Source organism: Gottfriedia acidiceleris, assembly GCF_002128425.1.
Classification (GTDB): Bacteria; Bacillota; Bacilli; order Bacillales; family Bacillaceae_G; genus Gottfriedia; species Gottfriedia acidiceleris.
Genome location: NZ_NESS01000007.1, coordinates 116,898 through 174,568, shown reverse-complemented (window position 1 = coordinate 174,568; position 57,671 = coordinate 116,898). Strand labels below are relative to the sequence as shown.

Sequence of the window (57,671 nt, the reverse complement as noted above, 5' to 3'; positions counted from 1 at the left end):
AATAAAAAAACATAAGATTTACTTATTAGCTCTTTTATTGCCATTTGTATTGTTTGTAATAGGATTTGAATTAGGACCATTGATGGCAATGATTAAGAATGGTTTTTATGCTGATGATGGAAAGCATCTTACTATAGATCAATATATAACGATATTTAAAAGTAAGTTTTACTTACAAGCTATTAAAAATAGTATCGTCATTTCTATTATTTCGGCAGTAATTTCGATTCTAATAGCTGTTGTCATGGCTTATTCTTTTACAAAGTTTTCACGTAAAATACAAAATCGTCTATTAATGATTGCTAATATGACTTCAAATTTTGAAGGAATTCCTCTTTCTTTCTCATATATTATTTTACTTGGAAACAACGGATTGTTTACTTTGCTTTTTGCAAAACTTGGCTGGGATCTATTTTCTAATTTTAATTTATATTCATGGACCGGGCTAATACTTGTCTATATTTATTTCCAAATTCCTCTAGCAATTTTGTTGATTTATCCTTCCTTCCGAGGAATAAAACAACAATGGAAAGAAGCGTCTGCATTATTAGGAGGATCAACAATATCATTTTGGCTTAGAATCGGAATTCCAGTACTTTTACCAAGTATAGTAGGTACTTTTAGTATTTTATTTGCTAACGCTATGGGGGCTTATGCAACGGCCTACGCATTAGTTGGTAGCAATTATAATTTATTGTCATTGCAAATTGCCTCACTTGTCGCAAGTGATGTTGCATTAAAACCTCAATTAGGTAGCGCACTAGGAGTCCTTCTAGCAACAACTATGATTGGAGCGATGTGGATTAACGAAAGAATGATGCGTCGCATTAGGAGGGATTTACGATGAAATTATCATCGATGTTTTTTAAAGTGATCGTCGGATTACTTGTAATCTATTTATTAATTCCGTTAGTCGGTACATTCTTATTTTCAATTGCACATAAATGGGACCATACAATCTTACCTGAGAGCTATACATTAAATTGGTATATTGAATTATTTCAGGATGGACGATTTATTGGTGCTTTTCAACGAACATTAATCTTAATTGTCATAACCGTTTTTCTAAGTGTTTCAATCATGCTCCCAACAATCTTTATCATAACGGTATATTTCAGTAAATTCGAAGGAATTCTTCAAGCAATTTCGATGCTTCCGTATGGAATTCCTCCTATAGTAGGAGCAGTTGGTTTAATTAAGTTATATTCTGATGGTCCATTGCAAATTGCAGGTACGCCTTGGATATTAATTGGAGCTTACTTTATAACGATTCTACCGTTTATGTACCAAGGTATTCGTAATAGTCTTAGAACATTAAATGCCATTCAACTTGTAGATGCAGCAGAATTGCTTGGTGCAACTAAATTTCAAGCTTTTCGAACTGTTGTAATTCCGAATATTTTATCTGGAATATTAGTTTCAAGTTTATTATCAGTAGCACTTTTATTCAGTGAATTTGCATTTGCTAATTTACTAGTAGGAGGAAGATTTGAAACTCTACAAATATATCTTGTTGATAAATTAAATAGTAGCGGACATATAACAAGTGCCATCGTTATTACTTATTATTTGGTGATTATGCTCTTAACGGGAACTGTGTTAAAACTCTCGTTTAGAACTAAAAAAACGCCTGTTGTGTTAAAGAAAAAGTGGTCTATTTTAAAAAGACAAAGTCATTTAAAAAATACTGCAATTGAAGGTGAAATTAAATGAGCTACGTAAATATTGATCAAGTGACTAAAAAATATCAAAATCAAGTCGTTTTAAATAATATTTCCTTAACGTTTAATAAAGGTGAATTCGTGACGCTTCTAGGCCAAAGCGGATGTGGAAAAAGTACTTTATTACGTTCTATTGCCGGACTTGAAGACGTCGAGGTAGGAAATATATTAATTGATGGGAAAAACATAACTAATTTACCTCCACGCCAACGTGAAGTAGGAATGGTATTTCAGTCTTACGCACTTTTTCCAAATATGACAGTATTTGAAAATATAGCGTATGGGATAAAAATGAAGAAAGCTAAAAACATTCATGTAAAAGTAAAAAAGATGATTGAATTAGTTGATCTAATAGGTAAAGAAGAATCATACCCTCACCAATTATCAGGAGGACAGCAACAAAGAGTTGCTCTAGCACGAGCACTTGTCATGGAACCAAAAGTACTATTGTTGGATGAACCTTTAAGCGCATTAGATGCAAAAATTCGAAAAAACTTACAAAAAGAACTAAAAAAAATACAGCAAGAACTAGATATTACAACTATTTTTGTTACTCATGATCAAGAAGAAGCAATGACAATGTCCGATCGAATTTTTGTGATGAATAATGGGAATGTAGTACAAGCAGGTACGCCTTCGGAAATATATACAACTCCTGTGAATAAGTTCGTAGCAAAATTCATCGGAAATTATAATGTTTATGAGTTGGACGTTTTCAATAAGCTTGTTCGTAGTAATGAATTTATTGGAAATGATGTAGCTATAAGACCTGAAGTATTAAAGATAGTGGCAGTAGGGGATGATTGCATGGATTTACAACGAAACTGGGGAATTAAGGGAATTATTACAGATGTTACTATGACTGGTAATGTATTAAGATACGAAGTTAAAACCGAAGAATCTTCTTTTCTTGTAGATAATCTTAACCACCGAGGAGAAATGTTCCAGCAAGGAGCGCATGTTAACATTATCGTGCCAAAGGAAGAATGCGTTATTTTATAAATTATTAAAGTTTCTGGAGGATTAAAATGTCTGTTTTACCTGAGGAAAGAAAAAACGAGATTTTAAAAGAACTTAATAAAAAAGGAAAAGTTAAAGTTGTCGAATTAGTGGAACAATTTAATGTGTCAGAAGAGACGATTCGTCGAGACTTAATGATATTAGAGGAAAAAGGTTTGTTAAAAAAGGTGTATGGTGGAGCAATAAAAACAGTTTATCAAAATGAAGAACCACCTTTTACACAACGAACGACGGTGAATCAGGAAGCAAAAGTAAAAATTGGAAAAAAAGCGATAGATCTAATTTCAAATGGAGATGTAATCGCAATTGATGTTGGCACAACAATGCTTGAATTTGCTCAGTGTATTGAAAATAAAAAAGACATTACAATATTAACTAATTCATTACCAGTTTCTTCTCTGTTAACAGAGTCTTTAAATCAAAACAAGTTTACTGGACAAATATTATTACTTGGTGGGATTGTTGATCCAATGCAACAATCAATTAGCGGTAGTATTACTGAACAATTATTAAGTCAATTTAATATTGATAAGGCATTTATTTCAGCCGGCGGCGTTTCAACTCACAATGGAGTAAGCAATTATCATTTACATGAAACTCTAGTATCTCGAAAAATGGTGGAAGTATCCAAGCAAGTGATTTTATTAACAGATTACTCGAAAATTGGTGTAGATACATTTTGTAAAGTTTGTTCTCTTGAAAAAGTTGATGTAATCGTGTGTGATCATTCATTTCCCGAAGAATGGAATGAGCATGCAAAATTAGAAGAAATTAAATGGATTCAAGCAAATTAAATACAAAGGTCTATACAATCATTATTCTTTATGTTAAATGGACAACAACGCAATTAATGAACCGTTATTGTCCTTCTTAAGCATGCAATTTTAGGTAATATCCGATTTTTGAACACTATTAAACTAAATGAAAAGCATAATGGATTAAAGGGGATAGAATCAATGAGCTTCATTGCAATAGATTTAGATGGCACATTATTAAATAATGAGAATGAAATTAGTGAAGAAAATATTAATGCAATTAAATTTGCCGGAGAAAATGGAATTGAAATCGTTATTTCAACGGGGCGAGCGTATTTTGATGTTCAAAAAATTTGTGAAGGATCTAAGCTATCTCCATATGTGATCGGAACAAATGGGGCAACAATCCATTCAAAAAGCGGAGAATGTATTTCATCAATTACAATCTCAGAAATGAATGTTGAACAGATATTAAAGTGGCTTGATGACAGAAATTATTATTTTGAAGTTTTTACAGATAAAAGCATTTATTCTCTTAAAGATAGAAGAGCGAGTTTTCAAAATGAGATTAATAGCCTTAAAAGAAATGATTTAAATCAAGAAATGAAAGAACTAGTTAATGTTGCTGAAAGACAATTCGATCAGTTTGGGTATGTTTTAGTTGATCAATATCATGAAATATTACAACGAAATGAAGAAGTTAATAATATTTTAGTTTGTACGTTTGATAAGGAAAAATTGGCGGAGGCTAGAAATCGGTTTAATAAAAGTAATGAGCTAACGGTTGTGTCTTCTGCAGAGCATAATATCGAAATTACGAGTCGTTTTGCATCCAAAGGATTGGCATTAGAAAAATTAGTTTTTTTACTGAATGGTTCATTAGATCAGGCAATGGCTATTGGAGACAGTAATAATGATATTTCGATGTTCGAAAAAGTCAGATATAGTGTTGCAATGGGAAATGCAAAAGAAGATATCAAAGCAATTTGTATACAAACAACTTTAAATAATAATGAAAATGGTGTTGCCCACGCTATATATCATTACATTGATACTTTTGTAGTTCAAAGATAAATGGTTTGAAAGCTCTCGAGTAAATAGAATAATGTCATTCTTTTAAAGAGTAGGTTGTCACTTTAAGATGCTTTCATTTTGAAAGTGTCTTTTTTATTGTATATTAAAAATATATTTAAATAACTTAATAAAACATTAGACCAGCGAATGGGAGTTACAACAATGAAAATAATAATAGGTTCTTTAAATCCGACAAAAGTAGGAGCGGTACAAAAAGTCTTTAATCAGTTTAAAGTTGAGGGATTAAATGTTCCATCCAATGTTTCAAACCAACCAATGACTGACTGCGAAACGATGGAAGGTGCGATTAATCGAGCACATAATGCCAAACGGGAGGGAAAATCTGATATAGGCATTGGCTTGGAAGGCGGTGTAATTATTGAGGGTGATCGACTCTTCCTCTGTAACTGGGGAGCACTTGTATATGAAAATGAGGTCATACTAGCAAGCGGTGCAAAAATTTTATTACCTAGCGAATTTATTAATGAGTTAAGAAATGGAACTGAGCTTTCAGTATTAATGGAACGATATACGAATGAAAAAGATATACGTAGTAAAGAAGGGGCAGTAGGAGTATTTACAAATGGCCGAATTACTAGGACAGAAATCTTTGAACATATTTGTGAATTACTATTTGGACAATATGAATTCAAGAAACGAAAAGAAGAAAACAATTGAGAGGCATCCTTTTTGCATATCGATAAAAATAAGATAAAATAAAAGAAAACGAATTAAGCGAGGGAAAAAGAATGGAAAAAATTACATCAGTTGAACAATTTGAACAAGTGAAACAAGGAGAAAAAGTGGTTTTCCAATTTTCAGCAGATTGGTGTCCGGATTGCAGATTTTTAGATATGTTCTTCCAAGAAATAATTGATGAAAATAAAGACTTTACGTTTTATTATGTAGACCGTGATCAATTTATTGAGCTATGCCAAAATCTCGATATTTTTGGTATTCCAAGTTTTATAGCGTTTAATAAAGGTGAAGAAATTGGTCGTTATGTAAATAAGGATCGTAAAACAAAAGAACAAGTAGAAGAGTTTCTTGAAGGATTAAGAGGCTAATAAGGTAGGTAAAACAATTGGCTAAAAAAACAACACTAGACTTAAAAAAAATGATAGAAAACCGCCTTGGAAATGAAGATTGGCGTTTTATCTATGATCGTGAAAAAGAAGACCTTCGAATTGAAGGGATTGAAAGTAGTAAAGGGATGAGTGTTTCTTTAAATAGTGCAGTAGCAAAGTATGAAGCAGATGGTGAAGAGGCATTTAATGAATTAATTTATTATATAAAAGAAGCACTTTCTGCTATGCACTCCGAAACTGTATTTCTTGAAGAACAAATTCGACCAGTTATTCGAGCTACATCGTTTCCAACTGAAAAGGAAGAAGGAAATTTATTTGTAACGAATGAACATACCGCAGAAACTAGAATCTATTATGCTATTGATTCAGAAAAAACGTATCAACTAATTGATGAAAATTTATTAGTAAAGTCAGGTTATACAAAAGAGCAGCTTCATTCTATTGCTTTATTTAATTTAAGAAAAATGCCTGTTCAAATAAAGGAAGATATTGTTGCAGATAATACTTTTTATTTTGTCCGTACAAATGATGGATATGATGCAAGTAGAGTATTGAACAATACTTTTATAAAAGAAATTCAGTCAAAAGTAAAAGGTGAATTATTAGTAGGAATTCCTCATGGAGATGTACTAATCCTTGCTGACATTCGAAATAACATAGGTTATGATATAATGGCGCAAATGAATATGAGTTTCTTTGCAAGTGGAAAAATACCAATTACATCATTGTCATTTGCTTACGAAAATGAAAAGCTAATGCCAGTATTTATTTTAGGGAAACAAAAGAAGCAATAGAGAGGAAGAAGTCAGTGAATATTTTTTATAACAAAGAAGGAATTGGCGATACGCTATTAATTACATTAAAACAAATTCCATCAGAAGATCGTCAAGTTGAACGAAAAGGGAATATTGCACGCGTATATAGTGCAGTTACGAATGAAACGGTTGCTATTAATGTGTTTGAGGCATCTAATTATGTAGATGTTCAAGAAAACGGTGTCGTTACAATTACTGAACACATTGTTAATACGGTTAATGAATTACTAGCAAAAGAAGGATTTAACGATTCATTAGTATTAGACCTTTCACCTAAATTCGTTATTGGATATGTGATTGAAAAAGAAAAACATCCAAATGCTGATAAATTAAATATTTGCAAAGTAGATGTTGGAACAGATACATTACAAATTGTTTGTGGAGCTCCGAATGTTGAACAAGGACAAAAGGTTGTTGTTGCAAAAGTTGGTGCTGTAATGCCATCAGGATTAGTCATTAAAGATGCTAATTTACGCGGAGTTGATTCTTTCGGAATGATTTGTTCTGCACGTGAACTTGACCTACCTGACGCTCCACAAGAAAAAGGAATCTTAGTTCTAGAAGCTGATGCTGAAGTTGGAAAAGCTTTTTTTAACTAAATAATATATGAATAAATGCTAGGCCATTAATTGGTACTAGCATTTTTTATGTTTATCATAAAAGTTTTAAGATCTTAATAATAATTTGCTTAAATTTTATAATTGATAACGAAATATGATTGAACTAGCGCAATTTGTAATAATAATGTGTTTTTTGTCATTATGTCACATGGTAAAATAAAAGGTATGAAAAGAAATAGAGAGAGTGAGAAAAATGAAGAAATGGTTAAAAAGCCTTTTTAAGGCGAATAGCCTTAATGAGATTGAAGAAGAGTTTGAAGAAAGGTTTGAAGAAAAGCCTGTTGAGGAGAAATTATATCAATCACACTCTATCGAAAAAAAGAGAAACGCTTTACATGAGCGTCCAAAATTTAGATTTCCAATTGAATTAGATGAAGAATTATCGACACCAAAGCCGATAAAGGAAACAAAAGTTGAACCAGTTTTTAAACAACAAAAAAATGATGATATTTGGCAAAAGTCACCAAACAGTTTAAATAAAGAAGAATATAAACCTACATATAATCAGAGTAATAATTTTGTAAAAAATACTTTTCAAAGTAATCACTATGATAAAAGTAATTTATCTAGTCGACTTGAAAAAAATCAAATTTCAAAAAGTGAGCAAGAACCATCAAAAGTAGAAAAAGAAGAAAAGGTCGATATTGTATTTCGTCCAAAAAGAAAAACACCATTTCGACCAAGTGAATATATTTCACCAATTTATGGTTATCAAAAGTCTCCGATAAAAGAAGACAATTTTACCGATTCTGACCTTTCTTCAACTAACGAAGAAATTAGAGTTGAAGCTTCTCAAGTTAATAATGTACTTGAAAATGTTGAAATCGACACTTTCGAAAAAGAGAGTTTCGTCAATCAAAATCAAGAAATAATTGAAGTATTAAATCTAGTAGAAGAAGAAATTCAACCTGAAGCTAATCAAGTTGAGAATGAAGAACTAGGTGATGTAGTTCATCAAAATGAAATAGAACATGCGTTGATAGTTGAAGATGTTCAACTAGAAACTCATGAAATTGAAGCTGAAGAGAAGAATGAGGATATAGAACCTGAAATTCATCATGTAGAAGTCGAAAATGAAGAGAAAAATGAAGTTGAACAGTTTGAGGCTTATCAAATTGAACCAGAAGTTGAAGTGAGAGATGAAGAAGTACAGCTTGAAACCATTAAAATTAAAGCTGAAAATGAAGTTGAGATTGAAGAAGTACAACATGAAGCAGATGCCCTTGTTAAACTAGATGTGGAAGATGTCATTGAACAAAATGAGTCGAATGAGCACAAAGTTGAGACTTTGGTCCAATTTGATGAAAACGAAGACAAAGGTACTGAACTCATTCAAAATAATGAAGAGTATAAAGTAGAATCCGAATTAACAGACGAGTCAGATGTTGTTATAAAAGAGATTAAAGAAGAAGTGGTTCAGCATGAAAGTTCAACTGTTGACTCTAAAGTAGAGGGATCCGTTGAAATTAATCAACATTCCGTTGCAAATTCTAACGAACAGATAAAGACTGAAATAGAAGCTAATAAAGAGGAAACTGAACCTAAACCAATTGAGAAACGTCAGAAAAAACGCCATTTTCCTTTTAATGTTATGATGCTTCGAAGTGATGTTGAGGCTTCTAGAAAAGCAAATATAATGAGGCAGCTTCGTGAATTACAAAATGAGTCTGCTGCAACAGTAGAAAAGGTAAATGAAGAAGTTGAGGCAAATCAAAATGAGCAGATGATTGAGAAAGCTAGTTTACCTGAACAAAGTGGAATTTTATCTTCAGAGAAAGTTCAACCAAGTGCAATAAATGATGAAGTAATCATCAATGAAAATACTCCTGAAGAAATTCAAAATCAGTCAGTTCTTGAAAATGTAGAAAGCAAACCAGAAACGAACTTAACTGAAGAAATTAATCAGACTGATGAACGTCAAGGTTTAGAGGAATTGCCACCAGTACTTTATGAATTACCAGAATTAGAGTTATTAGTTGAGCCTCCAATTGAACAATTTAATGATGGGGATTGGGTTGAAGATCAAAAACAGCTACTTCAAGAAACATTACAGAATTTTAATGTCGGAGCTAAAGTAATTGCTGCAACTCAGGGTCCAACAGTAACTCGTTTCGAAGTTCAGCCTGATCCTGGGGTGAAAGTAAATAAAATAACGAACTTACAAGACGATATTAAATTGAGCTTAGCAGCTAGAGATATTCGAATTGAAGCGCCGATTCCTGGTCGAAGTGCTATTGGTATAGAAGTACCAAATAAAGAAAGTAAGCCTGTTTACTTAAGAGAATTAGTTAGTCAGGATAAATTTTTGCAAAGCGAGTCACCTTTAACTGTTGCTCTTGGACTTGATATAGGTGGAGATCCTGTTTATGCAGATATTTCAAAAATGCCACACGGTTTGATTGCTGGGGCAACGGGATCTGGAAAGAGTGTTTGTATTAATTCAATTTTAGTTAGCATTTTATATAAAGCGAAACCTCATGAAGTGAAATTAATTTTAATAGATCCTAAGATGGTTGAGCTTGCACCGTACAATCATATTCCACATCTTATTTCGCCAGTCATTACTGACGCTAGAGCCGCGACTGCAGCTTTAAAGTGGGCATGTGATGAAATGGATCGACGTTATGATTTATTTGCTCATGCCGGGGCAAGAGATATAAAACGATTCAATGATTTAGCGAAGAAAAAAGGTGCTTATAATGATGAATTACCTTACTTAGTCATTATTATTGATGAATTAGCGGATTTAATGATGGTATCTCCTGGGGATGTAGAGACTTATATTTGTCGAATTGCTCAAAAAGCGAGAGCATGCGGAATCCATTTATTAGTAGCAACTCAAAGACCTTCAGTTGATGTCATTACAGGTATTATTAAATCAAATATACCGACACGTATTGCGTTTACAGTATCTTCACAAGTAGATTCTAGAACAATAATTGATATTGGTGGAGCTGAGAAGTTACTTGGACGAGGAGATATGTTATTCTTAGATAATGGAAAATCTCAAGCAATTCGATTACAAGGAGTTTATGTATCAGATGATGAAATCGAACATGTTGTAGAGATTGTTAAAGACCAACAAAAACCGAATTACTTATTTAATCAAGAGGAACTTGTAGCAAAAGCGGACGCACAGGATGTTGATGATGAACTTTTTGAAGAAGCAGTGGAGTTTGTCATTGTTCAAAAAGGTGCTTCTGTATCAATGTTACAAAGACGTTTTCGAATTGGATACAACCGTGCAGCTAGATTAATTGACCTAATGTTTGATCACGGGATTGTATCGAATCAAAATGGAAGTAAACCTCGTGATGTACTGATTACATTAGAGGAGTTTCGTTCTGAGTGATAAATTAGAAAATCGATAAAAATTAAGTAACGAATGTTAAAGTTTTTTTAACCCATACTAGAAAAAAAAGAACGATACTTTTCAGCAGGTGAAGATTCATGGAAAAAGAATTAGATTTAAAATTACAAGGTAAAATTAGCCGATTAACGAACCAAACATTTAAATTTGACGATAGAATCGGTGAAGGCTGGTTTTCAGCTGTATACTTTTTAAAAACTAGAGAGATCATTCGAAAAAAGAAGCCAGATACTGAAGTAACAATGCAATTTTTCCAAAGAGATAATGCAGTATTATGTGGCACGGATGAAGCAATTGCTATTTTACAAACTTTTGCTGATCATCCAGAAAATCTTATTGTTCATTCTTTAAAGGATGGGGATATGATTGAACCATTTGAAACTGTTTTAACAATTAAAGGAAAATATGCTGATTTTGGCTATTTAGAGGGAATTATTGATGGTATTTTGGCTAGACGTACTTCTGTTGCTACCAACGTATACAATGTAAAACATTCTGCAAAATCCGCAGGCATTAAAAAGCCTGTTATTTTCATGGGAGATCGTGATGATCATTTTACGACACAAGCAGGAGACGGTTATGCTGCATTTATTGGTGGTGCAACTGCACAAGCAACTCATGCAATGAATGAGTGGTGGGGCAATGAAGGTATGGGCACAATGCCTCATGCTCTGATACAAATGTATAATGGTGATGTTGTTGAAGCTGCGCGTGCATACACAGAGGTTTATCCACAAGATGATTTAATTGTCTTAGTAGACTATAATAATGATGTCATAAATGATGCATTAAAGGTTGCGCGAGAATTTGGTAGTAAATTAAAGGCTGTACGTGTAGATACATCGAAAACAATGATTGATCAGTATTTTATTGGTAATCCAGAATTGTTAGGAAGTTTTGACCCTAGAGGTGTAAATCCTCCATTAATTTTTGCTTTACGAAATGCACTAGATCAAGAAGGGTATAACCATGTGCAAATTGTAGTAAGTGGAGGATTTACTGTAGAAAGAATCTTAGCTTTCGAGAAACAAGGTGTACCAGTAGATTTATATGGTGTAGGCGGAAGTTTATTAAAAGTTAATGTAGGATTTACAGGTGATAATGTCGAGTTAAATGGTGTGCAACAAGCGAAAGCTGGAAGAAAGCTTCGTGAAAACCCTCGATTAGAAAGGGTAGAAATGAGTCCCAGATAATAATGGGACAAAAAAATCAATATAAGATTCATAGTATTTTAATATAAGTTGATGGCTTAAAAAATTTATGTTTCCATCTATTTCCTCATAGTGCGACTTAAAATAAATAGTCCTATGGGAGTTAAAGTGATATAATACTAATTGCGTAAAAATTTAAGTTAGTTATCATTAAAAAAATAACTAGACTCGGCAAAGTAACAATGCATCAAATTTATAAAATATTGATGCCATTTCTTTTATTCACACATATACTGTCTAAGAGATAGGCCGTTGTATTAGTGATCGATTTTGGAGGTTCTTTTAATATGACAGTTTACCATTTTGTAGGAATTAAAGGTACTGGAATGAGTGCTTTGGCACAAATATTACATGATTCTGGTTTGACTGTACAGGGATCAGATTATGAAAAGCACTTTTTCACTGAAAATGAATTGCGAAAAAAAAATATTACGATTTTACCATTTGATAAAGCAAATATTAAAGAAGGCCAATTTGTAATAGCAGGTAATGCATTTCCTGATACTCATGAAGAAATTGCAACTGCTATTGAAAAGGGAATTCCGATGGCACGCTATCATAAATTCCTAGGGGAATATATGAATAAATTTACTAGCGTTGCAATTACTGGAGCACATGGTAAAACCTCTACGACAGGTTTATTAGCCCATGTAGTTTCTGGTGCGCGTCCAACTTCTTTTCTAATTGGAGATGGTACTGGTAAAGGTGAAAAAGACAGCGAGTATTTCGTATTTGAAGCTTGTGAATACCGTCGTCATTTTCTTTCTTACTTTCCAGACTATTGCATCATGACTAATATTGATTTTGATCATCCGGATTATTATAAAAGTGTAGATGATGTATTCGATGCTTTCCAACAAATGGCTGATCAAGTAAAGAAAGGTATTATTGCATGTGGAGATGACGAACATCTTCAACGAATTTATGCCAAAGTACCTGTAATGTATTATGGATTTAACGAGGACAATGATTTCCAAGCTCGTAATATCGAAAAGCATACAAATGGTACAACATTTGATGTATTCGTCCGTAATACGTATTACGCTACTTTTGATATTACAGGATATGGTGATCATAGTATTTTAAACGCTTTAGCAGTAATTGCGCTTTGCCATTATGAAGAAATCGATGTTGATATTATTAAAGCAAGATTATTAACATATGGTGGCGTAAAACGTCGTTTCAGTGAAAAACGCTTCGGAGATCAAATGTTAATCGATGATTATGCTCATCATCCAACTGAAATCCAAGCGACGATTCAAGCAGCACGTCAAAAATATCCTGATCGTGAAATCGTAGCAGTGTTCCAACCGCATACATTTACACGCACAAGTAAATTTTTAGATGAATTTGCTGGTACATTAGAAAAAGCAGATAAAGTTTACTTATGTGATATTTTTGGTTCTGCAAGAGAAGATAAAGGTACTTTAACAATTGAAGACCTTTCTTGTAAAATCGCAGGTGCTGAACTATTAACTGATGACAATATCAGCAATTTACAAAATCATAAAAATAGCGTATTAATTTTTATGGGTGCTGGAGATATCCAAAAATATCAAGCAGCATACGAAAAACTATAAAAACTGTAAAACCCGTTTATGAATATTCATAGACGGGTTTTTTGTTTTTTAGAATAAACTTGATTTACTAAAAACGCTGATATAAGAAGGTATATTGTAAAAACAAAAAGAATATGTCATACGAATGAAGAAGCTAAGGAGTGAGTTGATTGAATAATCACTATGATGTAATTATTGTTGGAGCGGGCTCTATGGGAATGGCAGCAGGATACTATTTATCAAAAGGAAATCAGAAAATATTATTAATAGATTCTTTTGATCCACCACATAGCTTTGGTAGCCATCACGGCGATACTAGAATCATTCGTCATGCATATGGAGAAAGTAGAGAATACGTACCTTTAGCATTACGGGCACAAACATTATGGGAAGAGTTAGAACAATTGTCTGGAAAACAATTATTCTCGAGAACAGGCGTTTTATGTGCTGGTGCATCTGGATCGACTTTTACAAATGAGGTAATAAATAGTGCAAAGGAATTTTCATTGCCGCTTGAAATAATGGATTATAATGAGATCAATGCAAGATGGCCCGGCTTATGTTTACCGGAAGGATTTATTGGTTGTTTAGAAACATCTTCCGGAATTCTTTTCAGTGAAGAGTGTATTCGAGCATATAGAGAACTATATGTTAAGGAAGGTAGTACTCTTAAAACAAAATCGCCTGTTGTGGATATTGAAGTAGACTCTAATAAGACACAAGTGCGTACAAAAGATTCTATTTATTCAGCAGATAAAATTGTAGTTTGTGCAGGCGCTTGGTCAGGGAAAATACTTGAAAAGGCTGGGTTACATATTCCTCTAAAACCTACTCGTAAAACAGTTGGTTGGTTTGAATGTGATAAGGAGCTATACGATTCTAGTTCGCTACCAGCATTTACAATTGATCTAATTGATCGACATTATTACGGTTTTCCAACTCTTCATAATAGCGGATTGAAAATTGGACGACATGATGGAGGACAAATTATAGATCCAGATCAATTTAACAGAGAATTTGGAGAGTTCATTGAAGATGAAACAGATCTGAGAAATTTCTTAAGTGAGTATATGCCGCTTGCAAATGGTAGATTAGTAAAAGGTAAAACATGTTTATATACAATGACACCGGATGAGCACTTCATTATTGATCAGCATCCAGAATACGAAAATTTAATTATTGCCACAGGTTTCTCTGGCCATGGCTTTAAGTTTGCAAGTGTTGTAGGTGAGATTATTGCTGATCTAGTAACAAAACAGAAAACTGCTTTTGATTTGAGTATGTTTTCATTAAATCGTTTTTTAAGCAAGAGATTGTAAATTTGAGGATTACATAAGTCAAATCTGCAATAAAAATCAGGAAAACTGCAAATAAACCAATATATACGTTATGTTCTGAGAGATAGCCAAAAAACTATCTCTTATTCTTTTGAATTTTTTTCCTCTTACCTTCATTATGCTCATGATTCCCTAATCCCCTGGACTTAACATTTCAGCAAGATTGTGCTAGTAATCCGAAACTTTATCTAGAGATAATTTGGTGAGTAATAATTATAATTTATTAAAAATGATGAAAATTTTTGGAAGCGCTTTAGGTACGTTTAAGTAAGTAGTTATTTTATTACTTACTATTTTTTATAATTTAATTTATCTGAAAAGTCAAAAAAGGGGGAATTCTTTTGAAGGATAAAAAATTTATGATGGACGATGCACCGCTTAATAAATTCCATATTCGGATTACGGCACTTACTTTTGGATCGAATTTTTCGGATGGTTATGCTTTAGGAATTATAGGCATGGCACTTTCACTCCTAGGTCCACAGATGAAATTAAATTCTGTATGGGAAGGATTAATCGGTAGTTCCGCATTAATCGGACTTTTTTTCGGTAGTTTGTTTCTTGGCGGATTATCAGATCGTATTGGTAGGCAGAAAATCTATTTAGCAAACTTTGTTATTATTACAATCGCATCTGCCCTGCAGTTTTTTGTTCACGATCCATATACACTTTTTGCCTTAAGGATTTTAATCGGTGTTGCACTCGGAGGAGATTATGCCGTAGGTTCTACTTTACTAGCTGAGTTTGCACCTAGAAAGTATAGAGGAATGTTATTATCTTCATTAAACGTTTTATGGACAGTTGGATATGTAGCTTCTAATTTAGTTGGTTATTACTTGGAAAAAACAGGGCCAGATGCATGGCGTTGGATGTTAGTGAGTGCTGCACTTCCTGGTTTAATTGTCTTACTTTTACGTTTTGGTACGCCGGAGTCTCCACGTTGGTTATTAAAGATGGGGCGTGTTGAAGAAGCACGTGCTATTGTAAGAAAGTATATTGGTGAAAATGCTGTAATGGATGAAACAGTTGACGCTCATTCTAAACATGCATACAAAATGACAGACTTATTCAATAAGCAGCTTTGGAAACGTACAACATTCGGATCACTTTTTTATATGTGTCAGGTAGTTCCGTATTTCGCAATCTATACATTCCTACCAACTATTTTAAGTAAAATGGGATTTGAAGAAACGTTTGGTGTAGACATGGTTCTAAACTTGTTCCTTCTAGTAGGGGCGTTAGCTGGTGTTTGGTGTACTGAAAAGTTAACTCGTAGAGGGTTTACAATTAATACATTTATTATTTTAACAATTTCATTATTCGCATTAACAGTTTTACCACAAGGTCTACATACAATCGCAATTATTGTGTTTGCAATCTTTACATTTGTAATGTCGGCAGCTTCCAATTTAACATTAGTGTATCCTGCTGAACTATTTCCTACCGAGGTTCGTGGTACTGGGGTTGGCTTGACGACAGCAGTTAGTCGAATAGGCTCAGCTATTGGGACATTCCTTTTACCGATAAGCGTTAGCTCAATGGGGATGGCACCTTCTATGATTGGAATGTCGATTATTCTATTTATTGGTACAATTGTTTCGATTGCTTGGGCTCCAGAGACAAAATCACTTTCATTAAACGAAGCTAGTAATCCATTACTTGAAGATGATCTAGTTGAGACAAATAAACAATCAGTTACGAGTTAAGCTGATACATTCATAGTAAAGAGGTGTTTTTGATGACCAAAAACGATTTAATTCATCCAAAAAATATAAATGAGGTTATTCTTGGAGATCATGAGTTATCAGTTAATGAAGTGATTGCTGTTGCATGTTATGGTGCAAAAGTATCGTTTTCAGAAAACTACTTTCTAAGAATAAATACTTCTCGAAATCTAGTTGAAAAATTTCTTGAAGAAGAAAGAGCAGTGTATGGCGTAACTACAGGGTTTGGAAGCAATGTAACAGAAATTATTTCAAAGGAAGATGCTCAGGCTCTTCAGAGAAATATTGTCCGATCTCATGCTGTTTCTGTAGGAGAGCCTCTTGAAAAAGAAGTAGTAAGAGCAATCCAATTAATGATCCTAAATAATATAGGGCAAGGCTATTCAGGAGTTAGATTTGAAGTGTTAGAGCTAATTGCTGCTCTTCTTAACAACGATATTTTACCATTTGTTCCTGGTGAGGGATCGGTAGCATATTTATCTCCCGAAGCGCATATGGCCCTGGTTTTAATGGGTGAGGGAAAAGCTTGGTACAAAGACGAGCTTCTAAATGGGCATGAAGCATTGGAGCGTGCAGGCTTAAAATCAGTAACATTTGAATGTAAAGAAGGATTAGCACTATTAAATGGTACTACTTCAGTAACAGCATTCGCTATACTCTCGATATATAATGCTATTCAAGCTGTAAAAACGGCAGATATCAGTGGTGCCATGTCATTAGAAGCGCTTAAAGGCACGATAAAAGCTTTAGATCCTCGTCTACACTCAGTAAAAAAACATGAAGAACAAATGAATACAGCTAGAATTGTTTCCAAGATTTTAGATGGAAGTGAGATAGCAGAGAAGTATAAAAACTATCGCTTACAAGATGCACTTAGCTTAAGATGTATACCACAAGTACATGGTGCAGTAAAAAAAGTATTTAAAAATGCATTGGAAAATGTTAAGAATGAAATGAAGTCTTCAAGTGATAATCCGATTATTTGGCCAGGGGAAGAAGATGGCACCGCATTAATGGGTGGAAATTTTGATGCTTCATTTGTTGGAATTTATGCGGATACTATTTGTATTGGTATGGCGAATTTAGCTAAGATTGCAGAGCGTCGTATCGATCGATTAGTGAATTTCCATGTAAGTGAACTTCCTAATTTCTTAGTTGTAAATCCTGGATTAAACAATGGATATATGATTCCACAATATACTGCAGCTGGATTGCTTAATGAAATAAGAGTACTATCCCATCCCGCAACGATTGATAATACATCTACATGTGCAAATCAAGAGGATGTTGTTAGCTTTGCTTATTTCGCAGCTAGGAAAGCTTATCAGATTTCAAAAAAACTTGAACATATTTTAGCAATCGAACTAATGGTTTCCACTCAAGCACTAGAATTCCATGATTCACTAAAACCGTCACCGGTAACGGCAAGTGTATATCAGTTAATTAGAAATCAAGTTCCAGCAGTTGAAGAGGATCGCTATTTTTATCATGATATAGAAACAATTCGTAATCAAATTCATGATGGAGATATTGTTGAACTTGTTGAAGAGAAAATAGGGGTCATGGAATTATGAAATTTTTAATGGAGCAGTTATACTCTAAGAGTATGACAGCTTCTTTTTTTATGCTCAATCATTTTGATACTTACTACCAAATGTTCAACTAAGAAAAATCATAGGCTAAAAAGGAGAAATTAAGATGAATCGAAATGCTACTCAATCAGCTTTTTCAAATTTGTTACTCTCTGGTACACTCGTCCATATAGGAACTTTTGATGAAGTTCAGGAAAGATGTGGCATTAATACTAATCCAAATGTTGTAATGGTCATATCAATTGATCGCTATCCTGATTTAGCAGCAGAAAACCCAATACAGTGGAAACAAGAAATTGGCCATAAACTAATAAATCAAATTGATCAGACGATCGGAGTTTCTTATTTATGGAACTGGGTAGAAGAAGGTGTGCTTGCACTTCTAATTGAGCTAGATGATATAGATAGTGAAATCGAGTTCAATAAAAAGATTTATAGAATGGCAGAAGAAATTCAAAATTCATTAGACAAGGTTCAGATTACAGTTTCAATTGGAATAGGTAAAAAATATAATGATCCTTATTTGTTATACCACTCTTTTGAAGAGGCTAGAAAGTCAATGTCAGGTCGTTTCTTTCAAGGGAACAAACTGATATTCCATAGTGGTATTAAACCAGTGGAAGAAAATACACTAAGAGCACGATCAACCGAGGATCGTATTGAATTATTAGCACTTGTACGAATTGGTGATGAAGAAGGGGTAGTCAATCAATTAAAAAGTTTCCTTGAAAAGGTAGCAAATGCATGTCGATTAAATGAAGACGTATTTAAGACTGAGGTAGTCGATTTAATTATGTTAATCTCTAGAGTTGTTGTAGAGTCAGGTGTGAATGCAACACTCATCATGTCAAAAAACGCTCAAATAATCCAGGAATTATATCATATTATTCGCTATGATAAATTTGTAAAAAAGGTTTGTGAATATGCTTACTGGCTAACGATTCAAATAGCCAATTCATTTAATAATCAGATGACCCCTATTATTCGTAAAGCAACTAAGTATATTAGAGAAAATCATCAAACTAGTATAACACTGGAAGAAATTGCTCAATATTGCTGCATAAGTAAGTATCATTTCAGTCACTTATTCAAAAAAGAAATTGGCACTAGTGTAATTGACTTTTTAAATAGAATAAGGATTGAAAAATCAATGTTTTATTTAGAAATGACTGATTTAACTATGCAAGAAATTGCTACACGAATTGGTTTTCAAGATTCGAATTACTTTAGTCGTATATTTAAAAAATACATAAAAAGTAGCCCTTCAGAATATAGGGCTACTAAATATCCACACTTAAATTTAGTGTTAGAAAATTAAAATTAGGATGCAGAGTTTAGGGGTAAGGAAAAGCTTTACCCTTATTCCTGTCTTTCTAATCTTGTTGCATAAGGGTAAAGTGGATCTAATAATTGGAATTCGTAAGTAATTCCATCAACTTTTCCTACCACCTTTTCACTATCATAAAGGTCTAGCATGAAACCTGCCATTTCTTTTGCAGTATGATATTTTGGCAGCACGCCTTCAAATTTAACATTTTCTTTTAAATCATACGATACTTTTGCAAATTCCGTTTCGGTTGCAGCTGGTGCTAATACTTTTGCTTGCATTTTCGAACCTTTCTCCTTTAATTCATGAGCAAGCCCTTCTGTAAAGGCACTTACATAGAATTTAGTCGCACAATATGTGATGGCATTACCAATGATTGTATATCCTCCACCTGATGAAACATTGATAACTTGTGTACCTTCGACTGTTGAATAATCACGTACATATAGAGAAGTTAAAATCGTTAAAGCTTCAATATTCAAATTAAGCATACTCTCGATCTTTTCTAAATTTTGTTCTCCAACTGAAGCGAAATTACCAAAACCTGCATTATTAATCCAAGTTTCAATATCATATTCTTTCAGGCCTTCATATAAAGTAAAAGCATTTTTAACAACAGATAAATCTGCAGTTTTTATTACTACATCAAGATCTGCATTCAATTTAGCAATTTCTGACTTTAATTTTTCAAGTTCTTCCGTTCTACGAGCAACGATGATTAGATTTTTTCCACGTGCGGCAAACGCAAGAGCTGATTCATAACCAATTCCTGAACTAGCACCTGTAATGACAGTATATTTTTTCAACTAAATTCCTCCCAATAATATGGTTTGTACTATATTTAAATTAATTGTGTATCAGTTACGGATTCATTATACTGGTTAGAGTAAACTCTAAGTCAAACTGTTTTTTACTTGAATATTTTTGACTTAAACTGGAGGTACTTATGTATACAATTGGTGAAGTCGCAAAGATGTTAGGGATAAGCACACATACATTACGTTATTATGAAAAAGAACAGATCATTCTTCCTGATCGAAGTGCAAATGGTGAAAGGCTGTATTCTGAATCACACATTCAGTGGTTAAGATTTGTCCTAAAGCTAAAAGAAACACAAATGCCAATTAATAAGATTAAAGAGTATGCACATTTATATACAGAAGGTGAGCATACATCTTTTGCTAGGTTGGATCTATTAGTTGAGCATAAACAGTCTATTGAACATCAACTAAAAACATTAGAAGAAACAAATAAAATGTTGGAGCATAAAATTAATTCTTATAAAGAGGTAATTCAAAAGAACATAATCAAAAAATAAAACCTTATTGGAGAAATCCCCAATAAGGTTTTTATTTTTTATTTTATTCAACTCTTTCTTTTTTTCTTAAACCCGCAAACCCTAAAAGTCCAAGAAGCCCAAGCCAGCCATAATTGAAATGATTATTATCGGTATTGTCTGTAGTATTTAAAGTGTTAGTAACAGGTGTAGGAGTAGTACTTACATTTCGTCGATAATAATTTCCGTCATTATTGACTGGATTATTTACTCCATTATTGTTATTTAACATGTCATTTGTTGTATTTTTGATATTATTTTTTGTATTATAATACCCTTCTTTAACCGTGTTTTTCGTATTATTTACAACGTGGTTTGGATCATTAAAATCATTGTCAAAATCTCTTTTTATATGTTTACCATTATGATCATAGCTTGGTTCTAACTGGGTAGCGTCAGGTCCAGTTGAAGCAGCATGAACATTAGCTGAAATTATAAATGATAATGATACAGTGCATAATGTAAGACAAATTTTATTCATCTTTAACCCTCCTTCCTTATGCATTAATAATTTGTGCATCTTTTGAAGGATTATATGTGGCAAAAAAGTCCATTAAATATAAGCTCTAGTATTATTTGAATTTGATGAATTGTACCAGAAATAACAAAGTGCAGTAATCATTAACAAATCAACAAAGTCCCCTCCATAATACATTAAGACTGCACCTTGTTGAGCATCATTTAAGGCAAAATTGTCTATCGGATTTGCAAAAAGCAACTTCGATAAAATAGCATGACCTGCTAATGCAAGAAGCAAAATTGATGATCGGAAGAAATAACTGTATTTATAAGAAATCGGTTCAATGGCAACAATTGAGATCGTAAACAAATATCCTGCAAAAAATAAATGGATATGTACAAAAATTAACAAGAAGATGCTCTCATGAATTAAATTAAACACTGTGGAGGTATACAGTATCCAAAGTCCTCCAATATTTAAAAGCAATGTACTAATAGGATGAGTTAATATTCGAATAGGAGCACTTCTTAAAAGACGTGTAACACGCCTTGCATGGTGTGTTTTTATTGAAGTTAATAATAATGTAATCGGTCTAGATAATGCTATTAAAAAGGGAGCGAGCATTCCTAGTAACAAATGCATAATCATGTGGAAAACAAAAAGATGGTGACTTAGTTTTGCAATTGGTCCAATAACAGAAACTAATAAACAAAGCAAACCAGATACCCATAATATAGTACGTGATTTAGGCCATGCCATTTTTTTATATTTCATTGCAGCAACTAAATAACCACCAATAAAAAGTGAAATTAATAATATAATGATTAGATCAAATGAAGTGAAGTATGTTGTAAAATTATTTCTCAAAATGACCACCTTTATTTCGAGTTTTAAGAATTAGAAAACAACCTATTAAAGTCATAATTGTAGCAGTAATGTTCCAAGTTAAATCATAGGGCATTATATCGACGTTATATCTAATTTGATGAAGCTTCATCCATTTATGCTGAACTGTTCCATCATAAAGTTGAAACAAACCTGCTCCGAGTAATACACCGCCTATCCATCTTTTAATATAAAGTGATTTTTTTCTTCTTAAATTCGCAAACATAAATAAAGATCCAATCGTTGCGAACCAACTAAATGCATGAAAAAGACCATCAGAGATAAGCCCAATACTTGTTGTAGACTTATCGTAAAAATGATGCCAATGAAGTAGTTGATGAAAAACTGCTTCGTCAAAAAACGCCACCAATCCAAGTCCAAATAAAATTCCAGACCACAAATTTAATTGAAAATAATTAGTTGAATTCTGTAGAGTAGTCATAAATAATCCCCCGTTTGCAAATGGTATATTTTTCATTTTGCCCCCAATTTTACCTATCAAATCGTAATTAGTAAAAATTACAATTCGACCAAAAACGATACTTGGGAAATATAAAGATTGTGATTGTTTTTAGTTACACAAAACGCGGAGGTTATATGGATAAAAAACAAATGCGGAGTTTATGGGCTCTATCTACAGTACCTCTAGTAATGACTTTAGGTAATTCAATGTTGATTCCCGTACTACCAAAATTAGAACAACAATTAAATATATCTGGTCTTAAAGTTTCAATGATTATAACTGTTTATTCAGTTATTGCAATCATTCTTATCCCTATAGCTGGTTATTTATCGGATTTATTTGGGAGAAAAAAAGTGATTATTCCAAGTTTAATTATTGCGGGAATTGGAGGGGCTTTAGCCGGCATTGTTTGTTGGAAGTTAGAAAATCCATATGCGTGGTTAATTGTTGGAAGAATCATTCAGGGTATCGGTTCTGCAGGAGCTATGCCAGTTGTTATTCCATGTGTGGGAGACATGTTTAAGGATGAAAATGAAGTAAGCAAAGGATTAGGCTTAGTTGAGACTTCGAATACGTTTGGAAAAGTACTAAGTCCAATACTTGGATCTGCTTTAGCAGCAGTTATTTGGTATTTACCATTTTTATCAATACCGTTTCTTTGCTTGATATCCATTATTTTAATTTTAATATTTGTAAATCCTCCAAAACAACCTATGAGATCAAAAAGAGCAGATAAAAGAAAGAAAAAATTTAAAATGTTTATCAGATCAATTCGGAAAATATTTCGAAATAATGGCAAATGGCTTTATACGATATTTATATTAGGTGCCATTATAATGTTCATTTTATTTGGAATGCTTTTTTATTTGTCGAAAATATTAGAAAAACGTTATCAAATTGTTGGAATATGGAAAGGTTGCGTGTTAGCAATCCCGCTTGCTGCTTTATCCTACACATCTTATAAAACAGGTAAAAAAATTGGAAATCAAAAAGGTGCTATGAAAAAATGTATTGTCATTGGATTTGTCTTGATAAGTCTTTCGTTTGTAATGCCGATCATCAATAAAGATATTTATATAATCATCACAAGTTTATTGATCAGTGGGATTGGAATCGGAATGTCGTTACCAAGCTTAGATGCATTAATAACAGAAGGGATTGAAAAAGAACAAAGAGGAACGATTACTTCTCTTTATAGTTCTTTACGCTTTGTAGGGGTAGCTGCAGGACCACCTGCTTTTGCCTATTTAATGAATAAACCAGATAATTATATGATGTATTTTTCCATCTTATTAGCTGTAATTGGTCTTTTTTTATCCATAAAGTATATTAAGCCTAAACAAGAACCTATGCCAAAAGTAAAGAAAAAGTTCACTTAATTGAGAGTGAACTTTTCTATTTTAGAAATTCATGTTTAGACATTCTAGAAAAGCAAATTGAATTAAACCTTTTCTTTTAACAAAAGCTATTCGTAAAAATAATAAAGGTAGTGAATATATGCATACAGTATGGAAAGGTACAATTAGTATGGGATTAGTTACAATCCCTGTAAAGTTATTTTCAGCAGTTGAGGATAAGGATATAAAGTTTCGTCAATATCATAAGGATTGTAAAACACCAATTTCTTATAAAAAAGTTGCTAGTTGTGACGATGAAGTTACTCCAGAAGAAATTATTAAAGTTTTTGAAACACCAAATGGTAGGGTTGTGGAAATAACAGAAGAGGAAATGAATAAATTAAAAGAAGAATTTGAACTGAAAACTGTATCAATCATTGATTTTGTGAAACTTTCAGAAATTGATCCAGTGTATTTTGATCGAACATATTATATTGGTCCGGATTCTGGTGGAACAAAAGCATATGCTTTACTTTCAGAAATATTGAAGAAAAGTAAGAAAATCGGTCTTGCTAAAATTACAATTCGTAGCAAACAACGATTAGCTGCGATTCGACCATATAAAAACGCGATTATTCTCGAAACATTACATTTTCCAGATGAGATAAGAGCAATCGAAAATCTTCCTGGCGGTGTGCCTGAAAAAGCTGGATTGGCGGAGCGAGAATTACAAGCAGGTATGATGCTAGTTGAACAACTAACGACAACGTTTAATCCAGAAAACTATACTGATACATATCGCACAGCCTTAGAACTATTAATTTCAGAAAAAGTTAATAAAAATGATTATATCGCGACAGGGCAGGAGAAGCCGGCAGAGCAAAAAAATGTTGTTGATTTAATGTCTGCATTACAAGCAAGTATTGATCGAACAAAAGGACAAGCAACACCTCCGAAAAAGCCTAAGACAAAAGCACCTAAAAAAGCAACGAGTTAAATAGGAGGCAGTAATGGAGCTAAATCCAATTTTTCCTTTTGAGCCCATTTCTTCAGATATTGTACCAATTGGTCCAGAGTGGATTTCGCAAATTAAATGGGACGGTGTAAGAATCCTAACCTATTTTGATGGGAAAGTAGTTAAATTATTTAACCGCAAATTAAATGATCGCACAAAGATTTTTCCAGAACTAACAAATATAAAATCCTATACGAATGCTAGGTCAATCATTTTAGATGGGGAGGTCATCGCTCTCGATCAAAATGGTAATCCTTCATTTCATGAGGTAATGCGTAGAGATGGAATTAGGCGCATGGATCGGATTGATTCAGCAATAGAAGCTGTACCTATTTTCTATATGATTTTTGATATTCTTTTTTACAATGGAGAATGGGTTACTCAATTACCACTTGAAAAGAGACAAAATTTATTATTCGAAGCAATTCAACCTAATGAGCAAATTCAATTAGTTCCAAATAATACTGATGGAGTTGCTTTATTTGAGGTGGCGAAACAACATAATTTAGAAGGAATCGTATGTAAAAATTTAAATAGTAAATATTTGATCAATGGAAAGCACAATGCGTGGCAAAAAGTAAAAAATTATAAGGACATTATTGCTGTAATCGGTGGGGTAACGTATCGTTCTGGAATTGTTAATTCTATTTTGGTAGGACTGTATGACGAAAAGAATCAGCTCGAGTTTATAGGACATGTGGGAACAGGGAAATTAACGAAATCAGAATGGAAAGACCTTACTACAGTCATTAATACGATAAAAATAGAAAAGAATCCATTCAGTAGCCAACCAAAAAGAATAAAGGAAATTCAATGGATTCAACCGTTGTTAACTGTTAAAGTTCAATTCATTGAATGGACTGAAGGTCATTCATTAAGACAACCAAGTATCCAAGCGTTTGTCGAAAAAGATCCTAAAGAATGTACTCTTACAGATTAGGGGATGTAAGATATGAATAATTACTTTTTTCAAAAACGTAATAAAACTTATGCAGGCTATTTCTTTATTTTAGGTTTCAATTTAAAAGAGGAAACTTTTTTAGTAGGACTAAAAATAGAAAATGATATTTTACAAATGGGGTCTTTCTCTAGTGGTCTTAGCGTGGAAGAGAAGGGGATTTTGATTAAAGCAATCGCAGCAAATAAAAAAAGCAAAAAAGGTAATATAGAATTTGTTGAGCCTGGGATCTGTATTGAACTTGAGTTTCAAAGTATAGAAAACAATCAATTAACAAATGCCAAATTTATATCTTTTCAATTACAGCATGCATGGAATGAATGCACTTGGGATGGTTTACTTTTGGCTAATCTTAATTTGGAGGAAGAATTAACACTTACTAGTCTTGATAAAGTTATTTGGAACGAACCTTATATTAACAAGGAAAGATTTCTATCATATTTGGCACAAGTATCTTCATATATCCTTCCGTTTTTGAAAAATCGTTTATTAACAACGATCCGTTTTCCAAATGGGATAGATGGTGAGTCGTTTTTTCAAAAAAATCGTCCAGATTATGCTCCAAGCTTTATTAAAACTGAAGAACAAGAGGGAAATAATTTTGTTATTTGTAATGATGTATCAACATTGCTATGGTTAGGAAATCAATTGGCTATTGAATACCATATTCCTTTTCAAACATATGAAGCCCAAAATCCGGTTGAAATCGTATTTGATTTGGATCCACCTAATACAGATGCATTTCCTTTAGCTATAAAAGCCGCATTGGAAATGAAGTTAATCTTTGAATCATTTCAAATAAAAAGCTACCCAAAAGTGTCTGGAAGTAAAGGGATTCAAATTCATATTCCAATAAAAGAAAACTCGCTCACCTATGATGATACAAGAGTATTTACATCTTTTATTGCACATTATTTAATTGAGAAGTTTCCAGATGATTTTACGATCGAAAGATTAAAGAAAAATCGAGGTAATCGCCTTTATATCGATTATGTACAGCATGCAAAAGGTAAAACGATTATTTGCCCATATTCTACAAGGGGAAAGGGAAAACCTACAGTTGCAACTCCACTTTTTTGGGATGAAGTAAATGATGAATTAAAAATGGAAACATTTACGATCCCGTTCGTACTAAATCGGTTAGAAAATAGTAGTTGTCCAATGCAGGACTATTTTGATCAAGAAAATAGTTCTTTAATCGATTTAATTTCTAAAATTAAACAACAATCAAAATAAAACTCCCTTATTGATATTGAATAGGGAGTTTTTTTGTTTCTATATTTCAATGATTATTGGTAAAATCATCGGTTTTCTCCTCGTTTTCGTAAATAAAAATTGTCCAAGAGACTTTTTAATATTTTGCTTCATAACTCCCCATTGGAGCTTGTTTTCATCAAGTAATTCATTTACTGAAGATGTAACGATTTGGTTTACTTCCTTCAGTAAACTTTCAGAGTCACGAGCATAGACAAATCCTCTTGAAATTGTATCAGGTCCAGAGATAATTTTTCTTTCCATTTTATTAATAGTAATAACGATTACAAGCATGCCATCTTCAGCAAGCTGTTTCCGATCTCTAAGTACAATGTTGCCGACATCACCAATGCCCATGCCATCTACATAAATATTTCCAGCCGGGATTCTTCGGCTTTGTATTGCTTCTGATTGAAGAATATCGACTACATCTCCATTTTTAATAATAAAGATATTTTTTCGTTCTACACCAACAGATTCAGCAAGAGAACGATGATGATGTAACATTCTGTTCTCACCATGAATTGGAATAAAATATTTTGGCTTCATTAATGTAAGCATGAGCTTAAGCTCTTCTTGATAAGCATGACCAGAAACATGCATTCCTGTTGAGCTTCCTGAACCATAAATAACATTTGCTCCGAGATTGTAAAAATTATCGATAATTTTAGAAACGCCTCGCTCATTTCCAGGGATTGGTGAAGCAGCTAAAATCACAGTATCTCCAGGATAAACATCAACGCCTCTAAAGCTAGAGCTAGCTAGACGAGCAAGAGCTGCAAGCGGTTCTCCTTGACTACCTGTGCATAAAATTGTAATTGATTCTGGTGCGAAACTATTAATTTCATCTGCATCAATCAACATACCTTCTGGGATTGATAAGTATCCTTGCTCCATCGCAACTTGTACAACATTTACCATGCTTCTACCTAGTAGTGCTAACTTCCGATTTGTGATAATCGATGCATCAACAATTTGTTGGACACGGTGAACATTAGAGGCAAATGTTGAAATAATAACTCTCTGTTTTGCCTTCATAAAAGCATCTACTATATGCTCTCCAACAATCCGTTCTGATGGTGTTGAACCTGGCCGTTCAGCGTTCGTGCTCTCTGATAAAAGTAATAAAACACCTTTACTACCGATTTCAGCCATTTTATGAATATCTGGGTATTGGTTGTTAACAGGAGTTAAATCGAATTTAAAATCCCCTGTATGCACAACAGTGCCTTCAGGTGTTTCAAATACGATTCCTAAACAATCAGGAATACTATGATTTGTTTTAAAAAATGAAATCGAAAAATGTTCAAATTTAATATTCGAATCAGAGTCTATTAAAATTAGTTCAGTTTCTCCTAATAGACCATGCTCTTTTAATTTAAGCTCAATTAATCCAAGCGTTAATCTAGTTGCATAGACCGGAATATTCAATTGCTTCAAAAGATACGGGATTCCACCAATATGGTCTTCATGACCGTGCGTAACAAATAAGCCTTTAATCTTTTCTTGATTTTCCTGGAGATAAGTAATATCTGGAATGATCAAGTCAACCCCTAATAAACTCTCGTCCGGAAATTTCGAACCACAGTCAATTAGAATGATCTCTTTTAAATATTGAATAGCATACATATTTTTTCCAATTTCATTAATTCCACCTAAGGCAAAGACCGATAACATACTTTTTGTTGGACTCAAAATCATATACCTCCTAGTACATTGAAAAGTATAAACATTTTCCTTTTAGAAATTTCCATATATTTCTTAGTATGTACGTAAGCAGTAAAATCATTCAATCGACAGATTTTATAAAAAAAATGAGCCGGTGTAAACCGAGCTCATTTTTAAATTATTCTTCAAAGTAATTTTTAAATGGTTTTTTAGGTGTATGCGTTTCGTTGCGATAATACGGATTATCTACAGTAGAATCTTTAGGATCCAAATTTGTTTTTATAACTAAAGTCGGTCCTGTTGTACCATGCTCAGCAATAATCCGATCATTTAATTCATTAAAATCTGGAAGTTTTTTATTCCCTGGTTGTAATGGTTCAGACATATTAACACACCTCCTGACAATAGGATGGTTTCTTCTTGAAAAATTATGTATTTATGTTTGAATAAGTCTTTAATAACAAAGTGGTGTGTACCTGTTTTTGCTAATGTACATACTGTGTAACATAATAATCAAAGTGATATTTAAACTTAAAAGATGGAAGTATGCATGACTGTAATAGATAAATTAGCAAGCTCTTTAGATCGTAAAGATGAGGAGCCAAATATCGAGCTAGCAATTCAAACTGTGGATCACAAAGATGGAAATGCGGTAAAAGAACTTATCGAAAATCTTTCTAATAAAAACATCCAGAATGATTCCATAAAAGTTTTATATGAAATCGGTGATCGCAGTCCATCTTTAATATCCGATTTAATTCAAGAATAAACTTACTTTTTATAAATAGGCACACAATCGTAACTTCTTTCATAATACTACGATAAAGGTTCTAATACAGCAGGTTGGTGGATGAAATGGGAGGCGAATCAAAAGCTATAGTGGGCTCTGTGATTGTATCAATCGGAACAATTACAGCTGCAATTGGTTCTACGCCGTCCAACTTTATAAAAAATAGTGTCCGTGATGATTTAGCTCTAATAGGCAATGTTTTGCAGGCTACAGGAAATGGTATTGATGATGAAGCAGAGGGGACTGTAATTAGGGCAGTAGGAAAAGAAATATCAGCAAGTGGGAATATTACAGTTACTTCAGGACTGGTTTTTGACATTCGAAAAGAAGCATCTTATAAATTATTCATTACAGGTAATTTGTTACAAGCTTTAGGAGTAGGCGTTAATATTGGAGAAGTGATTGAGCTTGATCCATTTCCTGGTCAATCCGAAAACATTGTAGGGGGCATAACACAAATTATAGGAAATACCTTACAGGCAATTGGATGGTCAGAAGCGTTATTTGAAATTAGAGAAGAAGAAAATAAGCAAAAAAATATTCGTTATTATGAGGACTATCTTAAAAAAAATAATGAAACGACTGAGTCCGAAATATTGGTAGCAACAGGAAGCTGGATTCAAGCAATTGGTTCTGTTATTTCAGTAATTGGAGTAATAAAAGAAGTAGAAGGGGCCAATTAAGGAAAGAGAGCCATGACATAGACAGAAGCGGGGAATAATAATTCACGCTTTTTTGTGTTAGAGATTTTCGTAATTATGTTAAAATGCATTAAAAGTAGAAAACAAAGGATAATTATGGAAGAGTTTTTATATATATTACATAAATTAAATAAAAAAACTTTTTGACCCCGTATCTTTTTATACTTATTGAACGTTTATAAGGTAGAGAGTGTTGATAAAGGAGTGAACATGAATGTATAGTAAGCGTAGTCTGCATAGTATAGAAAAGGAAAATCAGGATGAAAAGTCTGATGAATTCTATTGGAAGGAGTATTATCCTAAACTTCAACGCTATTGTCGTTTTCTAGCCCAAAATGAATGGGACGGTGACGATATCGCTCAGGAAGCCTTTTTTAAAGCAGTAAAATTTTATAATAAAGAAAAAATGAATTCAGCTTTATTAAATAAGATAGCTTACAATCATTGGATTGATACTTTACGAAAAAGAAAAGAAGAAACAGCAATTCCTGATTTTGAACTTTCTCAAATTGCAGCTAATCATTCAGTTGATCATAAAATCAATAGTGTGGAACTCTTACTAAAGCATTTTACTCCAAAACAAGCAGTCATCTTTTTTCTAAAAGAAGCATTTCAATATAAATCGAAGGAAATTGCAGACATATTAGGTACAACAGAAATAGCCATAAAATCTAGTTTGTATCGTGCTAAAAAACGTCTAGAAAAAACTAACAAAGAAGAAGACTCCCTTTCTGTTGAATATTTTTGGAGCGAAGAAGAGCGGGAGAAGCTAGACGAACTTTTTCATATAGCTTTAGAAGTCCAAGACCCTACAGTCTTGATCCAAGCAATTCCTTCCTTAGAAAATATTGTTGAGAGCCCTAAAATGTTAGTCCGTAATTTTGAGTCAACTCGAACTCAATCTCCTTTGAGCACTCTCTGCATGGCTGCATAGCCAATTAACGCTTTCAAGGAGGATTTTTAAATGACTACAGTTCCTTATGTAATTGAACAATCTAATCGTGGTGAACGCTCATATGATATTTATTCCCGTTTGTTAAAAGATCGAATTATTATTATCGGTGATGAAATTAATGATCACGTAGCAAATAGTGTAGTAGCACAATTATTATTTTTAGCTGCAGATGCACCTGACAAGGAAATTTCACTTTATATAAATAGCCCTGGTGGATCGACTTCAGCGGGATTTGCGATTTATGATACGATGCAATATATAAAGCCTGATGTTAGAACAATTTGTACAGGAATGGCAGCGTCCTTTGGTGCGATGCTTTTGTTGGCTGGAACAAAAGGGAAACGTTTTGCTCTTCCAAACAGTGAAATCATGATCCATCAACCATTAGGTGGAGCAAGAGGCCAGGCAACGGAAATCGAAATCTCTGCTCGTCGAATTTTAAAATTACGCGAGCATATTAACCAAATAATTGCTGACAGAACAGGACAACCGGTTGAAAAGGTTGCTAAAGATACAGATCGTGACTATTTCATGAGCGCAGAGGAAGCGAAGGAATACGGGATTATTGATGAGATTCTTTATCCGAATAATTAATTTAATAAATAGATAGTTTTTTAAAGAAAAAGGTTAGCAGAGCTAGCCTTTTTTCACATCCTTGTTGAAATACTAATTTTTAATTGGAAAATTGATATGATCAAAAAAAGGAGGCATTAACTTTATCAAGCAACGAATAAGCTATTTTTCTTTGAATATCATTAATTAGTACATTAAACATAATGATGTTCAGAAGAGAGGTAGAGAAAATGACCATTGAACAAAAAAGCATAGCTAGTTTTATGCACCGGAATATTACAGAAGAGAATACATACTTCTTTTTAAATGACTTTACTTCCATATTGGTAAGTGGGGAAGACACAAACGGAGTTTTTTGTGTTCTACATTGTAACGGAAAAAAGGATGGAGGACCACCTCTACATGTTCATGAATTAGAAGATGAAACGTTTTATGTATTAGAAGGGGAAATTACTTTTTTTGTAGGGGATCAAACTATATTAGCAAAAGCTGGAGATTATGTTTTTGCTCCAAGAGGCATACCCCATACATTTAAAGTGCAATCGGAAGAAACTAAATTTATAGTTACTGCTTATCCATCAGGTTTTGACCAATTTGTAAAAGAATTATCTGTACTATTTCATAAAGATTTCAAAAAGCCTTCAGGACCTCCTTCTGCTGAGACACTTCAGAAGTTGATTGAGGTGTCAAAAAAATATAAAATTACGTATCCTAGTTTATAAAATTATTGAAGGGTTTTGTACTAGTAATAGCATGTAAAAGACACTCATTATTGAGTGTCTTTTACATGCTATTTTGATATATTTCTAGTTTTTCGTTAGGTCATTATTAAAAATGTTTCTACTTTGAAAGCACAAGCTCGGCAGCGATTGGTAAATGATCAGATGCAATTGTTTTTATTACTTCCCCAGATGAAATTTTGATGTCATCAGAAGTAAAAATATAGTCAATGCGACGATCTGGATTTTCTACTGGAATGGTATAATCCTCATTTTGACCTAGTACGTTAAACACATCATTATATTGCGCAGTCATATTCAACATTTCCGCACTTTCAGGTGTCGCATTGAAGTCTCCCACTAGAATTTTTGTACCTTCGTTTTGATTGGCTATTTCAAGTATTTCTCTAACTTGAAGATCTCTTTGTTCTGCTCTTTTATTATCAAGGTGAGTATTGTAAAAATGAATGTGATTTCCTTTTACGTTAATGACAGTTTCTAAAAGACCACGCTGTTCTGTCGGGTTTACTGGATATGGGATATTTGTGAGCAGATGATTCTTGGAAAAAAGAATTGGAAATTTGCTTAATACAGCCGTTCCATATTGACGTCGATGTTGACCTACCTGTAAAGGTTCATAGTCTAGGTTTGCTGCATATGTATAATGCATTCCTAAATATTTTGCCAACCACTTCGCTTGATCTTCGAAATTACTTCGCTCTGAAAAATGGTTATCTACTTCTTGCAAACCAATAATGTCAGCTTTAGATTGCTTAATAACATTTCCGATTCTCTTCAAATCTAAAATTGTATCTGTTCCTTCTCCATGGTGAATATTGTAAGACATGACTTTAATTTGAGACTGTTTACTTTTTTCAAAACTAGTAGTTTCTTCTGCAAAAATTGTTTTACTGTTGTACGAAAACATCGGAATTACTGATAGCAATACAATAAAAGAAAAAATAAATAAATTTTTAAACAAAACTCTCATCCTCTCTTAGTTTTCTATTTAACTACTTTTTAAGGATAAGAAATCTTTATTGTCGAAATATTAGAATATTGTAATAAAAGTGTAAAAAACTATTTGCTTTCTTTTTTACAATCTGGAAAATTTGATAAAATAGATTAATAAAAAGTTCTTAATTATAAGGAGATGACAATGAATCAATTAAATAAGTCAAACCCTATTGAAGCAGCACATCAATTTCTATATAAGTATTTTCCAAACTGTCTGGGAGCATTATTAGCTGGTAGCGTAGTCCGCAACGAGGCAACAGAAACATCTGATCTTGATATCGTTATTTTTGAGAAAAGCCTAAGCACTTCATATAGAGAGTCATTAAAAGAATTTGGTTGGGATATAGAAGTTTTTGTACACAACTTAACTTCTTATAAACATTTTTTTGAAAGTGATTATAAAAGGGCTAGACCTTCATTGCCAAGGATGGTTTCAGAAGGAATTATCTTAAAAGATGAAGGAGTAATTGAAGAGATTAAAAAAGAAGCAAATAATTTATTAGATAAAGGTCCAGAAAAATGGACAGAGGAAACAATCAAAATAAAGCGATATTTTATTACAGATGCATTAAATGATTTTATAGGTTCCTCTAATAGGGCGGAAGAAATATTTATCGCAAATACACTGGCTGAACAAGTAAGCGAATTTGTTTTAAGAACAAATGGTAAATGGATTGGTTCTTCAAAATGGATTGTACGGTCAGTAAGAATGTATAATGAAAATTTTGCAAACCGCTTTGTTGAAGCTTTTGATTTGTTTTATACAGTTGGTGATAAAAATCCTATTATTGAATTAGTTAATGATATTTTGCATCCATTCGGGGGTCAACTGTTTGAAGGTTTTTCACTGGGGAAATGAGCTTAATAGGTTACCTGTCAAAAGTCTTTAGAGCCAATTTAGGTTTAGTATGAAAAAGACATTGGAACTGATTTAAACAGTTACCTATGTCTTTTTTTTATACAATCATCTAAGTTCCATCCCTATATAACTTCTAATCTAAAAATAGGAACCTTTTTACACATTGTAAATTACAAAAAATGAATTGTTTTTCCGATGTTTTTTTTGTGTTTTATAGTCTTTTTTTCCTGTTTTATCCTCAAAGTAGTAAAAAGTTTGATAACTTTATCTGGTTTTTATTTAATTTTCCCCAATTTTCAGTCCAATATTTTTACATTAAAAATATATAATTCGACAAGAAAATCATAAATTTTCCAAGAAAAAACATATTTATCAAGTTTATTTGGCAATTCTATGTACTAATTATTGAAAAATATGCTTAAAAAATAGTTAGAATTCCCCCAATACCAGTTTAATTAATTGAGATGTAAAATTTGAATTGTATTTATTAATGGCCACAAAATGAGTGAAGAGTAAATCCATATTTTTACATTATATAGCTATTAATCTATTTGAGAGCAAAGTGGATTTAAATAATTAATAGAATAATTTAGGAGAGTTGTTAATGAAAAACAGAAAATTGAAAGCGTTTCAAGTGTTGTCTACTGCAGCTTTAACATCGTTACTATTATCATCTTTTACAGCTTCTGCTGAAAACAACCATTTTTTTCCTCAAACTAATTCATCAGATGATATTTCTGAACAAGTTAAACCAATGTTACTTAAAAGAGATGAACCAGCTCAAAATGAAGATTCAATTTATGAGGCTGCTAAGAAGAAAGAACAATTAAATAACCATAAACCAGATGAACTTGTTCATTTAATTGTAGAAGTTGATCAACCGAATGATAGTGAAATAACAAAACAAAATAAAAAAACCTTATTTAAACAAAAGCAAGATAAGGTAATCGATAAAATCTCAAAATTAAAAGCTTCTAAATCAAATGAAACGATGAAGCTTAAGCACCGCTATTTTGAAGGATTTAACGGATTCAGTGTAGAGACAAAGTTTAAGAATTTGAAAGATATTGAGTCGCTTCCAGGGGTTACACATGTAGTAGTTGCTAGAACATTCCAAGAAAATATGGCAGCAAGTAAAGAATTAGTACAAGCTCAAAAGGTATGGGAGCAATATGGTTATAAAGGAGAAGGCCTATTAGTAGGAGTTGTAGATTCTGGTATTGATTGGACTCATAAAGATATGACACTATCAGATGTAGCTAAAGCGAAAGAAAAATGGACAAATGATAAATTTCAAAAGTTTGCAGATACAACAGATGTAAACGAAACGTGGTATTCAGACAAAGTACCATCTGGATATGACTGGGCAGACAACGATACAGATGTTATTCCTGGACCAAAAGGTAGTTCACATGGTACACACGTTTCGGGAACAATTGGAGCTAATGGTGACGATTCTAACGGTGGAGTTGCTGGTATTGCGCCAGGGGTACAGCTATTAGCAGAAAAGGTATTCTCTGATAATGGTGGCGGTGCATATGAAGATGATATTATTGCAGGAATCGAACATGCGGTTAAAATGGGCGCAGATGTAATAAACATGAGCTTAGGTAGTGACGCAGGCTACGTAGACGAAAATTATGATCCGATTCAAAAAGCAATTCGTATGGCGACAGAACAAGGTACCCTAGTTGTAGTGGCTGCTGGAAATTCAGCATATAGTTCGAAGGCTTTATTAGTTCCTTCAACCATACAACCATATGCTGATGATCCTGATATTGGAACGGTTGGTTCACCAGGTGTAAGCCCATTCGCATTATCAGTTGCTTCCTATGAAAATACTAAAATTCATATGAATGCAATTTCGGATGGAAGCCTAGAAGTACCTTTCAAAGATCATAGTCAATATGGACAAGCTTTTAATGTCTCTAATAATCTATTACCAAATACAAACTATGATTTGGTATATGTCAATGAAGGTAAAACGGCTGCTGATTATCCAAAAGGTAAAACTAATTACATTGCAGTAGTAAAGCTTTTAAATTCTTATAGTACTGTTTCATCAATTCAATTTACTGCAAAAGCTGCAGGAGCAAAGGCTATCATTATGATACCGCCATCAAACTGGCCTGATTATGTAACTTTACCAGTAACTGGATCTGCAACACCGACTGCTTCAACAAGTAAATCAATCGGTCAAGCATTATTAGATAAAATGAGTAACATGCCTACTGGTCAATATGTAAGTATGAAAAATATCGGTGATTATTGGGTAGATAATCCTGATAAAGATACGATGTCTTATTTTTCATCAATGGGTACGACTCCAACATTAGATTTTAAACCTGAGATGTCGGCTCCAGGCGGAAATATTTATTCAACAATTCCAGGTAATAAATATCAAGTGATGAGCGGTACATCGATGGCAACACCACACGTTGCAGGTGGATCAGCTTTAGTATTACAGTCACTTTATGAAAAAGGATTAATGCATTCAGAAGATACAGTATTAAAAGCTAAAGTTGCTTTAATGAATACCTCTAAAATCGAAATGGATCCAAAAACAAATAGTGAAGTTCCTTATTCACCACGAGTTCAAGGCTCTGGTTTAATGCAAATTCAAAATGCAATTAATACGCCAGTTATTGTAACAAGAAAAGATACGCCACTTGAACAAGCTGGGGCAGTAGCATTAAAAGAAATTAAGAACGATCGAGCAATCTTTAACTTAAATGTACAATCACTTGAAACAAAGAAACCGAAAGAAGAGTACGAGTACACAGTTAATGTAGACTTATTAACAGATGCAACTCAAACGAAGCAATTTGACCTAGATGGTGATGGAACTTTAGATTCAAAAGATTATTTAACATTAAGTAGTAAAAAAATTGAAGGTGCTTCAATCTATGTAAATGGTGAAAAGGTAACTAATAAAGATGGGGCTACATTTAAAATAAAATCGGGACAAGATAAGAACCTAAATGTAGAGATTCGACTACCTAGAATGTTAAGAAAAAATGCATTTGTTGAGGGCTTTGTCCGTCTTGTACCAAAGGACTCAACGAAAGCAGTACCATTATCAATTCCATATATGGGCTTCAATGGTAAATGGGATGAACCAAGAAATATCGATGCTCCTGCTTGGGAAAAAGATGCATTCGCAGGTTATACTGCTCTTTGGAATGATAGTACAGAAGGCGGAGCACCATTAGGATACAATGGAGTAAACTTCGATTTAAACCATATTGCTTTCTCGCCAAACTATATAGATAAGGGAATTTTTGGTGGAATGGCCGTTTTACGTAATTTAGAAAAAGCTGAGATATCTATTGAAAATTCAAAAGGAAAACAACTTAGATATCTAGGTAACTTTAGTGAGTATTCTGGAACTGGAGAGCCTTGGAAATTTAATAAAAACATGATGTTTAATCAAGATTATGGTTATAATTTATATCAATGGGATATGAAGGACTTATCAGGTAATTTTGTTCCAGACGGTACTTACTATTATGTAATTAAAACAACATTAGCCTATCCAAACGCTAGACCACAAACCGTTAAAATGCCAATGATCGTTGATTCAGTTGCACCAAAAATTTCTAATATTAAGGTAACTCCAAAAGACGGTAAATATGTCATTACATTTGATGCGACAGATAATGCAACCGACTTTAACTTTGCCGATATTTATGTAAATGGAGCATTTTATGAACTAAGACCTGGCGAAACGACTTTGACAGTTAATACAGAACCAAAGGGTATGGTATTTAGATCTATTGATTATGCAGGAAACATGGCTTGGACAACATGGGGAGATCAAAGTTATAATAAACAAAGTATGATAATGGTAACTTGGGGCGTTTCTCCATCTACTGGTGTAAACCAATCTAACCCAGCTAAAATTTCTATTCTCGGTTATAATAGAATGGACTGGACGATTAATATTAAAGATGCTAGTGGAAAACTTGTCGATTCATCGACATTCGAAAATGAGCATACATTTAGGACAACATGGGCACCAGATAAAGATCTATCAAATGGCACATATACAGTTACTGTAGATGGCGTTACAAAAGACGGTTTTAAAGTAACAACAACGCCTAAAACTATAACGGTTACTCAGTAATCTAACATTTGAAAATATAAAATAATAAACAAAAAGGCTCAATGGAAACTGAGGCCTTTTTATTATGCCTTTTTAACCGTTAATTGTAATTTAAATCGTCTTTATTATTTTTTAGCTTCCCTTGGAACAGAAGAATTAGTAATAAACTGATCGGAATAATAATTTGAAGTGGAATGTGAAGCAAATAAGGTACTAAATCGATTCCCTCTTTATGATGTTCAAGAAAATTAGAAGCTACCCATAAGGAAGTAACAATGGTAATGATGCCAATAGGATAGACTAGCTGGTCAGTTTTCTTTATATTAAATAACTCTGCAGCTCCAGATACCGCGCAATAAAAGTAAATTGTAATTTTTACAAAGGAATTGCATACTGCAATTACAACAATGAAAGTATCCAATCTTTGAATGAAATCGGCAATATTAATATAACTAACTGCTGTTAAAAGAGGGTAGGTTGTTCTTTCAATAACAGATGGGCCTAATATTGCTGTATTTAATACTGCAAATAAGGTTAGTATAAGTCCCGAAAATAATAAGGCCGGTATTCCTACCTTTATTGCTAAATTTTGTTTACTTAAATGTGGCATAATCATTGTAAATGTCAGGATCTCACCAAAAGGTACTGTTAAAGAAATAGGAAAAGCCTTAAAAATTGGTTTCCATCCGTTTTCTAAAACGGGTCTTAAATTATCAATTTTGATTAAATTTGCAATGATTTCAAATCCTATAAATATAAAAACAAGAAACATGATCATGATAAAGATAAATTCACAAGATCGAGCGAATGTTTCTAGTCCTTTAGAAATTGCATACATGATTAATAACATCATGATTAATCCAATTGAAATTAAAGAAGAAGCATTATACAGAGTGATTGTTAATAAATCCTCAAAATCACGTAAAGCCCGTGCAGCAACATAAAGAAAATATAAGATGTATACTAGTGCTAATATTTTCCCGACATATTTCCCTAAAATGATTTGAATATATTTTGTTAAGGGTTGTTCAGGAAATAACGAATATAACTTAATATACACCGCAAAGATTAAACAAGCTGCAATGAGTCCTATTAATAAACTAATCCATCCATCTTGTTTAGCTCTAGTATATATTTCGACTGGTGGAGAAGCACCGACCCCAAACATAAAAATCATACAAAAGAATTGAAAACCACTAATATTTAATTTACGATTCATTTGAATTCCTTCTTTTGTCTTTTGATTTACTTTCTAGATTACTTATTTTTTCCATAAACTTCTATTTTATTTAAATGTTAATAAAGTAATTTTTTGTGATTAAAAAGCTAGTTAGAAGTTTTTCAAAATTTAGTATAATAATAGCAATAAAAAGAGGAATGAGGTGGTGTTTACGTGGAAATTAAGGTTGATGATTTAACTGGAACTGAAGTTGCTAAGCTAATTAGTGAGCATCTACAAGGTATGACACAGCATTCTCCAATTGAAAGCATACATGCTCTAAATCTTGAAGGATTAAAGAAACCTGAAATTACGTTTTGGAGTGTATGGGAACAACGTGAATTAGTTGGATGTGGAGCTTTAAAAGAACTTGACCCTTTACATGGAGAAGTAAAATCGATGAGAACTTCTTCAGCACATTTAAGAAAAGGTGTGGCAAGACGCATGCTCCAACACATAATCGAAGAGGCTAAAAGTAGAGGCTATAAGAGAATAAGTTTGGAAACAGGTTCGATGGGAGCATTCGATCCAGCAAAAAAACTATATGAACTCTTTGGTTTTAAGTATTGTAAGCCTTTTGCTGATTATAAAGATGATCCTAATAGTGTTTTTATGTCTTTAGAATTGTAATTATTTTTGAAAGTAGAGTTGCTGCTATAGCAACTTTTTTTGTTTATGACACTATATTGGCACTTCCAAATAAAATCAATTTTTTCTTTTAAGTAAAAATTAATAAAAATTAGTACCTAGTATTAATATCTGGTGATATAATATTGAAAAGAAATTAATTAATACGATTGAGGTGACTATAATGCACAAATCGAAAGCTCGTATCACTGCAATAGGTTCATATGTACCAGAAAAAGTATTAACGAATAAGGACTTAGAAAAAATAGTTGAAACGAATGATGAATGGATTGTAAAACGAACAGGGATAAAAGAGAGAAGAATTGCAACAGAAAATGAATACACAAGTGACTTAAGCTTTAAGGCAATAAAAGACTTAATGGAAAAATACAATAAGTCTGTGGAAGATGTTGATATGATTATCGTTTGTACTTTAACTCCTGATTTTAAAACGCCAAGTGTTGCTTCGCTAATTCAGGCTAAGCTCGGGATAAAAAATGCTGGGGCAATTGATTTAAATGCTGCATGTGCAGGATTTACTTATGGTTTGTATATGGCAAATGGATTAATAACGGCCAGATTAAATCGAAAAATTTTAGTAGTTGGTGCAGAAACCTTATCGAAAATAACTGACTACGAAGACCGTACTACTTGTATCTTATTTGGTGATGGAGCGGGTGCAGCATTAGTAGAGTATGATGAAGACCAGCCTAGCTTCATTTCCTCTTATTTAGGTTCAGAAGGTGAAAAAGGCAAACATTTATATTGTTCAAATTTATCAAATCAAATGTTTGGAGAAGAAATAATTTGTAACAGTAATATTATTCAAAATGGTCGTGAGGTATATAAATGGGCAGTTACTACAGTTCCAAAAGGTATGCAAGCTGTACTAACTAACGGGGCAACTTCGTTAAATGAAGTGGATTGGTTTGTCCCTCATAGTGCAAATTTAAGAATGATTGAATCAATTTGTGAAAGAAGTGAATTTCCAATTGATAAGACTTTATATAGTTTAGTCGATTGTGGAAATACATCATCTGCCACAATTCCTTTATCTTTAGCAAAGGGAGTGAAGGAAGGAAAACTTAAATATGGGGATAAGGTATTACTTTATGGGTTCGGCGGTGGGTTGACGCATGCTGGGTTACTTATTAATTGGACTTTATGAAATTTAAGTCTATAAGCAAGAAACACTTTTAATCAAAGATAATAAGAAGTCTAATAAGTGATTTCATTAGACTTCTTATTTTAGGTTGTAGAGGTTTGTACACTACTTGTAAATATTTTTTGGAAGGAAGAGAATTTAATGAATGTATCTGTATTGGGCTGCGGTAGATGGGGAACCTTTTTGACTTGGTACGCTAATCGATCTGGTCACAATGTAGTTTTATGGGGAAGAGAAAATTCTAGAAATTTTATTGGCTTAAATCAGACAAGAAAAAATGACTATTTAAGTCTACCAGATGGAATTGAGTTAACGAGCTCTTTAGAAGGTGCATTATCATTTGCAGAAGTCATTATAATATCAATTAGTGCCCAAGAGCTAAGAAAATTTGCAAACCGTTTAAGTCAATATAATGAAATACAAGGTAAAACCTTTATTCTCTGTATGAAAGGGTTAGAATCTACCACCGGTAAAAGACTCACACAAGTTTTTAGTGAAGAAGTAGGGAAAAATTGCAATGTAGCTGTTTGGGTAGGGCCTGGTCACGTACAAGATTTTGTAATGAATATACCTAATTGCATGGTAATTGGTTCTGAAAATATTGAGGTAACAAAAAAGATTGCGAAAGAATTTAATAGTGAATTAATTCGTTTTTATTATGGTCAAGATTTGATTGGTAATGAAATTGGAGCAGCAACCAAAAATGTCATGGGAATAGCAGCTGGTATGCTAGATGGATTAAACTATAGTAGTTTAAAAGGTTCCCTGATGGCAAGAGGGACAAGAGAAATCTCCCGCTTAATTAGAGCGATGGGAGGAAATGATGTAACAATTTATGGTTTAAGTCATTTAGGAGATTATGAGGCAACATTATTTTCTATGCATAGTCATAATCGAAAGTTTGGACAGGCATATGTTGAAGGTAAACCGTTTGATAAATTAGCTGAAGGGGTTTCTACAATCAAGGCTTTAAAACAACTTTCTAATCAATATGATGTTGAATTACCGATTTGCAACGCATTGTTTGAGATTATTTTTGAACATAAAAATGCGAAAGAAACTTTAGAGGAACTATTTTTAAGACCACTAAAATTCGAGTTTTAATAAATTTGAAATTTCATTTCGGATTTCTATAAAAAATAATAAATTTGTTGTTTTTTTAACTGATTATTCATTGTTTAGCTCTTGATTTTAGTTAAAACACGAACGTTTTTAATATTTTTTATAAAAAAAGTTCATATTTTATATTGAAAATATATTTCTAGTTTGATATATTAGCAGTGTAATCATTCATAAACATTACTCGTATATGCTCAGTAATATGGTCTGAGCGTTTCTACCTGGTTCCCAATGAAAGAACTAGACTACGGGTTAAAGTATACTTGGTTTCGTTTTTGTAACCAATAATGATGGTGTAGCATTAAATTCTATTTATTGCTAATCTATACTTTAACTTTCGTAGGTCTAGAAGGTAGAGATTGTTCTACTGTTTCTAGACCATTTTTTTTTGATTAAAACATCGAGTGTGATAAACAACAGGGGGAAAAGACATGTTAAAAAAGTACGGTTTAGTAGGAGTAGCATCTGCACTATTAGTTTCAGCATTTGTAGGTTATAACGTTAAAACGAATACTGTAGAAGCAAAATCAAAACCATTAAGACCAATCGTTATTGAGGGACCAATGCCAATAGAGGCTGAAAAATTTGCGAGTAAGTTAAAAAATGTAAAAGTTGAAAAATCAGGTAGTTTCGTATTTTATAAAGGTACTTTAGATCATTATCCAGTTATCGTAGCAAAAACAGGTAAAGGTATGGAAAATACTGCTGCTGCTACAGCGATTGCTATTGAAAAATATAAACCAGTCGCAATTATTAACCAAGGAACATCTGGTGGTCATGACGCAAACTTAAATGTTTTTGATATCGTATTAGGTAAAAATACAACTAATATTGGTTCTTTAAAAACAGAAACGAAAGACGAAAACCAAGGAATAGATGCAACGGAGTGGAAACCAATGGACTTAATGGCTTCAGAAGGTAGTGCAGGTGAAGATCCAAACGCTGAAAAACCGCGTTTTTACGAAGGTAATAAAGATTTATTAGCAGCTGCAAATGCAGTAAAAAACAAATACACTAAAGGTAAGGTTGTAGAAGGTACAATCGGATCTGCAGACGTTTGGAACAATGAAGTTGATCGCATTAAATGGTTCCATACTAAATATGGTACTTCAGTAGAAGAAATGGAAGGCGCTGCTGCAGCTCAAATCTCTCAAGCCTATAATGTACCTTTCTTAGGAATTCGTGTATTATCAAACAATAAAACAAATGGCGGTAAATATGATCCAACTACAGCTGAAGCATGTCAGGAGTATGTAATGGAAGTAGTTAAGAAATATATTTCAACAAAGCCAAGTAAATAATAATATAAATAGAAAAAAGGATATTTTAAATTAAATTTAATTTAAAGTATCTCTTTTTTCTATTTTATAGGAAATTCTCGTAGATTTATTTACATACCTTTTACTTCAACCACCATAATTCAACTGGATTTAATTCATACTGATTGTTTTCGCGATACATATACTGGCACATAATGAGCTCACGTCTCAACGTAGCGTAATCCTCATGAAATTCCTTCAAATATTCATTGATTTCTTTCTCTTGATAAACTCTACCAAATTCTAGACCTTTAACCATATGAGCTAGAACAACAAGCTTCTTCTTTCGCTGCGCAGGGTAAATTTTAAGTTTTCCTTCTTTAGTAAAGAAATTATTAATAATGCTTGAGCGTTCACTTTCAGTAACTGACATCTCCATATTGGAATCTCCTCCTGTTCCTACTGTAAAAATTGACTTAGCACTCATTTCTAAAATTTTAGTATTTAGAGAGAAATAGATTGTATTTTTATCACGGCGCTCTTTAATCAGACCAACTTCTCTAAGCTTTGACATATGATGGGTAATTGTTGGGGGTCTAAGACTTAATTTACTAGCAATTTCTTGCCCGCTTAATTGACCTTGCTGAAGTAAAGCAATAATGCGTACACGAGTAAGATCACCTAAAGCTTTATGGAAATCTACAATTTTACTTAATTGCACTTAATTTACACCTACTTTTATACTTATCTAATTAGATGATAATCTAATTAGGTTTATTTTTCAATAAGTAGCTTTAAGCGAACGTTAATTTAGTTATTTTTTACAATTTTATATGTAAAATAGGATAACGTTAAGCTTATAACGAATGTTATCATTAACGCTGCTATTTTATTGAAATTAGGAGCCTTACTAAATACTCTTACAGTTTTTTTACAACAAGTCGAAATTGGTTTGCTTTAGGCATTCCAATTTTTCTCATTTATATAGGAAAAAGGTATGAAGATTGCATGTTGGCATAATCGAAAATAACTGCTATGCTAATTAAGTGAAAAATTGAAAAAGGGGGAATTTTCATGCAAATAATTGGTTTATCCGGCACTAGTTTAAAACGAAGGGGATTCAATAGTTAAAGAGAGGTTGAAACAAGCATGGGGATACTTAAGTTTCACAAAAATATAAAGATTCGTTTACTCGAATCATTCTTAAGTTCGTCAATTGGAAGTATGGTTTTTCCATTTATGGCGATTTACTTATCAAAACATTTTGGCGTAAAACAAGCAGGATTACTTTTGCTTGTAAATGTATTTATAGGAATCATTATGAATTTTTTTGGTGGATATTTTTCGGATCAGTTTGGCCGAAAAAAGACGATGGTGTTTGCCGAAACAATTCGGTTACTCGCGTTTATTACGATGATGCTTTGTAATTCACCTTGGTTTTCATCACCTCTTATTACATTCTTTATGATGACTTTAAATAGCATTTGTTGGGGTCTAGCAGGGCCAGCTAATCAGGCAATGTTAATAGATGTGAGTAAGCCAGAGGAACGAAAGCTTATGTACTCAATCATGTACTGGTCGAACAATTTATCAATTGCGATTGGTGGTATGCTTGGAGGATTTTTATTTAAATCATATTTATTTGAATTATTATTAGCACTATCAGTTGCTTCACTTGTTACATGGGTCTTAATTACGTTCTTTGTTGAAGAAAGCTTAGTTACTGAAAAGACAGAAACGAAAACGATAGGTCATCACGCTCAAAAAATGATTTCAAATTATCGTGACGTTTTTAAAGATAAGCTCTTTATTCTTTATGTATTGGCAGGTTTGCTAGTGCTTTCAATGGAATTTCAATTAACAAATTATATAAGTATTCGATTAGCGAATGATTTCCACACACAACATTTTTTTGACTGGACGTTTGGTGGGATCGAGATGAATGGTTTCCTACGAACAGAAAATACGATATTGGTAGTCGTAATGGCACTTTTTGCTTCTAAAATAGTAGGAAAATTGGATGATCGAAAAACGTTAATTTGGAGCTGTATTGCATTTGTTGGTGGATATGCAGTAATTTCATATAGTAACTCTATTTGGCTTTTATTTATCGCGATGTTTATAGCAACTGTTGCAGAAGTATTAAGAGTACCAGTACAGCAAAACTATATGGCTAACTTACCAGCAGAAGAAACAAGAAGTTCATATATGGCGGTTGCAGGTTTAACATTTAATTTAGCGATGTTTATCTGCTCAATAACTGTTTCACTAAGTGCATACTTATCGAATTTCGCGACATCTTTCTTTTTAACGAGTTTAGGTGTAATCGGAATTCTTATATTTGTACGAATTACTCCTGCTTTGGAAAGAAGAATTAAGGGTGAAATATTGCAGGAGCAGGGACAGACAGCCGGAATAAATTCTTAATTTACAAGAGTTGCTTTTTGCGGCTCTTTTTTTGTAGAGAAGCAGATATATGGATATATCATTCAAGTTAAGCCTGAGGTTATATTTTCCATATTAGGACACCTTAAAAGTAAAGGTGGTGTTTTGATGAACAGATGTTTAATCGTTGTTTTAATCAGTACTTTTACATTTTTCACTTGTTCATCCGTAAGTGCACGACAAGCGGAACGAGTGGTTATGAATGGGATCCCAAGTGATGTGTGGCAAGAAAATATCTATCTAATTGCTGATCGAATAGATTGGAAAGAATACCGAAATTTTGACGTTCAAATTGGTAATGAAGGATATTTATATCACTTCCCAACGTGGAAAAGTGGGAAGTATGGTACTAAAATGTTTAGTGAGGATTTAAATAAAGATAAACAAAATGAAGTCATTATCGTATTGGATAATTTCAATGATCCAATTCATTTATTGCAAATTAGTAAAAACGATGATCAAAGCGAAGAATATAAGGAAGTTCCAATTGAATCGGTTCCTGAAGCAGTTAAACGTCTTGTGGAAATGGAGAAAAAAGGGGATTTAGTAACGATAATTACTAAACAAAAAACTTATAAAGTTAATTTGAAATCGTTAGGGTTTAAAGATACGTCTTCTGACGATAGTGTATATACTCACGTGCCGGTTGATTACATTGTAGATAAGAAAAAACTAGTTGCCGATGCTGTCGTAATGATCTCAACCGATGGCGGAGGAGCGATTGGAAATTTGAAGCTTTTATATGATTGGAATGGAAAGAAATATGAGGTTCAGTCAATTTCTTTTGAGAAGTATAATCGGAAAAGGTAAGAGAGCACCTATGTCGTGGTGCTTTTTTTGTTTTGTAAATGGCAAATAAAAATAGAGAATCCCAAATAAAAGAGGGTAATTGCAATTAAAAACTGGTGAGCGCAATTAAAAAAGGGTAATCGCAAATAAAAATAGAGAATCGCAATTAAAAACTGGTAATCGCAAATAAAAATAGAGAATCGCAATTAAAAACTGGTAATCGCAAATAAAAATAGAGAATCACAATTAAAAACAGTGAATCACAATTAAAATTGGCTAAATCGCAATTAAAGCTTAGAAACTGTCTAAATTACTGCCACTTTAATTAATTAAACAAAGAAATTGCCTACTTTTTAAGCTACTACGGAGTAATTTTAGAATAAAATAAAGGACTTTTCCCCACTTAGAAGGTATATATTTTTTAAAACAGGGTGCGAGGTGGAAAAATTGATTATAAGGAAAGCTACAGCGTCAGATGCAAAAGGCATCGCAAAAGTTCATGTTGATAGTTGGAAAACTACTTATCGAAATATAATTCCTAACGAGTTTTTAGAGAAGTTATCTTATGAACAAAGAGAAAATTTGTGGAATCATAATCTTTCAAAAGAGGGGGATTATGTGGTTGTTGCTGAAAATGATGATGGGGAAATTATAGGGTTTGCAGATTGTGGAAAAAGAGAGAGAAATCAAGTCGATCACTCTGGTGATTTAACATCTATTTATCTTCTTGAGGAATATCAAGGTAAAGGAGTCGGTAAGCAATTATTGAAACAACTATTCCTTCAGTTTCAAAAATGGGGGTATAATCGGGTATTCGTCGAGGTATTAGAAGACAATAAAACGCGCTTTTTCTATGAATATTATGGTGCTGAGTTAAAGAAATCAGATAAGATCACATTTTCAGGAGAAGAATTGAATCTACTAATTTATGAGTGGACAGATGTAAATGAGGTATTAACTAAATTTTAATTGGATCTAGTTTAATATTGGACATAACAAAAAAGGCTACCGATCATTCAAACAAGAAATGTTGGTAGCTTAATATTATTTAGCCTTTAATTGTCTGTCATAAAAAATCATTACAGTTTTTTAATCATGTTATACCATTTTACTCCACCATGTGTTGAGCTTGAAATACCGTTATTGATGAAACCATGGTTTTCGTAATATTGAATTAAGTTTTCTTTACATGTAAGTGTAATTGAATCACGTTTACTTTCTTTTGAAATTTTTTCGATATGAGAAAGTAATTTTGATGCGATCCCTTTATTTTGGTTTTGCGGAGTAACTGCTAGGCCTAAAATGCTTTGGTGACCACCAGTTGATGGATTTTTTTTAATCTCGCTAAACAAGTCATCAGTAATAAAGGCTTGATTGATTACAGGGCCATTTACTAAACCAACTAATTTACCATTCTCTTCTGCTACAAAAAAACTATCTGGAATTAATTTAATGCGTTTTTCGAATGCTTGTTTTGTTGCTGCCTCTTCTTCTGAAAAGCAAAGATGTTCAATTTCTACAAGTTCGGTTAAATCTTCCAACCTTACATTTCTTATGTTTAGCATGATTTTATTCCCTCCATTTTTCTTAATTATATTATATTAAATTATTAGGTAACAAACTATTTAAGCCAGTTTTTTTATAGAGTAGTAGAATTAATTGATAAAAAAATGTTGACAGAATTATTAAAAAAGCCCTATAATACAAAACATATTAAAAAAAGAAACAAGTTACTAAAGTTAGTTTAATATCGTTTTAAGCAATGAAGGGAATTTAAGTAGTACTTATCTCAATGTAATAGAGAGCTGATGGTTGGTGGAAATCAGTACAAAGATAAGGATGAATTTCGGTCCTGGAGCTATTTTTTTCGAAGTAAAGTTTAATTCTTACTGAGGGAAAAACGGTCAAGTTTGATCGTTATCAAATTTTAAGAGGCAGAATAGTTCTGCAACTAGGGTGGTACCGCGAATAATTCGTCCCTACTGATATTATCAGTAGGGACTTTTTTATTATATTAAAACTTAATATAGAAAATGCAATGAAGGGAATACAGTAATGTTTGTTTCACTGTTTAAGAGAGCTGATGGAAGGTGCGAATCAGTACAAAAACAAGCATGAATTACAATCCTGGAGCTTCTTTTTCGAAATAAAGGTCGACATTTATTAGAAAAAGACGGTCATAGATCGTTAAATAAAACAAGTGGCAGATTTATATTCTGCAATTAGGGTGGTACCACGGTGAAAATCGTCCCTGTCGTTAGTGGCAGGGGCGATTTTTTTTATAAATAAACAAGTAGGAAAGAGGAGATAGAATATGGAATTACAAAAAAATTTATTGCCAAGACATATCCGTTTCATGGCACTCGGTGGAGCAATTGGCACTGGAATATTTAAAGGGACTTCAGAAACTGTATCAATTGCAGGGCCAGCAGTTATTTTTTCTTATTTGTTTGCAGGATTATTACTTCTTGTTGTAATGAGTGCGATCGCGGAAATGGCAATTGCGTTCCCAGGTTTGAATATGAAAGGATTTATTCGTAAAGCGTTTGGTACAAGAGTTTCTTTTGTAATTGGTTGGTTGTACTGTTTTATGTGGTTAGTTGTTTGTGTTATTGAGGTGATTGCAGCAGGTAGTTTTCTACAATATTGGTTTCCTTCAATGTCTTTATGGTCTTTAAGTTTTATTAGTGCAATTTTTATTGTGATTGTTAATTTTATGAATGTGAAACGATATGGCGAAATAGAATTCTGGTTTGCTGGAATTAAAATTACAATGATTGTTTTATTTATTGCATTAGGTGCTGGAATTTTATTTGGAATTATTCCAAGTGATCATAGTGGTTATGTACAAAATTATGTTCAGCACAAGGGATTTTTCCCACATGGTTGGTCAGGAGTATTTTCTGCTTTATTAATTGTCATTTTTTCTTACGGTGGTTCAGAACTAATTGGATTAACATTAACAGAAACAAAAGATGCAGAAAAAGTAATACCAAAAGTTATAAAAGGTGTTATTTGGAGAATCGTTTTATTCTACACACTTCCGATTTTGATTATTTGCGGATTAATTCCTTGGAATGAAATTGGTAATCAAGAAAGTCCATTTGTTCAAGTTTTATCAACAGTAGGTTTTCAAGGTTCAGCTCATATTATGAACTTTGTTTTAATCACTGCAGTATTATCTGCTGCAAATTCAGGAATTTACGGCTGTACGCGTATGATGTATTCATTAGCTACTGAAGGAGAGGCTCCAAAGGTTTTTGCAAAAATTTCTAAAAATGGGGTACCGATTTACACAGTTATTGTTAGTGCAATTATTTTAATTGCGGGTACATTTGTTGCATACTTTTCTCCTGATCGAGTATTTGGATATTTAATGGCGATTCCTGGGTTTACAGTATCATTAGTATGGATTAGCATTTGTTTAGCACAATTAAAGCTACGTAAAACTTACACTCAGCTACCACATTACAAAGTTTGGGGATTTCCATATATAACTTCATTTACGGCGATTGCATTAGGTGTAAGTTGTATAGCATTTGCTTTTAGTGAAGAGAATAGATTAAGTATTTTTGTTTGTTTAGGGATGTTAATTGTATTAATTATATGTTCTTTATTTAATGGTAAAAAACAAATCCATTAAACAAATAATAAAAGGGCACCTTTATTGGTGCCCCAATTTAAAACTTTAGTTAGAATTAGCTAATGCTAAAAGCTGTTCATTTACATTTTCATTTACTACTCCGCCATGGTAACAAATGACAGTTTCGATATCATAATTTGTGAATTTTTTAATAGACAAAAGAGCTGTTTCCATATCAGGTGTATTACTTGGATTTGGACCCATGATTATACCATTTTCTGAAGTTAGCGCATCGCCAGCTATTAGTGTCTTACTTTGATGATGATATAAACTAATGTGACCAGGCGTATGTCCTGGCGTAAAGATGACAGTAATTCCACCAGCATATGGTAAAACTTCTTCATCAGATACTGTAGTATCGACCTTAGCATTAAGTGGTGTACTGAAAATCTCTTTAATTTTTTGACCTTGTTCTTCAGGAAGAGACTCAATCATTTTTGCAATACGTTTAGGATTCATTTTAATAAAAGTTTTATCGCCTTCAATATAAGGTTTGTCTTCACTATGTGCTAACACTTCAATTTTTTGATCCGAAGATTTTAGGAGTTCGGTTAGACTCCCGATATGATCTATATCTTGATGTGTAAGGATTATTTTAGATAGTTTATTAAATTCTAAGCCGGCTTTCTTAATCGCTTCACGAATTTCCTCAATCTGTTTTGGCATTCCTGTATCTACTAAAATGACTTCCGTATCATCCCATAGTACTGTAGGGTGAATCATTCTTTCTTGTCCCATAAAGTTCATTACTAATTCAATTGTTTCAATACCTTTAGCTATATTCATTTAAATGGTAAAAGCACTTAATGCCTTTTACCACACCTCCCTTTGTTTTTATGTGAGCACTAAACTAGAAATCTTTAATAAGGTTTCTAGCTTAGTGTTCACATTTTTTATATTTGACTTATTAAGTCTATTTTTGTGTTTTTGAAACAGAAGAAATAAAGTCATCGATCATAACATCAAAGCTATCATCTACATTTACTGGATGTTGGAAATATCCAAGGAAATTCATAGAGACAAATCCATGTAAAATGCTTCTTAATGCTCGTCCTTGATGAATTAATAAAGTAGGGTCCGTAATATAAAACTCTAGTATTTGATGAATAATTCCAGTTGTTTCCTTAGCAAGGCGTTTAACATCATCGTTTTCTGTACTAGGGATATTCATAAAAAGTCCATAACCAGTTCTATTATCAAATGCAAAATCACGATATACATAAGCAATTTCTCGAATCGCTTGCTCACCACTTTTACCAACTAATCTTTGCATTAAAGTCGAATTTAATTTATTTAAAAGAGAAATCGTCATTTTTAATTTTAAATCGTCCATATTCGCGAAATGATTATATAAAGATGGATATTTAATATCTAATTTCTCTGCGATTTTTGGAAAAGTAACTTGATTAAGTCCGATTTCATTAGCCAATGAAAAAGCAACTTCAATAATTTTTTCTTTTGTTAAATTTCTTTTTTGAACCATTTTTTTGCTCCCGTCTCATGTTTAGGTTGTTTTTCGATAAATTGTATTTTTTTAAGAATATTTAGGTTGATTTCCACTGCTAATCAACTTATGTCCATAATGATACAATACCTAAATACTAAGTATTTTTAAAGAGAGTCCATATTACAGAAAATAGTTTAACACTTTTGATGATAATTAGTAAACTATATAATATAATTTACAAACTATAAAATATAGTTTAGTGTTAAGTGTATATAAAACTCATTGTTATTTTTATTTGTCTCATTCTAGGGACTTTTTAATATTGTTTTTATTTTTTATCAAAAAGGGAGGGGGGATATGATGTTATTGTGGAAAAGAAATTTGATTGTTTGTTGGTTTGGAATGTTTGTAACGAGTATTGGGATGAGCCAACTTGGTCCAGTATTACCCCTATATATTGATAAGCTTGGTGTTCATAATTCTGCATTAATTAGTCAATTTTCAGGGATTGCTTTTGGAGTAACTTTTATTATTTCAGCAATTTTTTCTCCTATTTGGGGTTTGGCAGCGGATAAATTTGGTCGTAAACCAATGCTCTTGAGAGCAAGTCTTGGTATGTCAATTATTATTTTTTGTATGGGTTTCGCACATAATGTCTATATATTAATTGGTTTAAGACTTCTACAAGGTGTCATTACCGGTTACGGTACAGCTTGCACAACTTTAATTGCTACGCAAACAGATAAAGAACATGCGGGGTCGGCTTTAGGTACACTTTCAACTGCAAGTATAGGTGGTTCATTACTTGGTCCTATGATTGGTGGTTATATCGGAGAGACCGTTGGCTTACAAAATGTGTTTTTTGTAACAGGTGGACTCATGATGGTTGCGTTTATTACAACAGCATTATTTGTAAAAGAATCATTTACTCGCCAAAATAAAAAAGTACTTAAATTTAAGGAAATATGGAGTATTATTCCCGATAAAAGCTTAATGATCACAATGTTTATTACTTTTTTCGTTTTAACAATAGCTCTTTATTCGATCGAACCAGTTATAACAGTCTATATATCTCAGCTATCTGCTCATTCTACACATGTTGCATTGTTAGCAGGTATGGCATTTTCAGCATCAGGTTTGGCAAGTATTATTGCTGCTCCTAGATTAGGGAAGATTTCAGATCGAATTGGTCCGCATAAAGTTATATTCGTTGCACTGATCGTTTCAGGTCTGATGGTTATTCCACAAGCATTTGTAAAAAACGCTTGGGAATTAATGGGGCTGCGATTTATTTTAGGATTGGCAACGGCAGGGTTAACTCCTTCAGTTAATACATTAGTTAAACGAATTACACCAGATGCCATTACTGGTCGAGTATTTGGATTTAATATGTCAGCTGGATATTTAGGTGTTTTTGTTGGTTCCATTTTAGGTGGGCAAATTGGAGCATATTTAGGTGTGAAATACGTATTTTTTGTTACAAGTACATTATTGCTACTTAATGCAATTTTGGTTTATGTTAAAGTTAACAAGAAGTTGAATGTAAAAGAAGACTTTAAATTATCGATGTAATAGGTTATAAATTTAGGGAGCTACTTAATGTGGCTCCCTTTAAAAATAGCAAGTTCGAACACCCTACATAACATTGCATGAAATGTCGGATTGGTTCATTTAATTCCTGTTATTCTATTGATGAAGGAGGTTATGAAATGGATTTGTTAAAGAATATGAATGATGCTCTAGTATATATTGAAGAAAATCTGACAAGTGAGATTGACAATAAAGAGCTTTCTAGACGGGCTATTTGTTCTGAGTATCATTTTAAAAGAATGTTTTCGTTTCTTGCTGGAATTTCTCTATCGGAGTATATACGTCGTCGCCGTCTTACAGTTGCAGCGTTTGAACTTAAAGATCATAACAAAAAAATAATTGATATTGCTTTAAAATACGGATACAATTCTCCGGATTCCTTTACGAGAGCCTTTCAAAATTTACATGGAATTAAACCGTCGGAAGCTAGAAATAACGGCAATTCGCTTAAAGCATTTCCACGAATGACCTTCCAATTGTCAATTAAAGGGGGAAATGAAATGAACTATCGTATTGAAGAAAAAGAGGCATTTAAAATCGTAGGAATAAAAAAGAGGGTTCCGATTATTTTTAATGGAGTTAATCCGGAAATTGCATCCATGTGGAAAACTTTAACGATGGAAAAAATAACGAAACTAAAAGAACTCTCAAATATTGAACCGAGTGGCATAATAAGTGCATCAACAAATTTTTCTGAAGGAAGAATGGAAGAAAAAGGAGAGCTTGATCATTATATTGGTGTTGCCACTACAAATGACTGTCCAAAGGAGTTGATTCAACTTGAAGTTCCCGCATCTACATGGGCAGTATTCGAAGCGATTGGAAAATTTCCAGATGCATTGCAAGAAGTTTGGGGACGAATTTATTCTGAATGGTTTCCATCTTCAAATTACAATCAAGTAGAAGGTCCTGAAATTTTATGGAATGAACAAAAGAACATCACGTCACCAACTTTTAAAAGTGAAATATGGATACCAGTTTCTAAAAAATAAATTAAAAAAGAAAGAGCATACGCTCTTTCAAGTTTCTGAATTATTGTTATTTGAGTGATCGAGTTTATCTGAAATGCTTTTAAGAATTTGATTTTTTTCTTGTTGAATTTTTAGGAATTTTAAAAGAAACCAAATCATAAAAACAAAAGGTGCTATGTAAAACAAAATCGGTATGATTGAAAATAGAGGAAAAAACACATTATGCATATTAATTTCACTCCTTTTGGAAGATTATACCATAAGATAAAGATTAAAACCTTCTTATTTTTGAAGGTTTTTTTATTTATAACTTAACACTAGGTTCTAGATTAAGAATAGTTTTACTACTAAAGGAATATAGAGATATTTAGAGAATGTACTACCATATGGAGGTAAAATATGCTGATATTATTTTGGCCTTTTACGATTCTCTCTATTTTCTTATCACTATTATCTTTAGTTTTAAAGAAACCTTACTTACTTATCATTTCAACCTTTTTATTCACACCAATGTCACTATATTTAGCAGCAACGCCATTATTTTTTATTTGGGGATTAATATTTCCAGGTTTATATTTATTCGCTGTATTTCTAATGCGAAAAAAATATAATACTTGGTATTTGCTACTATTAATTTCACCAAATTATTTTTTAATTGGCTGGCTTGGTTATGCAGTTCGAAATCAGTAATTTATAAAAAAGATCTAAAATACAAATATTTATAACGGGAGTAAAATTATTATGAAAATAGTACAACAATGGATTCAAGAGGATAGTGATTTTATTAGAAAAAAAGTAATTGAATTTAATGCTAAAAACCTTCCAAATGAGTTGGTAGCACCGTCTGAAAATATAAGCTTTGTCGTTAGAAATGAACAAGAGGAAATAGTAGGTGGAATTACGGGAAGGATGTATTGGCACCATTTATCTATAGACTTCTTATGGGTGTCAGAGGAGTATAGACATGAAGGTTTTGGTAGTCAATTAATCAATCAAATGGAAGAATTTGCAATTGAAAATGGATGTCGCCTTATTAAAGTAGATACATTTAGTTTTCAAGCTCCAAAATTTTATAAGAAACACGGTTTTAAAGTATTTGGAAAAATTGAGGATCATCCAAAAGGGTATAATCAATATTATTTTGAAAAGAGATTATAAGAGACAGTCTAAATTTTCAACACCATGAAGTTGCTTTTGCAGCTTATTTTTTTTAAGCTTATAAACTTAAATGGTATTATTGATTAAAAGTTTGGTGAGGCAGGAGGAATAATTAATGAGCGAGCTTAATTTAATGTTTCGAAAAAGAATTGGTTTACGAGATGATGAAGTGATAAATTTTGATAATTTAAATATCATTCTTGAAAAAACAGCAAAAAATATACCTTTTGAAAATCTTTGTATTATAGAAAATAAAACGAATGGGATCACTCGAGAAAATTTAATTAGTAAACTATTAGTAAAAAATGAAGGCGGTCTCTGTTATGAATTGAATTCATTACTGTATTTATTTCTTCTTGAAAATGGTTTTAACGTGAGGTTAGCAAGAGGGGTTGTTTATGACAATGTTGCTCAAAAATATCCTACTTTTGGAAGAACACATGTCACAATCCTATTAACACAAAATAAAGAAACATACTTAATTGATACGGGATTTGGAGCGAATCTTCCTTTAAAAGCAGTTCCCTTTACCGGTGAGAAGATAACTTCTAGTAATGGTGAGTTTCGAATTAAAAAAGAGGACACAGAATACGGGGATTATGTATTGCTGTTAAAACTAAAACATAAAGATCCTAATTGGAGAATTGGATATGCATTTGATTCACGCGACATAATTTCAGATGTGTCCGAATTTAATGAGATTCAGACAATTATCGCTGAGCACGAGGAATCTCCATTTAATAAAAATCCTTTAATTACTCAACTGACAAATGAGGGGAATAAAACTTTAACGAATACATCTTTCACACAATGGATTAACGGTGTAGTAACGAAAGAGGGTATTGATGAAATGAGATATAGGGAATTAGCAAAGCAACATTTTGGTCTTTAATAATAAAAGATTTACGATTTTTTAGGAAATATCTTCTTTGAACAAATTGTTGAGTAATTAATGGTAAAAATTGCTAATACCTTTCTTCTAACCATACTATTGCCTATGAAAATTTAATGTTCTATCATTTGCTTAATAAGCATTCAACCAAGTAAATATAGGAGTGGAAAGCAATGAGTAGTGCAAACAGAGGTGTCAATATTGGTCCACCTCGTTTTAAAATAGCAGTTCATGCAATAGTTTGGTTGGCAAATAGTGGTGGTATGTTATCAAGTGCAATGATCGCAGAGCAAGTGGATTCCCATGCGACATTCATGCGAAGAGTAATGCAATCTTTATCCTCAGCAGGTATTGTGGAGTCCAAAGGTGGTCGTGAAGGCGGATATATTTTAAAAAAGGCGATTGACTCAATTACATTAGGTGAAATCTATACTGCTGTTAATAATGGTCCCATAGAACAAGAAGTTTCAGTTGACTGTGGTGAAGCTGGGGAACAATTAGATTTAGAAATAGAAAGAATATTATTTGAAGCCGAACGCAAGGCTTTAGATTATTTAAAGCGATTTACAATTGAAGATGTTATGAATCGAATTGACTTTTTTAAGGATTAAAATGTAATTTAATAATTAGATAAAAAATTATAAGTACTAAATTAAATAGCAGGTAACACTGCTTTTTTATTTTGATCAAATTTTTTATAAAAAGGCTCACTTAAGTTTAAATATTGATTTTTGAACTAAAATAAGGTTGTCTAATTAGACAACCTTTAGAAACTATTATACTTCTAAAGTACCCGTTAGTTTGAGTACATTTTCTCACAATCTTGCACTTTTAGAACAATTACTATATTTTTTCCTATTTTCTTCGGTGTCATAAACGACTAAACCAATTTATACATTAGAATATCATCCACATATTTATTTTCATCAAATTTAAATTCGTTAATTTTACGTCCTTCTTCAATGAACCCCATTTTTTTATACAAAGAAATTGCCCTATGATTAGTTGAAAAGACTCCTAAACTTACTTTTTCAATTAA

At 32.6% G+C, this 57,671-nt stretch carries 55 protein-coding genes, 1 riboswitch and 2 other annotated features (2 of these 58 cut by a window edge); of the genes, 42 read left to right on the top strand and 13 right to left on the bottom strand.

Going from position 1 to position 57,671, the window contains the following annotated elements; genetic code table 11:
* From B6K90_RS14815 to B6K90_RS14740, 16 genes are all read left to right on the top strand, one after another.
* Nucleotides 1-847, top strand: the 3' portion of a protein-coding gene (locus B6K90_RS14815; RefSeq protein WP_088013559.1) for an ABC transporter permease. 8 nt of this gene lie to the left of the window's left edge; only the last 847 of its 855 coding nucleotides appear in the window; the start codon falls outside the window, past its left edge; its stop codon occupies nucleotides 845-847.
* Nucleotides 844-1,713, top strand: coding sequence for an ABC transporter permease (locus B6K90_RS14810; protein WP_088013558.1), 870 nt, complete (start codon nucleotides 844-846; stop codon nucleotides 1,711-1,713). Before B6K90_RS14815 ends, B6K90_RS14810 begins: the two co-directional genes overlap by 4 nt.
* The gene (locus B6K90_RS14805; RefSeq protein WP_088013557.1) at nucleotides 1,710-2,723 is read left to right on the top strand and encodes an ABC transporter ATP-binding protein; all 1,014 of its coding nucleotides are present in this window, start codon (nucleotides 1,710-1,712) and stop codon (nucleotides 2,721-2,723) included. Before B6K90_RS14810 ends, B6K90_RS14805 begins: the two co-directional genes overlap by 4 nt.
* A 26-nt stretch (nucleotides 2,724-2,749) precedes the next feature.
* Nucleotides 2,750-3,535, top strand: coding sequence for a DeoR/GlpR family DNA-binding transcription regulator (locus B6K90_RS14800; protein ID WP_088013556.1), 786 nt, complete (start codon nucleotides 2,750-2,752; stop codon nucleotides 3,533-3,535).
* 162 nt (nucleotides 3,536-3,697) lie between these two features.
* Nucleotides 3,698-4,570, top strand: coding sequence for a Cof-type HAD-IIB family hydrolase (locus B6K90_RS14795; RefSeq protein ID WP_088013555.1), 873 nt, complete (start codon nucleotides 3,698-3,700; stop codon nucleotides 4,568-4,570).
* Between the two features lie 162 nt (nucleotides 4,571-4,732).
* Nucleotides 4,733-5,248, top strand: coding sequence for a DUF84 family protein (locus tag B6K90_RS14790; protein WP_088013554.1), 516 nt, complete (start codon nucleotides 4,733-4,735; stop codon nucleotides 5,246-5,248).
* Nucleotides 5,249-5,319: 71 nt separating this feature from the next.
* A complete protein-coding gene (locus tag B6K90_RS14785; protein WP_088013553.1) occupies nucleotides 5,320-5,637 on the top strand; it encodes a thioredoxin family protein in 318 nt (105 codons plus the stop codon).
* Nucleotides 5,638-5,654: 17 nt separating this feature from the next.
* Nucleotides 5,655-6,452 carry a DUF1444 family protein gene (locus tag B6K90_RS14780; protein ID WP_268875898.1) on the top strand — a complete coding sequence of 266 codons (798 nt, stop codon included), beginning with the start codon at nucleotides 5,655-5,657 and terminating at the stop codon, nucleotides 6,450-6,452.
* Nucleotides 6,453-6,466: 14 nt separating this feature from the next.
* Nucleotides 6,467-7,072 (top strand): YtpR family tRNA-binding protein, encoded by a 606-nt coding sequence (gene ytpR / locus B6K90_RS14775; protein ID WP_088013552.1) that lies wholly within the window; start codon nucleotides 6,467-6,469, stop codon nucleotides 7,070-7,072.
* A 214-nt stretch (nucleotides 7,073-7,286) separates the two neighbouring features.
* Nucleotides 7,287-10,445, top strand: coding sequence for a DNA translocase FtsK (locus tag B6K90_RS14770; protein WP_088013551.1), 3,159 nt, complete (start codon nucleotides 7,287-7,289; stop codon nucleotides 10,443-10,445).
* 98 nt (nucleotides 10,446-10,543) lie between these two features.
* Nucleotides 10,544-11,656 (top strand): nicotinate phosphoribosyltransferase, encoded by a 1,113-nt coding sequence (locus B6K90_RS14765; protein WP_088013550.1) that lies wholly within the window; start codon nucleotides 10,544-10,546, stop codon nucleotides 11,654-11,656.
* A gap of 305 nt (nucleotides 11,657-11,961) precedes the next feature.
* On the top strand, nucleotides 11,962-13,254 hold the full coding sequence (gene murC, locus B6K90_RS14760) for a UDP-N-acetylmuramate--L-alanine ligase (protein WP_088013549.1): 1,293 nt from the start codon (nucleotides 11,962-11,964) through the stop codon (nucleotides 13,252-13,254).
* A gap of 149 nt (nucleotides 13,255-13,403) precedes the next feature.
* Nucleotides 13,404-14,552, top strand: a complete 1,149-nt coding sequence (gene solA, locus B6K90_RS14755) for an N-methyl-L-tryptophan oxidase (protein WP_088013548.1) — start codon at nucleotides 13,404-13,406, stop codon at nucleotides 14,550-14,552.
* Between the two features lie 359 nt (nucleotides 14,553-14,911).
* Nucleotides 14,912-16,276 carry an MFS transporter gene (locus tag B6K90_RS14750; protein WP_235821810.1) on the top strand — a complete coding sequence of 455 codons (1,365 nt, stop codon included), beginning with the start codon at nucleotides 14,912-14,914 and terminating at the stop codon, nucleotides 16,274-16,276.
* A gap of 32 nt (nucleotides 16,277-16,308) precedes the next feature.
* A complete protein-coding gene (gene hutH, locus B6K90_RS14745; protein WP_088013547.1) occupies nucleotides 16,309-17,868 on the top strand; it encodes a histidine ammonia-lyase in 1,560 nt (519 codons plus the stop codon).
* A 124-nt stretch (nucleotides 17,869-17,992) separates the two neighbouring features.
* Nucleotides 17,993-19,204, top strand: coding sequence for a helix-turn-helix domain-containing protein (locus B6K90_RS14740; protein WP_088013546.1), 1,212 nt, complete (start codon nucleotides 17,993-17,995; stop codon nucleotides 19,202-19,204).
* Between the two features lie 41 nt (nucleotides 19,205-19,245).
* Here the strand turns inward: B6K90_RS14740 and B6K90_RS14735 are convergent, their stop codons facing one another.
* A complete protein-coding gene (locus B6K90_RS14735) occupies nucleotides 19,246-20,019 on the bottom strand; it encodes an SDR family NAD(P)-dependent oxidoreductase (protein ID WP_088013545.1) in 774 nt (257 codons plus the stop codon).
* A 140-nt stretch (nucleotides 20,020-20,159) separates the two neighbouring features.
* Here B6K90_RS14735 and B6K90_RS14730 point away from each other — a divergent pair, with 140 nt between their 5' ends.
* The gene (locus B6K90_RS14730) at nucleotides 20,160-20,531 is read left to right on the top strand and encodes a MerR family transcriptional regulator (RefSeq protein ID WP_088013544.1); all 372 of its coding nucleotides are present in this window, start codon (nucleotides 20,160-20,162) and stop codon (nucleotides 20,529-20,531) included.
* Nucleotides 20,532-20,574: 43 nt separating this feature from the next.
* Here B6K90_RS14730 and B6K90_RS24200 read toward each other — a convergent pair whose 3' ends face one another.
* The 3 genes from B6K90_RS24200 to B6K90_RS14715 all read right to left on the bottom strand — a co-directional run bounded on the left by B6K90_RS24200 (nucleotide 20,575) and on the right by B6K90_RS14715 (nucleotide 22,336).
* Nucleotides 20,575-21,030, bottom strand: a complete 456-nt coding sequence (locus B6K90_RS24200; RefSeq protein ID WP_088013543.1) for a WGxxGxxG family protein — start codon at nucleotides 21,028-21,030, stop codon at nucleotides 20,575-20,577.
* A 72-nt stretch (nucleotides 21,031-21,102) separates the two neighbouring features.
* Nucleotides 21,103-21,876 carry a cytochrome c oxidase assembly protein gene (locus tag B6K90_RS14720; protein WP_088013542.1) on the bottom strand — a complete coding sequence of 258 codons (774 nt, stop codon included), beginning with the start codon at nucleotides 21,874-21,876 and terminating at the stop codon, nucleotides 21,103-21,105.
* A complete protein-coding gene (locus tag B6K90_RS14715) occupies nucleotides 21,866-22,336 on the bottom strand; it encodes a DUF2243 domain-containing protein (RefSeq protein WP_088013628.1) in 471 nt (156 codons plus the stop codon). Before B6K90_RS14715 ends, B6K90_RS14720 begins: the two co-directional genes overlap by 11 nt.
* A 155-nt stretch (nucleotides 22,337-22,491) precedes the next feature.
* Here B6K90_RS14715 and B6K90_RS14710 point away from each other — a divergent pair, with 155 nt between their 5' ends.
* The 4 genes from B6K90_RS14710 to ligD (B6K90_RS14695) all read left to right on the top strand — a co-directional run bounded on the left by B6K90_RS14710 (nucleotide 22,492) and on the right by ligD (B6K90_RS14695) (nucleotide 26,903).
* Entirely contained in the window at nucleotides 22,492-23,736 is a 1,245-nt protein-coding gene (locus B6K90_RS14710) for an MFS transporter (protein ID WP_088013541.1), read from the top strand.
* A gap of 118 nt (nucleotides 23,737-23,854) precedes the next feature.
* Nucleotides 23,855-24,691, top strand: coding sequence for a non-homologous end joining protein Ku (gene ku, locus B6K90_RS14705; protein ID WP_088013540.1), 837 nt, complete (start codon nucleotides 23,855-23,857; stop codon nucleotides 24,689-24,691).
* Nucleotides 24,692-24,704: 13 nt separating this feature from the next.
* On the top strand, nucleotides 24,705-25,649 hold the full coding sequence (gene ligD / locus B6K90_RS14700) for a non-homologous end-joining DNA ligase (RefSeq protein WP_088013539.1): 945 nt from the start codon (nucleotides 24,705-24,707) through the stop codon (nucleotides 25,647-25,649).
* 12 nt (nucleotides 25,650-25,661) lie between these two features.
* Nucleotides 25,662-26,903 (top strand): DNA ligase D, encoded by a 1,242-nt coding sequence (ligD, locus tag B6K90_RS14695; RefSeq protein WP_088013538.1) that lies wholly within the window; start codon nucleotides 25,662-25,664, stop codon nucleotides 26,901-26,903.
* 39 nt (nucleotides 26,904-26,942) lie between these two features.
* Here ligD (B6K90_RS14695) and B6K90_RS14690 read toward each other — a convergent pair whose 3' ends face one another.
* Together B6K90_RS14690 and B6K90_RS14685 are read right to left on the bottom strand one after the other, a co-directional pair.
* Nucleotides 26,943-28,598, bottom strand: a complete 1,656-nt coding sequence (locus tag B6K90_RS14690) for a ribonuclease J (RefSeq protein WP_407920528.1) — start codon at nucleotides 28,596-28,598, stop codon at nucleotides 26,943-26,945.
* Between the two features lie 169 nt (nucleotides 28,599-28,767).
* Entirely contained in the window at nucleotides 28,768-28,974 is a 207-nt protein-coding gene (locus tag B6K90_RS14685; RefSeq protein ID WP_088013536.1) for a hypothetical protein, read from the bottom strand.
* Between the two features lie 165 nt (nucleotides 28,975-29,139).
* Between B6K90_RS14685 and B6K90_RS14680 the strand changes: the two genes are divergently transcribed.
* From B6K90_RS14680 to B6K90_RS14660, 5 genes are all read left to right on the top strand, one after another.
* Nucleotides 29,140-29,358, top strand: coding sequence for a hypothetical protein (locus B6K90_RS14680; protein ID WP_088013535.1), 219 nt, complete (start codon nucleotides 29,140-29,142; stop codon nucleotides 29,356-29,358).
* Nucleotides 29,359-29,444: 86 nt separating this feature from the next.
* Nucleotides 29,445-30,062, top strand: a complete 618-nt coding sequence (locus B6K90_RS14675; protein WP_088013534.1) for a DUF6944 family repetitive protein — start codon at nucleotides 29,445-29,447, stop codon at nucleotides 30,060-30,062.
* Nucleotides 30,063-30,294: 232 nt separating this feature from the next.
* Entirely contained in the window at nucleotides 30,295-31,014 is a 720-nt protein-coding gene (locus B6K90_RS14670; RefSeq protein ID WP_088013533.1) for a sigma-70 family RNA polymerase sigma factor, read from the top strand.
* 30 nt (nucleotides 31,015-31,044) lie between these two features.
* Nucleotides 31,045-31,629 (top strand): ATP-dependent Clp endopeptidase proteolytic subunit ClpP, encoded by a 585-nt coding sequence (gene clpP / locus B6K90_RS14665; RefSeq protein WP_088013532.1) that lies wholly within the window; start codon nucleotides 31,045-31,047, stop codon nucleotides 31,627-31,629.
* 209 nt (nucleotides 31,630-31,838) lie between these two features.
* Nucleotides 31,839-32,330 carry a quercetin 2,3-dioxygenase gene (locus B6K90_RS14660; protein WP_088013531.1) on the top strand — a complete coding sequence of 164 codons (492 nt, stop codon included), beginning with the start codon at nucleotides 31,839-31,841 and terminating at the stop codon, nucleotides 32,328-32,330.
* A gap of 118 nt (nucleotides 32,331-32,448) precedes the next feature.
* Here B6K90_RS14660 and B6K90_RS14655 read toward each other — a convergent pair whose 3' ends face one another.
* On the bottom strand, nucleotides 32,449-33,309 hold the full coding sequence (locus B6K90_RS14655) for an endonuclease/exonuclease/phosphatase family protein (RefSeq protein WP_235821809.1): 861 nt from the start codon (nucleotides 33,307-33,309) through the stop codon (nucleotides 32,449-32,451).
* A gap of 177 nt (nucleotides 33,310-33,486) precedes the next feature.
* Here B6K90_RS14655 and B6K90_RS14650 point away from each other — a divergent pair, with 177 nt between their 5' ends.
* A complete protein-coding gene (locus B6K90_RS14650) occupies nucleotides 33,487-34,203 on the top strand; it encodes a nucleotidyltransferase domain-containing protein (RefSeq protein ID WP_088013529.1) in 717 nt (238 codons plus the stop codon).
* Between the two features lie 604 nt (nucleotides 34,204-34,807).
* Nucleotides 34,808-38,329 carry a S8 family serine peptidase gene (locus tag B6K90_RS24450; protein ID WP_088013528.1) on the top strand — a complete coding sequence of 1,174 codons (3,522 nt, stop codon included), beginning with the start codon at nucleotides 34,808-34,810 and terminating at the stop codon, nucleotides 38,327-38,329.
* A 79-nt stretch (nucleotides 38,330-38,408) separates the two neighbouring features.
* Here the strand turns inward: B6K90_RS24450 and B6K90_RS14640 are convergent, their stop codons facing one another.
* Complete coding sequence (locus tag B6K90_RS14640) at nucleotides 38,409-39,527, bottom strand: GerAB/ArcD/ProY family transporter (RefSeq protein ID WP_088013527.1); 1,119 nt, start codon at nucleotides 39,525-39,527, stop codon at nucleotides 38,409-38,411.
* 174 nt (nucleotides 39,528-39,701) lie between these two features.
* Here B6K90_RS14640 and B6K90_RS14635 point away from each other — a divergent pair, with 174 nt between their 5' ends.
* From B6K90_RS14635 to B6K90_RS14620, 4 genes are all read left to right on the top strand, one after another.
* On the top strand, nucleotides 39,702-40,157 hold the full coding sequence (locus B6K90_RS14635) for a GNAT family N-acetyltransferase (protein WP_088013526.1): 456 nt from the start codon (nucleotides 39,702-39,704) through the stop codon (nucleotides 40,155-40,157).
* Between the two features lie 181 nt (nucleotides 40,158-40,338).
* On the top strand, nucleotides 40,339-41,322 hold the full coding sequence (locus B6K90_RS14630; protein WP_088013525.1) for a ketoacyl-ACP synthase III: 984 nt from the start codon (nucleotides 40,339-40,341) through the stop codon (nucleotides 41,320-41,322).
* Nucleotides 41,323-41,460: 138 nt separating this feature from the next.
* Nucleotides 41,461-42,423, top strand: a complete 963-nt coding sequence (locus B6K90_RS14625; RefSeq protein ID WP_088013524.1) for an NAD(P)H-dependent glycerol-3-phosphate dehydrogenase — start codon at nucleotides 41,461-41,463, stop codon at nucleotides 42,421-42,423.
* A 179-nt stretch (nucleotides 42,424-42,602) separates the two neighbouring features.
* A riboswitch (purine riboswitch) is annotated at nucleotides 42,603-42,706 on the top strand.
* Between the two features lie 163 nt (nucleotides 42,707-42,869).
* Entirely contained in the window at nucleotides 42,870-43,739 is an 870-nt protein-coding gene (locus B6K90_RS14620; protein WP_088013523.1) for a 5'-methylthioadenosine/S-adenosylhomocysteine nucleosidase, read from the top strand.
* A gap of 100 nt (nucleotides 43,740-43,839) precedes the next feature.
* Here the strand turns inward: B6K90_RS14620 and B6K90_RS14615 are convergent, their stop codons facing one another.
* The gene (locus B6K90_RS14615; RefSeq protein ID WP_088013522.1) at nucleotides 43,840-44,418 is read right to left on the bottom strand and encodes a DUF2087 domain-containing protein; all 579 of its coding nucleotides are present in this window, start codon (nucleotides 44,416-44,418) and stop codon (nucleotides 43,840-43,842) included.
* A gap of 428 nt (nucleotides 44,419-44,846) precedes the next feature.
* Here B6K90_RS14615 and B6K90_RS14610 point away from each other — a divergent pair, with 428 nt between their 5' ends.
* The 3 genes from B6K90_RS14610 (at nucleotide 44,847) to B6K90_RS14600 (ending at nucleotide 47,900) form a co-directional block, all read left to right on the top strand.
* Nucleotides 44,847-46,124 carry an MDR family MFS transporter gene (locus B6K90_RS14610; protein WP_088013521.1) on the top strand — a complete coding sequence of 426 codons (1,278 nt, stop codon included), beginning with the start codon at nucleotides 44,847-44,849 and terminating at the stop codon, nucleotides 46,122-46,124.
* Nucleotides 46,125-46,250: 126 nt separating this feature from the next.
* Entirely contained in the window at nucleotides 46,251-46,952 is a 702-nt protein-coding gene (locus tag B6K90_RS14605; RefSeq protein ID WP_088013520.1) for a hypothetical protein, read from the top strand.
* Nucleotides 46,953-47,378: 426 nt separating this feature from the next.
* Nucleotides 47,379-47,900 (top strand): GNAT family N-acetyltransferase, encoded by a 522-nt coding sequence (locus B6K90_RS14600; RefSeq protein WP_088013519.1) that lies wholly within the window; start codon nucleotides 47,379-47,381, stop codon nucleotides 47,898-47,900.
* A 110-nt stretch (nucleotides 47,901-48,010) separates the two neighbouring features.
* On the opposite strand, the gene B6K90_RS14595 is transcribed toward B6K90_RS14600, so the two are convergent.
* Nucleotides 48,011-48,496: a GNAT family N-acetyltransferase gene (locus tag B6K90_RS14595; protein ID WP_088013518.1), complete on the bottom strand. Its 486-nt coding sequence runs from the start codon at nucleotides 48,494-48,496 to the stop codon at nucleotides 48,011-48,013.
* A gap of 188 nt (nucleotides 48,497-48,684) precedes the next feature.
* Nucleotides 48,685-48,915, top strand: a binding site (T-box leader).
* 45 nt (nucleotides 48,916-48,960) lie between these two features.
* Nucleotides 48,961-49,187 (top strand) — a binding site (T-box leader).
* Nucleotides 49,188-49,245: 58 nt separating this feature from the next.
* Between B6K90_RS14595 and B6K90_RS14590 the strand changes: the two genes are divergently transcribed.
* Nucleotides 49,246-50,574, top strand: a complete 1,329-nt coding sequence (locus B6K90_RS14590; RefSeq protein ID WP_088013517.1) for an amino acid permease — start codon at nucleotides 49,246-49,248, stop codon at nucleotides 50,572-50,574.
* A gap of 45 nt (nucleotides 50,575-50,619) precedes the next feature.
* Here the strand turns inward: B6K90_RS14590 and B6K90_RS14585 are convergent, their stop codons facing one another.
* Together B6K90_RS14585 and B6K90_RS14580 are read right to left on the bottom strand one after the other, a co-directional pair.
* A complete protein-coding gene (locus B6K90_RS14585) occupies nucleotides 50,620-51,360 on the bottom strand; it encodes an MBL fold metallo-hydrolase (RefSeq protein WP_088013516.1) in 741 nt (246 codons plus the stop codon).
* 127 nt (nucleotides 51,361-51,487) lie between these two features.
* Nucleotides 51,488-52,057 (bottom strand): TetR/AcrR family transcriptional regulator, encoded by a 570-nt coding sequence (locus B6K90_RS14580; protein ID WP_088013515.1) that lies wholly within the window; start codon nucleotides 52,055-52,057, stop codon nucleotides 51,488-51,490.
* 324 nt (nucleotides 52,058-52,381) lie between these two features.
* Between B6K90_RS14580 and B6K90_RS14575 the strand changes: the two genes are divergently transcribed.
* The 6 genes from B6K90_RS14575 to B6K90_RS14545 all read left to right on the top strand — a co-directional run bounded on the left by B6K90_RS14575 (nucleotide 52,382) and on the right by B6K90_RS14545 (nucleotide 57,243).
* Nucleotides 52,382-53,593, top strand: coding sequence for a multidrug efflux MFS transporter (locus B6K90_RS14575; protein ID WP_088013514.1), 1,212 nt, complete (start codon nucleotides 52,382-52,384; stop codon nucleotides 53,591-53,593).
* A gap of 137 nt (nucleotides 53,594-53,730) precedes the next feature.
* On the top strand, nucleotides 53,731-54,603 hold the full coding sequence (locus B6K90_RS14570; RefSeq protein WP_088013513.1) for an AraC family transcriptional regulator: 873 nt from the start codon (nucleotides 53,731-53,733) through the stop codon (nucleotides 54,601-54,603).
* 378 nt (nucleotides 54,604-54,981) lie between these two features.
* Entirely contained in the window at nucleotides 54,982-55,272 is a 291-nt protein-coding gene (locus tag B6K90_RS14560) for a hypothetical protein (protein ID WP_088013511.1), read from the top strand.
* Between the two features lie 51 nt (nucleotides 55,273-55,323).
* Nucleotides 55,324-55,740, top strand: a complete 417-nt coding sequence (locus B6K90_RS14555; RefSeq protein WP_088013510.1) for a GNAT family N-acetyltransferase — start codon at nucleotides 55,324-55,326, stop codon at nucleotides 55,738-55,740.
* A 115-nt stretch (nucleotides 55,741-55,855) separates the two neighbouring features.
* Nucleotides 55,856-56,632 (top strand): arylamine N-acetyltransferase family protein, encoded by a 777-nt coding sequence (locus B6K90_RS14550; RefSeq protein WP_088013509.1) that lies wholly within the window; start codon nucleotides 55,856-55,858, stop codon nucleotides 56,630-56,632.
* Between the two features lie 173 nt (nucleotides 56,633-56,805).
* Entirely contained in the window at nucleotides 56,806-57,243 is a 438-nt protein-coding gene (locus B6K90_RS14545; protein WP_088013508.1) for an RrF2 family transcriptional regulator, read from the top strand.
* A 269-nt stretch (nucleotides 57,244-57,512) separates the two neighbouring features.
* Here B6K90_RS14545 and B6K90_RS14540 read toward each other — a convergent pair whose 3' ends face one another.
* Nucleotides 57,513-57,671, bottom strand: the 3' end of a protein-coding gene (locus B6K90_RS14540) for a GNAT family N-acetyltransferase (RefSeq protein ID WP_407920527.1). The gene runs 375 nt beyond the window's last position; 159 of the gene's 534 nt are visible here — the last part of the coding sequence; its start codon lies off the right edge, out of view; its stop codon occupies nucleotides 57,513-57,515.

Excerpts from the sequence above, each read along its gene's own strand:
- B6K90_RS14650 (WP_088013529.1), top strand. The coding sequence starts at position 33,487 with ATGAATCAATTAAATAAGTCAAACCCTATTGAAGCAGCACATCAATTT.
- B6K90_RS14685 (WP_088013536.1), bottom strand. The coding sequence starts at position 28,974 with ATGTCTGAACCATTACAACCAGGGAATAAAAAACTTCCAGATTTTAAT.
- B6K90_RS14610 (WP_088013521.1), top strand. The coding sequence starts at position 44,847 with ATGGGGATACTTAAGTTTCACAAAAATATAAAGATTCGTTTACTCGAA.
- B6K90_RS14740 (WP_088013546.1), top strand. The coding sequence starts at position 17,993 with ATGAATCGAAATGCTACTCAATCAGCTTTTTCAAATTTGTTACTCTCT.
- B6K90_RS14715 (WP_088013628.1), bottom strand. The coding sequence starts at position 22,336 with ATGACTACTCTACAGAATTCAACTAATTATTTTCAATTAAATTTGTGG.
- B6K90_RS14680 (WP_088013535.1), top strand. The coding sequence starts at position 29,140 with ATGACTGTAATAGATAAATTAGCAAGCTCTTTAGATCGTAAAGATGAG.
- B6K90_RS14795 (WP_088013555.1), top strand. The coding sequence starts at position 3,698 with ATGAGCTTCATTGCAATAGATTTAGATGGCACATTATTAAATAATGAG.
- B6K90_RS14710 (WP_088013541.1), top strand. The coding sequence starts at position 22,492 with ATGGATAAAAAACAAATGCGGAGTTTATGGGCTCTATCTACAGTACCT.
- ku (WP_088013540.1), top strand. The coding sequence starts at position 23,855 with ATGCATACAGTATGGAAAGGTACAATTAGTATGGGATTAGTTACAATC.
- murC (WP_088013549.1), top strand. The coding sequence starts at position 11,962 with ATGACAGTTTACCATTTTGTAGGAATTAAAGGTACTGGAATGAGTGCT.
- B6K90_RS14570 (WP_088013513.1), top strand. The coding sequence starts at position 53,731 with ATGGATTTGTTAAAGAATATGAATGATGCTCTAGTATATATTGAAGAA.
- hutH (WP_088013547.1), top strand. The coding sequence starts at position 16,309 with ATGACCAAAAACGATTTAATTCATCCAAAAAATATAAATGAGGTTATT.
- B6K90_RS14550 (WP_088013509.1), top strand. The coding sequence starts at position 55,856 with ATGAGCGAGCTTAATTTAATGTTTCGAAAAAGAATTGGTTTACGAGAT.
- clpP (WP_088013532.1), top strand. The coding sequence starts at position 31,045 with ATGACTACAGTTCCTTATGTAATTGAACAATCTAATCGTGGTGAACGC.
- B6K90_RS14560 (WP_088013511.1), top strand. The coding sequence starts at position 54,982 with ATGCTGATATTATTTTGGCCTTTTACGATTCTCTCTATTTTCTTATCA.
- B6K90_RS14625 (WP_088013524.1), top strand. The coding sequence starts at position 41,461 with ATGAATGTATCTGTATTGGGCTGCGGTAGATGGGGAACCTTTTTGACT.
- B6K90_RS14630 (WP_088013525.1), top strand. The coding sequence starts at position 40,339 with ATGCACAAATCGAAAGCTCGTATCACTGCAATAGGTTCATATGTACCA.
- B6K90_RS14765 (WP_088013550.1), top strand. The coding sequence starts at position 10,544 with ATGGAAAAAGAATTAGATTTAAAATTACAAGGTAAAATTAGCCGATTA.
- B6K90_RS14790 (WP_088013554.1), top strand. The coding sequence starts at position 4,733 with ATGAAAATAATAATAGGTTCTTTAAATCCGACAAAAGTAGGAGCGGTA.
- B6K90_RS14805 (WP_088013557.1), top strand. The coding sequence starts at position 1,710 with ATGAGCTACGTAAATATTGATCAAGTGACTAAAAAATATCAAAATCAA.
- B6K90_RS14590 (WP_088013517.1), top strand. The coding sequence starts at position 49,246 with ATGGAATTACAAAAAAATTTATTGCCAAGACATATCCGTTTCATGGCA.
- B6K90_RS14585 (WP_088013516.1), bottom strand. The coding sequence starts at position 51,360 with ATGAATATAGCTAAAGGTATTGAAACAATTGAATTAGTAATGAACTTT.
- B6K90_RS14675 (WP_088013534.1), top strand. The coding sequence starts at position 29,445 with ATGGGAGGCGAATCAAAAGCTATAGTGGGCTCTGTGATTGTATCAATC.
- B6K90_RS14595 (WP_088013518.1), bottom strand. The coding sequence starts at position 48,496 with ATGCTAAACATAAGAAATGTAAGGTTGGAAGATTTAACCGAACTTGTA.
- B6K90_RS14785 (WP_088013553.1), top strand. The coding sequence starts at position 5,320 with ATGGAAAAAATTACATCAGTTGAACAATTTGAACAAGTGAAACAAGGA.
- B6K90_RS14545 (WP_088013508.1), top strand. The coding sequence starts at position 56,806 with ATGAGTAGTGCAAACAGAGGTGTCAATATTGGTCCACCTCGTTTTAAA.
- B6K90_RS14640 (WP_088013527.1), bottom strand. The coding sequence starts at position 39,527 with ATGAATCGTAAATTAAATATTAGTGGTTTTCAATTCTTTTGTATGATT.
- ligD (WP_088013538.1), top strand. The coding sequence starts at position 25,662 with ATGAATAATTACTTTTTTCAAAAACGTAATAAAACTTATGCAGGCTAT.
- B6K90_RS24200 (WP_088013543.1), bottom strand. The coding sequence starts at position 21,030 with ATGAATAAAATTTGTCTTACATTATGCACTGTATCATTATCATTTATA.
- B6K90_RS14670 (WP_088013533.1), top strand. The coding sequence starts at position 30,295 with ATGTATAGTAAGCGTAGTCTGCATAGTATAGAAAAGGAAAATCAGGAT.
- B6K90_RS14770 (WP_088013551.1), top strand. The coding sequence starts at position 7,287 with ATGAAGAAATGGTTAAAAAGCCTTTTTAAGGCGAATAGCCTTAATGAG.
- B6K90_RS14620 (WP_088013523.1), top strand. The coding sequence starts at position 42,870 with ATGTTAAAAAAGTACGGTTTAGTAGGAGTAGCATCTGCACTATTAGTT.
- B6K90_RS14605 (WP_088013520.1), top strand. The coding sequence starts at position 46,251 with ATGAACAGATGTTTAATCGTTGTTTTAATCAGTACTTTTACATTTTTC.
- B6K90_RS14575 (WP_088013514.1), top strand. The coding sequence starts at position 52,382 with ATGTTATTGTGGAAAAGAAATTTGATTGTTTGTTGGTTTGGAATGTTT.
- B6K90_RS14690 (WP_407920528.1), bottom strand. The coding sequence starts at position 28,598 with ATGTTATCGGTCTTTGCCTTAGGTGGAATTAATGAAATTGGAAAAAAT.
- B6K90_RS14730 (WP_088013544.1), top strand. The coding sequence starts at position 20,160 with ATGTATACAATTGGTGAAGTCGCAAAGATGTTAGGGATAAGCACACAT.
- B6K90_RS14800 (WP_088013556.1), top strand. The coding sequence starts at position 2,750 with ATGTCTGTTTTACCTGAGGAAAGAAAAAACGAGATTTTAAAAGAACTT.
- B6K90_RS14660 (WP_088013531.1), top strand. The coding sequence starts at position 31,839 with ATGACCATTGAACAAAAAAGCATAGCTAGTTTTATGCACCGGAATATT.
- B6K90_RS14580 (WP_088013515.1), bottom strand. The coding sequence starts at position 52,057 with ATGGTTCAAAAAAGAAATTTAACAAAAGAAAAAATTATTGAAGTTGCT.
- ligD (WP_088013539.1), top strand. The coding sequence starts at position 24,705 with ATGGAGCTAAATCCAATTTTTCCTTTTGAGCCCATTTCTTCAGATATT.
- B6K90_RS14810 (WP_088013558.1), top strand. The coding sequence starts at position 844 with ATGAAATTATCATCGATGTTTTTTAAAGTGATCGTCGGATTACTTGTA.
- B6K90_RS24450 (WP_088013528.1), top strand. The coding sequence starts at position 34,808 with ATGAAAAACAGAAAATTGAAAGCGTTTCAAGTGTTGTCTACTGCAGCT.
- B6K90_RS14555 (WP_088013510.1), top strand. The coding sequence starts at position 55,324 with ATGAAAATAGTACAACAATGGATTCAAGAGGATAGTGATTTTATTAGA.